At 72.1% G+C, this 56,704-nt stretch carries 50 protein-coding genes and 1 pseudogene (1 of these 51 running past the window's edge); 22 read left to right on the forward strand and 29 right to left on the reverse strand.

Annotation, left to right across the window (positions count from 1 at the left end; translation table 11 throughout):
- Positions 1-172 precede the first annotated feature (172 nt).
- The 4 genes from MFF56_RS08905 to MFF56_RS08920 all read right to left on the reverse strand — a co-directional run bounded on the left by MFF56_RS08905 (position 173) and on the right by MFF56_RS08920 (position 4,964).
- Positions 173-337 (reverse strand): hypothetical protein, encoded by a 165-nt coding sequence (locus MFF56_RS08905; RefSeq protein WP_156453431.1) that lies wholly within the window; start codon positions 335-337, stop codon positions 173-175.
- Positions 338-416: 79 nt separating this feature from the next.
- Positions 417-1,697, reverse strand: a complete 1,281-nt coding sequence (locus MFF56_RS08910; protein WP_066918073.1) for a hypothetical protein — start codon at positions 1,695-1,697, stop codon at positions 417-419.
- Positions 1,694-3,682, reverse strand: coding sequence for a GumC family protein (locus tag MFF56_RS08915; protein ID WP_238229946.1), 1,989 nt, complete (start codon positions 3,680-3,682; stop codon positions 1,694-1,696). Before MFF56_RS08915 ends, MFF56_RS08910 begins: the two co-directional genes overlap by 4 nt.
- 4 nt (positions 3,683-3,686) lie before the next feature.
- A complete protein-coding gene (locus MFF56_RS08920) occupies positions 3,687-4,964 on the reverse strand; it encodes an acyltransferase family protein (RefSeq protein WP_238229947.1) in 1,278 nt (425 codons plus the stop codon).
- Positions 4,965-5,170: 206 nt separating this feature from the next.
- On the opposite strand from MFF56_RS08920, the gene MFF56_RS08925 reads away from it, so the two are divergent.
- The 5 genes from MFF56_RS08925 to MFF56_RS08945 all read left to right on the forward strand — a co-directional run bounded on the left by MFF56_RS08925 (position 5,171) and on the right by MFF56_RS08945 (position 11,087).
- On the forward strand, positions 5,171-5,425 hold the full coding sequence (locus tag MFF56_RS08925) for an acyl carrier protein (RefSeq protein ID WP_066923728.1): 255 nt from the start codon (positions 5,171-5,173) through the stop codon (positions 5,423-5,425).
- 2 nt (positions 5,426-5,427) lie between these two features.
- Positions 5,428-6,585 carry an acyl-CoA dehydrogenase family protein gene (locus MFF56_RS08930; protein ID WP_066923723.1) on the forward strand — a complete coding sequence of 386 codons (1,158 nt, stop codon included), beginning with the start codon at positions 5,428-5,430 and terminating at the stop codon, positions 6,583-6,585.
- On the forward strand, positions 6,585-7,544 hold the full coding sequence (locus tag MFF56_RS08935) for an amino acid--[acyl-carrier-protein] ligase (protein WP_066923725.1): 960 nt from the start codon (positions 6,585-6,587) through the stop codon (positions 7,542-7,544). Before MFF56_RS08930 ends, MFF56_RS08935 begins: the two co-directional genes overlap by 1 nt.
- Positions 7,545-7,549: 5 nt before the next feature.
- Entirely contained in the window at positions 7,550-8,521 is a 972-nt protein-coding gene (locus MFF56_RS08940; protein WP_238229948.1) for a DUF1839 family protein, read from the forward strand.
- A gap of 118 nt (positions 8,522-8,639) precedes the next feature.
- Positions 8,640-11,087: a glycoside hydrolase family 2 protein gene (locus tag MFF56_RS08945; RefSeq protein ID WP_066927011.1), complete on the forward strand. Its 2,448-nt coding sequence runs from the start codon at positions 8,640-8,642 to the stop codon at positions 11,085-11,087.
- 42 nt (positions 11,088-11,129) lie between these two features.
- Here MFF56_RS08945 and MFF56_RS08950 read toward each other — a convergent pair whose 3' ends face one another.
- Complete coding sequence (locus MFF56_RS08950; protein ID WP_066927012.1) at positions 11,130-12,368, reverse strand: glycosyltransferase family 87 protein; 1,239 nt, start codon at positions 12,366-12,368, stop codon at positions 11,130-11,132.
- A 72-nt stretch (positions 12,369-12,440) separates the two neighbouring features.
- Positions 12,441-14,190, reverse strand: a pseudogene (gene aroB / locus MFF56_RS32270) (3-dehydroquinate synthase).
- Positions 14,191-14,413: 223 nt separating this feature from the next.
- Here aroB and MFF56_RS08965 point away from each other — a divergent pair.
- A complete protein-coding gene (locus MFF56_RS08965; RefSeq protein WP_066927583.1) occupies positions 14,414-14,569 on the forward strand; it encodes a histidine kinase in 156 nt (51 codons plus the stop codon).
- Complete coding sequence (locus tag MFF56_RS08970) at positions 14,566-15,480, forward strand: site-specific tyrosine recombinase XerD (RefSeq protein ID WP_066927569.1); 915 nt, start codon at positions 14,566-14,568, stop codon at positions 15,478-15,480. Before MFF56_RS08965 ends, MFF56_RS08970 begins: the two co-directional genes overlap by 4 nt.
- An 85-nt stretch (positions 15,481-15,565) precedes the next feature.
- On the opposite strand, the gene MFF56_RS08975 is transcribed toward MFF56_RS08970, so the two are convergent.
- Together MFF56_RS08975 and MFF56_RS08980 are read right to left on the reverse strand one after the other, a co-directional pair.
- The gene (locus tag MFF56_RS08975; protein WP_156454043.1) at positions 15,566-17,080 is read right to left on the reverse strand and encodes a DHA2 family efflux MFS transporter permease subunit; all 1,515 of its coding nucleotides are present in this window, start codon (positions 17,078-17,080) and stop codon (positions 15,566-15,568) included.
- Positions 17,081-17,198: 118 nt separating this feature from the next.
- Complete coding sequence (locus tag MFF56_RS08980; protein WP_066927573.1) at positions 17,199-18,404, reverse strand: HlyD family secretion protein; 1,206 nt, start codon at positions 18,402-18,404, stop codon at positions 17,199-17,201.
- Positions 18,405-18,538: 134 nt separating this feature from the next.
- Here MFF56_RS08980 and MFF56_RS08985 point away from each other — a divergent pair, with 134 nt between their 5' ends.
- Positions 18,539-19,186 (forward strand): TetR/AcrR family transcriptional regulator, encoded by a 648-nt coding sequence (locus MFF56_RS08985; RefSeq protein ID WP_066927575.1) that lies wholly within the window; start codon positions 18,539-18,541, stop codon positions 19,184-19,186.
- A gap of 31 nt (positions 19,187-19,217) precedes the next feature.
- Here the strand turns inward: MFF56_RS08985 and MFF56_RS08990 are convergent, their stop codons facing one another.
- From MFF56_RS08990 to pyrH, 5 genes are all read right to left on the reverse strand, one after another.
- Complete coding sequence (locus tag MFF56_RS08990) at positions 19,218-19,862, reverse strand: DUF6766 family protein (RefSeq protein WP_066927577.1); 645 nt, start codon at positions 19,860-19,862, stop codon at positions 19,218-19,220.
- 101 nt (positions 19,863-19,963) lie between these two features.
- On the reverse strand, positions 19,964-21,142 hold the full coding sequence (gene dxr / locus MFF56_RS08995; RefSeq protein ID WP_066927579.1) for a 1-deoxy-D-xylulose-5-phosphate reductoisomerase: 1,179 nt from the start codon (positions 21,140-21,142) through the stop codon (positions 19,964-19,966).
- Positions 21,143-21,155: 13 nt separating this feature from the next.
- Positions 21,156-22,007: a phosphatidate cytidylyltransferase gene (locus tag MFF56_RS09000; protein ID WP_238229950.1), complete on the reverse strand. Its 852-nt coding sequence runs from the start codon at positions 22,005-22,007 to the stop codon at positions 21,156-21,158.
- A gap of 27 nt (positions 22,008-22,034) precedes the next feature.
- Positions 22,035-22,598, reverse strand: coding sequence for a ribosome recycling factor (gene frr, locus MFF56_RS09005; protein ID WP_066921353.1), 564 nt, complete (start codon positions 22,596-22,598; stop codon positions 22,035-22,037).
- Between the two features lie 123 nt (positions 22,599-22,721).
- On the reverse strand, positions 22,722-23,441 hold the full coding sequence (gene pyrH / locus MFF56_RS09010) for a UMP kinase (protein WP_066921351.1): 720 nt from the start codon (positions 23,439-23,441) through the stop codon (positions 22,722-22,724).
- A gap of 272 nt (positions 23,442-23,713) precedes the next feature.
- Between pyrH and MFF56_RS09015 the strand changes: the two genes are divergently transcribed.
- Positions 23,714-24,907, forward strand: a complete 1,194-nt coding sequence (locus MFF56_RS09015; RefSeq protein ID WP_238229951.1) for a glycosyltransferase family 2 protein — start codon at positions 23,714-23,716, stop codon at positions 24,905-24,907.
- 397 nt (positions 24,908-25,304) lie between these two features.
- Here MFF56_RS09015 and tsf read toward each other — a convergent pair whose 3' ends face one another.
- Positions 25,305-26,231 (reverse strand): translation elongation factor Ts, encoded by a 927-nt coding sequence (tsf, locus tag MFF56_RS09020; RefSeq protein WP_066918616.1) that lies wholly within the window; start codon positions 26,229-26,231, stop codon positions 25,305-25,307.
- A gap of 136 nt (positions 26,232-26,367) precedes the next feature.
- Positions 26,368-27,435 (reverse strand): 30S ribosomal protein S2, encoded by a 1,068-nt coding sequence (locus tag MFF56_RS09025; protein ID WP_066918618.1) that lies wholly within the window; start codon positions 27,433-27,435, stop codon positions 26,368-26,370.
- 386 nt (positions 27,436-27,821) lie between these two features.
- Between MFF56_RS09025 and MFF56_RS09030 the strand changes: the two genes are divergently transcribed.
- Both MFF56_RS09030 and MFF56_RS09035 read left to right on the forward strand, forming a co-directional pair.
- Complete coding sequence (locus MFF56_RS09030) at positions 27,822-28,487, forward strand: hypothetical protein (protein WP_066918620.1); 666 nt, start codon at positions 27,822-27,824, stop codon at positions 28,485-28,487.
- A gap of 12 nt (positions 28,488-28,499) precedes the next feature.
- Positions 28,500-31,466, forward strand: coding sequence for a patatin-like phospholipase family protein (locus MFF56_RS09035; RefSeq protein ID WP_238229952.1), 2,967 nt, complete (start codon positions 28,500-28,502; stop codon positions 31,464-31,466).
- Here MFF56_RS09035 and MFF56_RS09040 read toward each other — a convergent pair.
- The 7 genes from MFF56_RS09040 to MFF56_RS09070 all read right to left on the reverse strand — a co-directional run bounded on the left by MFF56_RS09040 (position 31,408) and on the right by MFF56_RS09070 (position 37,349).
- A complete protein-coding gene (locus MFF56_RS09040; RefSeq protein ID WP_066927431.1) occupies positions 31,408-32,157 on the reverse strand; it encodes a pseudouridine synthase in 750 nt (249 codons plus the stop codon). The two genes, MFF56_RS09035 and MFF56_RS09040, sit on opposite strands and share 59 nt — an antisense overlap.
- Positions 32,154-33,068: a class I SAM-dependent methyltransferase gene (locus tag MFF56_RS09045; protein WP_066927433.1), complete on the reverse strand. Its 915-nt coding sequence runs from the start codon at positions 33,066-33,068 to the stop codon at positions 32,154-32,156. Before MFF56_RS09045 ends, MFF56_RS09040 begins: the two co-directional genes overlap by 4 nt.
- A gap of 367 nt (positions 33,069-33,435) precedes the next feature.
- Positions 33,436-34,419 carry a GTPase Era gene (gene era, locus MFF56_RS09050; protein ID WP_238229953.1) on the reverse strand — a complete coding sequence of 328 codons (984 nt, stop codon included), beginning with the start codon at positions 34,417-34,419 and terminating at the stop codon, positions 33,436-33,438.
- Positions 34,412-35,170, reverse strand: coding sequence for a ribonuclease III (rnc, locus tag MFF56_RS09055; RefSeq protein WP_066927211.1), 759 nt, complete (start codon positions 35,168-35,170; stop codon positions 34,412-34,414). The genes era and rnc overlap by 8 nt, the downstream gene beginning before the upstream one ends.
- Before the next feature lie 10 nt (positions 35,171-35,180).
- Positions 35,181-35,981 carry a signal peptidase I gene (gene lepB, locus MFF56_RS09060; RefSeq protein WP_066927212.1) on the reverse strand — a complete coding sequence of 267 codons (801 nt, stop codon included), beginning with the start codon at positions 35,979-35,981 and terminating at the stop codon, positions 35,181-35,183.
- 187 nt (positions 35,982-36,168) lie between these two features.
- Positions 36,169-36,576: a holo-ACP synthase gene (acpS, locus tag MFF56_RS09065; RefSeq protein ID WP_066927210.1), complete on the reverse strand. Its 408-nt coding sequence runs from the start codon at positions 36,574-36,576 to the stop codon at positions 36,169-36,171.
- Entirely contained in the window at positions 36,573-37,349 is a 777-nt protein-coding gene (locus MFF56_RS09070; RefSeq protein WP_238229954.1) for a pyridoxine 5'-phosphate synthase, read from the reverse strand. The genes acpS and MFF56_RS09070 overlap by 4 nt, the downstream gene beginning before the upstream one ends.
- Before the next feature lie 120 nt (positions 37,350-37,469).
- Here MFF56_RS09070 and MFF56_RS09075 point away from each other — a divergent pair, with 120 nt between their 5' ends.
- The 5 genes from MFF56_RS09075 (at position 37,470) to MFF56_RS09095 (ending at position 40,688) form a co-directional block, all read left to right on the forward strand.
- Positions 37,470-37,844: a PH domain-containing protein gene (locus MFF56_RS09075; protein WP_066921070.1), complete on the forward strand. Its 375-nt coding sequence runs from the start codon at positions 37,470-37,472 to the stop codon at positions 37,842-37,844.
- Between the two features lie 103 nt (positions 37,845-37,947).
- Positions 37,948-38,766 carry a class II glutamine amidotransferase gene (locus tag MFF56_RS09080; protein WP_066921068.1) on the forward strand — a complete coding sequence of 273 codons (819 nt, stop codon included), beginning with the start codon at positions 37,948-37,950 and terminating at the stop codon, positions 38,764-38,766.
- 169 nt (positions 38,767-38,935) lie between these two features.
- Positions 38,936-39,679, forward strand: coding sequence for a sigma-70 family RNA polymerase sigma factor (locus MFF56_RS09085; protein WP_066921066.1), 744 nt, complete (start codon positions 38,936-38,938; stop codon positions 39,677-39,679).
- Positions 39,680-39,829: 150 nt separating this feature from the next.
- The gene (locus MFF56_RS09090) at positions 39,830-40,243 is read left to right on the forward strand and encodes a DUF1236 domain-containing protein (protein ID WP_066921064.1); all 414 of its coding nucleotides are present in this window, start codon (positions 39,830-39,832) and stop codon (positions 40,241-40,243) included.
- A gap of 169 nt (positions 40,244-40,412) precedes the next feature.
- A complete protein-coding gene (locus MFF56_RS09095) occupies positions 40,413-40,688 on the forward strand; it encodes a hypothetical protein (RefSeq protein WP_066921062.1) in 276 nt (91 codons plus the stop codon).
- Between the two features lie 14 nt (positions 40,689-40,702).
- Here the strand turns inward: MFF56_RS09095 and mscL are convergent, their stop codons facing one another.
- From mscL to MFF56_RS09125, 6 genes are all read right to left on the reverse strand, one after another.
- Positions 40,703-41,131, reverse strand: coding sequence for a large conductance mechanosensitive channel protein MscL (mscL, locus tag MFF56_RS09100; protein ID WP_066921060.1), 429 nt, complete (start codon positions 41,129-41,131; stop codon positions 40,703-40,705).
- Positions 41,132-41,911: 780 nt separating this feature from the next.
- On the reverse strand, positions 41,912-42,745 hold the full coding sequence (locus tag MFF56_RS09105; protein ID WP_066922226.1) for a CDP-alcohol phosphatidyltransferase family protein: 834 nt from the start codon (positions 42,743-42,745) through the stop codon (positions 41,912-41,914).
- Between the two features lie 18 nt (positions 42,746-42,763).
- Positions 42,764-43,474 carry a phosphatidylserine decarboxylase gene (locus tag MFF56_RS09110; RefSeq protein ID WP_066922224.1) on the reverse strand — a complete coding sequence of 237 codons (711 nt, stop codon included), beginning with the start codon at positions 43,472-43,474 and terminating at the stop codon, positions 42,764-42,766.
- A gap of 139 nt (positions 43,475-43,613) precedes the next feature.
- Positions 43,614-44,456 (reverse strand): transglutaminase-like domain-containing protein, encoded by an 843-nt coding sequence (locus MFF56_RS09115; RefSeq protein ID WP_066922222.1) that lies wholly within the window; start codon positions 44,454-44,456, stop codon positions 43,614-43,616.
- A 157-nt stretch (positions 44,457-44,613) separates the two neighbouring features.
- Positions 44,614-46,536, reverse strand: coding sequence for an ABCB family ABC transporter ATP-binding protein/permease (locus tag MFF56_RS09120; protein ID WP_238229955.1), 1,923 nt, complete (start codon positions 46,534-46,536; stop codon positions 44,614-44,616).
- A 139-nt stretch (positions 46,537-46,675) separates the two neighbouring features.
- Positions 46,676-47,905: a LysM peptidoglycan-binding domain-containing protein gene (locus tag MFF56_RS09125; protein WP_238229956.1), complete on the reverse strand. Its 1,230-nt coding sequence runs from the start codon at positions 47,903-47,905 to the stop codon at positions 46,676-46,678.
- 219 nt (positions 47,906-48,124) lie between these two features.
- Between MFF56_RS09125 and MFF56_RS09130 the strand changes: the two genes are divergently transcribed.
- The 6 genes from MFF56_RS09130 to MFF56_RS09155 all read left to right on the forward strand — a co-directional run bounded on the left by MFF56_RS09130 (position 48,125) and on the right by MFF56_RS09155 (position 56,220).
- Positions 48,125-48,721, forward strand: a complete 597-nt coding sequence (locus tag MFF56_RS09130) for an LOG family protein (RefSeq protein ID WP_066919713.1) — start codon at positions 48,125-48,127, stop codon at positions 48,719-48,721.
- A gap of 501 nt (positions 48,722-49,222) precedes the next feature.
- Positions 49,223-51,493 carry a glycogen debranching protein GlgX gene (gene glgX, locus MFF56_RS09135; RefSeq protein WP_066924786.1) on the forward strand — a complete coding sequence of 757 codons (2,271 nt, stop codon included), beginning with the start codon at positions 49,223-49,225 and terminating at the stop codon, positions 51,491-51,493.
- Between the two features lie 124 nt (positions 51,494-51,617).
- Positions 51,618-51,998 carry a response regulator gene (locus tag MFF56_RS09140; RefSeq protein WP_066924784.1) on the forward strand — a complete coding sequence of 127 codons (381 nt, stop codon included), beginning with the start codon at positions 51,618-51,620 and terminating at the stop codon, positions 51,996-51,998.
- 82 nt (positions 51,999-52,080) lie between these two features.
- Positions 52,081-54,078, forward strand: coding sequence for an AI-2E family transporter (locus tag MFF56_RS09145; RefSeq protein ID WP_238229957.1), 1,998 nt, complete (start codon positions 52,081-52,083; stop codon positions 54,076-54,078).
- Between the two features lie 186 nt (positions 54,079-54,264).
- Positions 54,265-55,887 carry a hybrid sensor histidine kinase/response regulator gene (locus MFF56_RS09150; protein WP_066923158.1) on the forward strand — a complete coding sequence of 541 codons (1,623 nt, stop codon included), beginning with the start codon at positions 54,265-54,267 and terminating at the stop codon, positions 55,885-55,887.
- Positions 55,888-55,914: 27 nt separating this feature from the next.
- Complete coding sequence (locus MFF56_RS09155) at positions 55,915-56,220, forward strand: plasmid stabilization protein (RefSeq protein ID WP_066923161.1); 306 nt, start codon at positions 55,915-55,917, stop codon at positions 56,218-56,220.
- Here the strand turns inward: MFF56_RS09155 and MFF56_RS09160 are convergent.
- Positions 56,217-56,704, reverse strand: the 3' end of a protein-coding gene (locus MFF56_RS09160) for a putative hexosyltransferase (protein WP_156453784.1). It continues 829 nt past the right edge of the window; the window shows 488 of its 1,317 coding nt (coding positions 830-1,317); the start codon falls outside the window, past its right edge; it ends in the stop codon at positions 56,217-56,219. The genes MFF56_RS09155 and MFF56_RS09160 overlap by 4 nt on opposite strands.

Raw genomic sequence — 56,704 nt, forward strand, 5'->3', positions numbered from 1 at the left:
CGATGCGGCGTTTTTCCGTTCGTTGGGCCGGCGTCGCCGGGAGCCCCACGCCCAGGGGCTGCCGCAGGCGGCGCGGGGTCAGGGTCGAGTCCGCAAGGCCCCGGTGCCGACCGGAACGACCTCCGGCCTCGGGTCCCGAGTCCGTCCGCCGAACTCGGCCCTTCGACTGGGCTTAGCCCGGCAGGCGTGCGGTGTCCGGCGCGAGCAGGCGCCGCGCCTTGAGGTTCAGGGCCGGCTTCTCGATCAGCTGCCAGGACAGGGCTGCCGGCCCGATCACCAGGAGGGCGCTCGCGAGGGCCTGGACCAGCGGATGCGCGCCGGGCGTCGGCCCGAGCACGACCTGCTGGATCGGGTAGGCGTAGATACGGCGAGCGCCGCGATCCGGCGCAGCGCACCGGAATTGTTCGCTCTGTCGCTCATCGGGCCATTCCCAGGATGCCGGCCGGCTCGGCCGATCGGAGGTCGGCGGCCCGGCCCGCGCCGGAACCCGTGTCCGCCGTCGCGTCCGCGCCGGCGGCCGGATCCGCGCGCGCGCCGTCGGCGGCGCCGAGCAGGAACCAGAGCAGGGCGGCGGTCTTGATCGAGAAGGGCGAGTCGCTGATGACGAGCAGCAGGCAGATGTAGGCCGCCACCGCGCAGCGCAGCCGCCACGCATCCGCGTTGCCGGCGGGCATCAGCACGAAGAGCAGCCAAGCCGCCAGCCCGCCCACGAGCCCGATCTGGAGCAGCACGTAGGCGTAGCCCGCGTCCGAGACGAAGACCTTCTCGGCGCTGATCCCCAGCACGCCTTCGAGCGGCAGCGCGGTGACGATCTCGGCCGCGACCAGCAGGCGCCCGACGAAGTTGTTGCTCCGGTCCGAGGCCGTGCTCTCGAAGCCGCAGACCGCGAGCGCCAGCAGGATGGCGCAGGGCAGGGCGAACCAGAGCAGGCGCGGCAGCCGGTGTGCGGCCAGGAGCGCGGCGGCGATCGCCACGCAGACGACGGCGCCGAAGCGCGCGTCCGCCAGGATGATGGTGAGGGCCGCGCAGGCGAAGAGCCAGCCCCGGCCCCGCATCCCCGGCCGGTAGAGGCCCCAGGCGAACAGGATCGCGCCGAAATTGCCCGCCGAGACCGGTTCGAGGAACACCGAGGAGACCCGGTGCGGCCCGAGGAAGGGCAGGATCGTGCGCGCATCCGGCCGCACGCCGCTCACGAAGAGCGAGCCGGTGAGGCCGTTGATCTCGGCGGCCGACATGCTGCCGCGGGCGATGTAGTAGCGCACGATGTTGAAGAACTGCTCGTAGAGCGGCAGCGCCGCGTACTCGAACAGGCCCATCGCCACCACGATGAGGCCGGCGGCGAGCGCCGCGCGGTCCGCGTCGCGGATGTCGGGCGCGCGCAGGCCGAGATTGTAGAAGGCGACCGGGATGAGCAGGTCGCGGATCATCTTCGGATCGGTCGAGCCCCGCAGCACCAGGAGCAGGATCGCGTAGGCGGCGAGCACCGCGATCACCAGCCAGGGGCCCGCGCGCGCGTCGAGCGCGAAGGCCAGCGCCAGCATCACGATGCAGGCCTCGGCGCCGGCGACGGTGCCGCCCGTGACCGGCAGGCCCATCGTGTTCAGGAAGCAGAGCCCGGCATTGAAGAGGAGCGCGCCCATCAGCGCGCACAGGGCTGCGCCGGACTGGTAGGGCGCGCGCCCGTCCACGGCGCTCACGCCGGCCTCACCGCCACGGCGGCGCCCCGGGGCACCGCGCGGCGCGCGAGCGGCGCGCGCCCCGGCTGGACCGCGACGATCCCGATGAGGCCCGCGCGGCGGAAGCCGCCGGTCCCGTCCAGGATCTCGATCAGTCGCGCCAGGCGGCCGCGCGTGGTCCGGCCCGGGGCGATCACGAGGACGATCGCGTCCGAGGTCTCGGGGATCGCGAGCCAGCTCTCGCCGTCGGTGACGTCGCGCTCCGTCACGATCAGCTCCGGCCGCGCGGCGGGCTGGTGCAGGGGGAGCTGGCGGGCCGGCGACAGGCGGGGGGCGGGCTCGGTCGCGCTCCGCTGCGGGCGCAGCGTCCCGGGGACGAGGCGCGTCGGCGCGCCCAGGCGGATCAGCAGTTCGGTCAGGACGTGGGCGGTGCGCAGGCGCTCCGCGCCCAGCCCTTCCGAGGCCACGGTGATCGTCGCCCCCGGCCGGGCGGCGAGGCGGTCGCGCAGCTCGCGGGCCACCGCCACGAGGGCCTGGTCGGCGTCGGGGCCGTCCTGCCCGGCGCGGCGCGGCACCGGCAGCCGCGCCCAGACCGGCAGCCCGGAGGCGGTGAGGGCGGCGGCCGAGGCGAAGGTCCCGCGCCAGAGGTCGAACAGGAAGCCGGCGGCGAGCCCGAGCACCGCGCCGAGCAGGGCGCCGGCGGCCGCGACGATCGGCATCGGCGTGTCCGAGGGCTTCAGCGGCGGCACGGCCCTGGAGACGATCTGCGAGTTGCTCGGGTTGATCATCTCCTGCTGCTCGAGGTCCTTGGTGCGGCCGAGCACGAGGTTGTAGGTCCGCCGGATCGCCTCGGCCTCGCTCTCGAGCTGGCGCAGGCGGATGCCCTCCTCGTTGCTGCTGGTCTGCGAGGTGACGAGTGCCTCGGCCCGCTTGCGCAGGTGCTTCAGGCCCTCCTCGGCGCGGCGCACGTCCTCGTCGATGGTGCGGCGGATGCGGTCGGCCTCCGCGGCGATCAGCCGGACGGTCGCGGCGCGCTGGGCGGCGAGGGCGATCATCTGCGGGTGGTTCTGGCCGAGGCTGCGCGAGAGCTGGGCGATCTCCTGCGTGCTCTGGGCGTGCTGCGCGCGCAGCGAGATCATCACCGCGGAGGCGCCCGCCTCCGGCGTCGCGGGCGGGCCGTCGGCCGCGGCCCAGGCCTTGGCCTTCTCGCGCCGGCCCGAGAGCCGGGCGAGTTCGGCCTCCGCGGTGGTGATCTGCCCGTAGAGGTCGCGCAGCTGCTGCGAGACGAGGAGGCCCGACTCGCCCGAGCCGATCAGCCCCTTGTCGGCCCGGTAGCGCTCGACCGCGAGGTCGGCCCGGTCGAGCTGGCCGCGCAGGTCGTTGAGCTGGGTCAGCAGGGTCTCGTTGGCGCGCCGGACCGCGGCGAGCCGGTCGCCGGCCGAGACCTCGAAATAGACGGCCGCGATCGTGTTGGCGATCTCGGCGGCCCGGCGCGGCTCCGGGTAGGTCGCGGTGAGCTGGAAGATCAGCGAGGTCTCGACCCGGCGCACGATGAGGCGCTTGCGCAGGGCCTCGAGCGCCAGGCCGGCCCGGTCGGCGCCGGGCTTGGCCCCGCGGGTCAGGACCGGATCCTCGCCGAGGTTCAACTGCGCGACCACGCGCTCCAGCACCTTGGCGGAGAGCAGGATCAGCGACTGGCTCTCGAGATTGGCGAAGTCGAGCTGCGGCGGCGTGTCCGGCCTGGAGAGGCCGCGCCCCACGATCTGCAGCGCCTGCGGGTCGATCAGGATCTCGACGCTCGCCCGGTAGCTCGGTGACTGGCGCAGGGCGAAGAGCGCGCCGAGGCAGGCTGCCAGCAGCGCGCCCGCCGCGATCCAAGACCAGCGCCGCCGTGCCGAGCCCCACAGGTCCGCGAGCGTGCCGCTGGACGGGCCGACCGCCGTGCCCCCGGCGAGGCGGGGACCCGAGACCGATCCGGCCGGCGGCAAAGCCCGCACCTGCTCCACGACGTCACTCCGGCCGACGCAACACTGCTCGGGGCCAGAAATACTGTCCGAGTGGTGACCAATCCCCACCGGCCGGCCGCCACGGCGTCTTCTCAATCTGACACACGGCGGCACTCGGGCCCGGCGTCGGCCGCGGCCCGAACAGCCACCGGTCGAGCGCCCCGAACCACGCGAGCGTCGGCCGCTCGACGAGCCGGTGGCTCAGCCCCGCCAGGACGACGGCGGCGGCGACGAGGGCGAGGGCCGTCGCGAGGTTCAGGGCCGGCCCGCCGAGATCCACGCTCCCGGTCTCGCTGCCGGGCGGCAGGCTCCCGACGCGCGGCACCGCGTAGTGCAAGCCGGCCAGGAACACCTGGATCACCGGGAGATGGAGCAGGTAGACCGAGAAGGACCAGCGGCCGAGCGCCTGCGGCAGCCCGCGCCGGGCCGCGGCCGAGACGGGGCCGCGCCCGTGTGACAGGACGGCGATCGCGGCGCCGAAGGCCACGGGCGCGCCGTAGGCCCAGTCCCCCGGCGGCACCAGGGCCGGGATCGCGACGAGGAGGCCGATCGCCCCGGCCTCGGCCCAGCCCGCGCCGCCGTCCGGCGCGCGCGCGGCGTCGCGCAGGCAGTAGGCGAGACAGCCGACGAAGAGGTCGAACAGGCAGCGCAGGATGCCCCAATCCTCTATCGCGAACAGGGTCCGGGGGCTGACCGCGTGGAGGGCGAGGGCGGCGAGCAGGGCGAGACCCGCGAAGACCCAGCGCGCCCGCGGCCCCGCCAGCATCACGGTGCCGGCGAGCACCAGCGAGGCGTAGAACTCGACCGCGATGCTCCAGGCCGGAACGTTCCAGCTGAACTCGCCGAAGGTGATGAAGTCCTGCAGGAACAGCAGGTGGGTGAGCACCTCGACCGGCCGGTGCGCTGGGCCGAAGGGCGGCGTGACCACGGGCGTGCCCGGATGGCCGGCGAGGTAGAGGAGGCGCGCCGCCTCGAGCGAGATCAGAAGCCCGAGCGTCGCGGCGTGCAGCGGCCACAGGCGGCCGAAGCGGGCCAGCGCGAAGCGCAGGCCCTGGGTCGGGCTTCCCAGCCGCGCTCCGTAGGCGTGCAGCAGCACGAAGCCCGACAGGACGAAGAAGACGTCGACACAGAACTGCACGTTGTCGAAGCGCGGCGCTTCCCGCAACGGGTGCGCGAACGGCATGTGGAAGAAGGCGACCGCCAGCGCGCAGACGCCCCGCAACGCGTCGAGCGTTTCGAAACGGGACGCCGGCTCGGCTGCCCTGTCCGCTCTCTGTTCCATCGTGGTGTGTTCCCGTTCGACCACGGGACCGGCGAGCGACCCCGCGATCCCGGCGTGCAGGGGCGATGCCGTAACAGGGTGTAAATCCCCGGCCCCGCCGCCGTCGCCGGCCGGTTGGTTTCTGATTTACCACGGATCCGGAACGGGTTTGACTTTCTTCGTGTCCGAGATCTACCGTACAAAAGGCAAATTCATAGGGGCTCTTGATGGTTTCGCTGGAAGACATCCGTAATATTCTCGCGCGGAACGAGGCTTTGGCTCCGATCGCCGCGGAGATCGCGGAGGACGACAACCTGTTCGACAAGGGTCTCGACTCCTTCGGCTCAGTGCAGCTCATGCTGGCGCTCGAGGAGCATTTCGACGTCGAGTTCCCCGACCACCTCCTCAGCCGCAAGTCGTTCTCGACGATCCGCAGCATCCGCGAGACCGTCTCCGGCCTGGTCCAGGCGGAAGCCGCCTGACCATGCTGGCCGAGCGCTTCGCACGCGCCGCCTCGGTGGCGGCGCTCCACGCCGACGCGGTGGACCGCGAAGGCCGCTTCCCCGCGGAAGCGGTCGCCGCCCTGAAGGCCGAGCGCCTTCTGGGCCTCCAGATCCCGCGGCAGTTCGGCGGCGAGGGCGCGGGCCTCACGGACATCGCGGAGGGCTGCTACGCGCTCGGCCAAGCCTGCAGCGCGGCCGCCATGGTCTTCGCCATGCACCACATCAAGGTGTCGAGCCTCGTCAGCCACGGGCTCGACAGCGCGTGGCACTGCCGCCTGATGGAGCGTATCGCCTCGGAGCAGCTCCTCGTCGCCTCCTCCACCACGGAGGCCGGCATCGGCGGCGACCTGCGCAACAGCCTCTGCGCCGTCGAGGCGGAGGACGGGGTGTTCGCTCTGGCCAAGGACGCCTCCGTGATCTCCTACGGGGCGCAGGCCGACCTGATCCTCGCCACCGCCCGGCGCAACGCCGAGGCTGCCACCTCCGACCAGGTGCTGGTGGCGCTGCTCAGCGACCAGATCACCCTGGAGCGGACGAGCACCTGGGACACGCTGGGCATGCGGGGCACCTGCAGCGACGGCTTCCGGCTGGAGGCGCGCGGCGTGCCCGTCGAGCAGATCCTGCCGAAACCCTTCGCGGAGATCGCCGCGCAGTCGATGCTGGCCGCCTCGCACCTGCTCTGGAGCAGCGTGTGGTTCGGCATCGCGAGCTTCGCGGTCGATCGCGCCCGCGTCTTCGTGCAGGCCGAGGCGCGCAAGCGCCAGGGCCAGGTGCCGCCGACCGCGCTCAGGCTCGCCGAACTCTCCAACGCCCTCCAGGCGATGAAGGCGACGCTGGTCTCGGCGCTCCGCCGCTTCGAGGACGCGCAGGGCAACGCCGACCTCCTCGACTCGCTCGCCTTCTCGGTGATGCTCAACAACCTGAAGACCACCGCCTCCGACATGGCGGTCGACATCGTCCAGCGCGCGCTCGGGATCGTCGGGCTCGCCGGGTACAAGAACGGCACACCCTTCAGCCTCGGCCGCCCCTTGCGCGACGTCCTCTCGGCGCCGCTCATGATCGGCAACGACCGCATCCTCGCCAACACCGCCAAGCTCCTGCTCGTGCAGAAGAGCTCCGGCCAGCTCATGAGCGCGTGATGGAATCGCTATCCCCCGCCCCGACCTTCTGCGAGCCCCTCGACGACGACGGCCTCGCCGAGCCGACCTTCCTCGACCGGCTCTTCGATCAGGGTCTCCTGGTCCGCACCGGCGTCGACGGCCTCTACGGCCGCAGCGGCGCCTTCGAGAGCGTGGTCGAGGCCCTCGACCGGCTGATCGGCCGGCTGGGTGCGGCCGACAACGCCGAGGTGCTGCGCTTTCCCCCCGGCATGAGCCGGCCGGCCTTCGAGCGCTCCGGCTACCTCAAGGGCTTCCCGAACCTCGCCGGCACCGTGCACAGCTTCTGCGGGCACGAGGGCGAGCACGCCAAGCTCCTGGCCTGCGTCGAGGCGGGTGAGGACTGGACGGCGGGCCAGCGGGCCACCGATATCGTGCTCACCCCGGCCGCCTGCTACCCGCTCTATCCGGTCGCCGCCGCGCGCGGCCCGCTCCCCGCGGAGGGCCGGCTGTTCGACCTGCAATCCTACTGCTTCCGGCGCGAGCCCTCGCTGGAGCCGACCCGGATGCAGCTCTTCCGGATGCGCGAGTACGTGCGCATGGGAAGCCCCGACCAGGTGCTGGCCTTCCGCGAGAGCTGGCTGGAGCGCGGCACCCAGATGATCCGCGACCTCGCGCTGCCGCTCGCGATCGACGCCGCCAACGACCCGTTCTTCGGCCGCGCCGGCCGCATGCTCGCCAACAACCAGCGGGCGCAGGGCCTGAAGTTCGAGCTGAACGTGCCGGTCAACAGCGTCGAGAAGCCGACCGCCTGCCTCAGCTTCAACTACCACCAGGACCATTTCGGCACGACCTGGGACCTCGTGCAGGCGGATGGCGAGGTCGCCCACACGGCCTGCGTCGGGTTCGGGCTGGAGCGCATCACCCTGGCGCTGCTGCGCCACCACGGCCTCGACCTCGCCGCCTGGCCGGAGGGCGTGCGCCGGGTGCTCTGGGGCTGAAGCCGGTGAGCGCCGCCCTCGACCTCTCGCGGACGGAGCCCGCCCCGGCTCCGGCCTACATCGCGCACCCGCTGCACGCCGCCGACCGGCACTGGCCGGAGACGAACTGCTACGTCGATCTCTGGATCGAGCTGCTGCACGGGCGCGGCCTCGTGCCGGAGGCGCTGCTGGGCTTCACCCTGCGGCAGGATTTCGAGGGCGACCAGTTCACCTTCTTCAAGCCGCCTTCCGCCGACATCGATCGGCTCTACGGGCTGGAGATCCTCGAACTCGCCGTCTACGACGGGCTGGAGCGGCACGCGCTGGTCCAGGCCGCGCGGGGCTGCCCCGTGCTGGTCGAGGTCGATGCGCTCTACCTGCCGGACACCGCCGGCACGACCTACGGTCGCTCTCACGCCAAGACCACGATCGGCATCCTGGCGCTCGATCCGGCGGCCAGGACGCTCGACTACCTGCACAATGCCGGCCGCTTCACGCTCTCGGGCGCCGATTACGACGGCATCTTCGGGCCCAGTGAGCTGCCGCCCTACGCCGAGTTCGTGAAGGCGGGCGCGGCTCCCTTGCCGGAGGCGGAACTTCCGACCGCTGCCCTCGACCTGCTGCGGCGCCACCGCGCGCGGGCGCCCGCGAAGAGCCCGGTGCTGGCCTTCCAGGCGGCGCTCGCGACGGCGGCGGACGCGCTGGTCGGGCGCTCGCTGGGCGTGTTCCACGCCTACGCCTTCAATACGACGCGTCAGCTCGGGGCGAATTTCGAGCTGCTCGGCAGCCATCTGCGCTGGCTCGACGGGCATGGCGCGGCCGATCTCTCCGCGGCGGCCGCGGCGGCGGAGGGGCTGGCGCAGGAGGCCAAGACCTTCCAGTTCCAGCTCGCCCGCGCCTTCCACCGCCGCAGCGCGCAGGGGCTCGCCGCGCGCCTCGACAAGGCGGCGGCGCAGTACGAGGCGGTGTTCGCGGAACTCGACCGGGCGCTGGGCTGAGGGCAACGACGTCCGCTCGACGCGCATCCCCTCTCCCCGTGCGCGGGGAGAGGGGGCGCTCGCCCGACCCGAACAGATCACCCGGATACGGTGTGATCGATCCCCTCCGAGACCCAGCATGGCCCGCATCCGCGCCGTCGACGGCGTCCCGCCGCTGCCCGTCGGCGGCCCCTGGCAGCTCGTGACGACCCCGCCCGGCGCCTGCGCGGGGCCGGGCGATCTCGCCGGGCTCGACGGCTGGATCTCGGCCTGCGTCCCCGGCACCGCCGCGGCGGCGCTGCGCGACGCGGGCCTCTGGTCCGAGCCGGAGCCGGAGCCGATCCACGACCGCGACGTCTGGTACCGCACGAGCTTTCCGGGCACCGGCCGGGCGCGCCTCGCCTTCGAGGGGCTGGCGACCCTCTGCGAGGTCTGGCTCAACGGGGCGCCGATCCTCGACAGCCGCTCGATGTTCCGCGCCCACGCGGTCGCGGTGGATCTCGTGGGCACGAACGATCTCGTCCTCTGCTTCCGCTCGCTGAAGACCGCCCTCGACCGGCCGGCCAAGCGCGGGCGCTGGCGGCCCCGCCTCGCGACGCCGGGCTCGCTGCGCCACGCGCGCACGAGCCTCCTCGGCTTCATGCCGGGCTGGTGCCCGGAGATCGACCTCGTCGGCCCCTACCGCCCGATCACCCTGACGCCGCTGCCGGAGGGCATGCCGGATCTGATCGCGGCCGATCTCACCGCCCGCCTCGACGGGGGGACCGGGCGGCTCGTCGCCCGGCTCCGGGTCGCGGGCCCGGTGGAGCGGGCGGTTCTCCGCTGCGACGGCCGCTCCGTGGTGTTGGCGCGGACGGGGCCGGACCTGTTCGAGGGCGCGCTGGACCTCCCCGGCATCGCGCCCTGGTGGCCCCACACCCATGGCGAACCGCGCCTGCACGCGGTCGCGGTCGGTCTCGACGGGCGCACCCACGATCTCGGCCGCACGGGCTTCCGCACGCTCACGCCGACCCGCCCCTTCGAGGAGGGCTTGAGCCTCGCGGTGAACGGCGTCCCGGTCTTCTGCCGCGGCGCCAACTGGACGCCACCCGACCTCGTCGGCTTGGGGGGTGCTCGGGAGGACACGCGCCCGCTCCTCGACCTCGCCCGCGAGGCCGGGATGAACATGCTGCGGGTCCCCGGCATCACGCTCTACGGATCGCAAGCCTTCCACGACCTCTGCGACGAGCTGGGCATCCTGGTCTTCCAGGACCTGATGCTCGCCAATTTCGACTACCCGCACGACGACCCCGCCTTCCGGGCCGAGCTGGAAGCGGAGATCGCCGACCTCCTCGACCGCACCCAGCTCTCGCCCGCGCTCTGCGCGCTCTCCGGCGGCAGCGAGGTCTGGCAGCAGGCGGCGATGCTGGGCGCGCCTCGGTCCGTCTGGGCGGACGCCTTCGCGGGCGAGCGACTGCCCGCGCTCGCGGCCTCCCGCCGCCCGGATCTCGCCGTGGTGCCGAACTCGCCCTCGGGCGGCGACCTGCCTTTCTCCACGGCGGCCGGCGTGACGCACTATTACGGGGTCGGCGCCTATCGCCGCCCCCTTGAGGACGCCCGCCGGGCCGAGGTCGGCTTCGCCACCGAGTGCCTCGCCTTCGCCAACCTGCCCGAGGAGGCGAGCCTGGCCGCGATGGGGCTCGGCGACCCGGAATCGCCGCGCTGGAGCGCCGGCATCCCGCGCGACCGGGGGGCGGACTGGGATTTCGAGCAGGTGCGCGACCACTATGCCGGCCTGCTCTACGGCGTCGATCCGGCAGCCCTTCGCCGCGCCGACCCGGAGCGCTACCGCGCGCTCGGCCGCGCCGCCGTCGCCGAGGTGATGGAGGCGACCTTCGCCGAGTGGCGCCGGGCGCGCTCACCGACCGCGGGCGGCCTCGTCTGGTTCCTGCGCGACCTCGCCCCCGGCACGGGCTGGGGCATCGTGGACGCGCGGGGTGAGCCGAAATCGGGCTGGTACGCCCTGAAGCGGGCCTTCCGGCCGGTTCAGGTCACGCTCTCGGACGAGGGGCTGAACGGGCTCCACGTGCACCTGCACAACGAGACCGCGGTGGCGCGGGCGCTCACCCTGCGCCTCGCCTTCACGGACGCGACGGGCCGAGCGGTGGCGGGGGCCGAGCGCGCCGTCAGCCTCGCACCCCGCTCGACCCAGACCCTCTCGTCGGCCGAGCTGCTGGGCCGCTTCTTCGACGCCACCGACAGCTACCGGTTCGGGCCGCCGGCCCATACGCTGGGACACGCGAGCCTCGGCGACCCGGCGGGCGCGGTGATCGCCGAGGCCTTCCATTTCCCGGGCGGGCGCAGCCCCGAGCCCGTGGAGACCGGCCTCGCGGTGGTCGTGGACGGTGCCGCCATCCGGATCCGCGCCGAGCGACACGCGCTGGGCGTGCAGGTGGAGGCCGAGGGCGCGCGGCCCGACGACACGTGGTTCCACCTCGCGCCCGGGACCGAGCGACGGATCACCTTCCCGGGTGCGACGCGGTTGCCGCGCGGCCGGGTGCGGGCGCTCAACGCCGTCGAGACGGCGACGTTCGGCCCGGAGGGCTGAGGTCGCGGGATCCTCGAGGGCCCGAGGGCCCTGTGCGGGTTCCTAGGGCAGCGCCCCGAGGCCCCGCGTCGCCGGCTGCGGCAGGGCCCGGGCCGCGATGCAGGCGAGCGTCGCCAGCGCGAAGATCAGCCCGAAGCAGATGCCGGTCGCCTCCGCGCCGACCCGAAGCCCGGCGGTGAGGGGGGCTGCGATCAGCAACCAACGCTCGTAGGCGTGCAGGCCGCCGGCCCGACGCGCCGCGACGACAAGCAGCACCGTGGCGGGTACCACCGGCGCGAGGTCGTAGACCGGCACGTAGGGCGAGAGCATCGGCGCGGCAGCGAGCAGGGTCGCGGCCCGCATGCGCGGATCGGGGCAGGTCGCCCAGACCCGCCACGCCAGCGCCAGCGCGCCGAGGCTCGCTGCGATCTGGGCCGTCCAGGCCAGGGCGAACGGCCCGCCGGCGAGCCGTACCGCCCCGTAGGCGCTGGCGTTGAGGTCGAGCCCCGCCGCGGCTTGGCGCAGGATGATGCGGTCGGTCTCACCGATCGTGCCGAGGAAGCCGAGCCAAGGGGCGCTGCCGAAGGCCAGGAGCGCGGCCAGACAGAGGGCCAGGACGGTGCCGAGGCATGCGCCGAGGCAGCGCCAGCGCCCGGTGACGAGGAGCAGCAGGGGCGCGAGCGCGGCGAGTTGCGGCTTGTAGGCGACGAGGCCGAAGCAGAGCCCCGCCACCAGCGGGCGCCGGTCGACGAGGAGCGCGCCGAGCGTCAGGAGGCCCGCGGTGAAGAGGCCGTTCTGCCCGTAGACGAGGTTGCAGAAGACCAGCGGATGGGCGAGCCCGACGAGGAGCGCCGCCCGGCCCCCGGCGAGCCGGAGCGCGAGGGCCAGAAGGCCGACGCCCGCGAACGTCCAGGCCAGGAAGGCTCCCGCAGGCGGCAGCGCCGCCACCGCGGCGGCCGGCAGCATGAAGACCGGCGGGTAGTGCCAGGCGAAGCGGCAATCGGGGCCGAAGGCCTCGCGCAGGTTCTGGAGGTGGCGCGGCAGGTCGTAGGGCTCGGCGGCCCCGCCCCGCAGCGCGGCCTGACCGGCCGCCCAGACCTGGGTGAAGTCGACGCCGACCGCGTTGGCGGCGCAGCCGGACCCCGGTACCGGACCCATCTCGAAGCCGACGAGGACGATGCCGAACATGAGCGGCAGGAGCCAGAGGCTCGCCAGCCGCGCGAGCCTGTAGAGCCGCGCGTCGCTGCCCGCGAGGTCGCGCAGATCCGCGAGCGCGGCGTGAGGTCTCGAGGGCGCGCGCAATCCCCACTCCCGCGGACGGTCCCGATCGCTCGTAGCATGCGCCCGGCCGGTTCCGGTGCGGTTAACGGCGGCTCAGCCCGCCCGCAGCTCGTCCTCAAGGAAGGCCCGCACCGCTGCCCCGTCGATGCCGGGCGCGATGAAGCTCTGCCCGATGCCGCGGGCGAGGATGAAGGTGAGGGCGCCGTCGCGCACCTTCTTGTCCTGCGCCATGGCGTCGAGGAGCGCGTCGGCGTCGCCGCAGCCGCCCGGCACCTGGGCGAGGCGGGTCGGCAGGCCGGCGAGCGCGAGGTGGTTGGCGACCCGCCCCGCCTCCTGGCCGGAGCAGAGCCCGAGCCGGGCCGAGAAGCGGAAGGCCAGCGCCAGACCGATCGCCACGCCCTCGCCGTGCACGAGCCGGGCGGACTCGTAGCCGGTCAGGCGCTCGAGGGCATGGCCGAAGGTGTGGCCGAGGTTGAGCAGGGCGCGCTCGCCGTCCTCGCGCTCGTCGCGCACCACCACGCCGGCCTTGGCGCGGCAGCAGATCGCCACCGCCTCGTCGCGCTCGGGCCCGCCCGAGAAGATGCCCCGCCAGTTCGCCTCGCACCAGCCGAAGAAGTCGGCGTCGCCGATGAGGCCGTACTTGGCCACCTCCGCGTAGCCCGCCCGCATCTCGCGCTCCGACAGCGTGTCGAGGGTCGCGGTGTCGGCGAGCACGAGGCGCGGCTGGTGGAAGGCGCCGACGAGGTTCTTGCCGAGCGGGGAATTGATCCCGGTCTTGCCGCCGACCGAGGAATCGACCTGGGCCAGCAGGGTGGTCGGCACCTGCAGGAAGCGCACGCCGCGCCGGAGCGTGGCGGCACTGAACCCCGCCAGGTCCCCCACCACGCCGCCGCCGAGCGCCACCACGAGGTCGCCGCGCTCGATCTTGAGGGCGAGCAGCCCGTCGCAGACGGCCGCGTAGCCTGCGTAGGACTTCGAGGCCTCCCCCGGCGCCACCGCGATCAGCCCGGCCCGCAGGCCCGCCGCCTCCAGGCTCCCGCGGATCCGGTCGCCGTAGAGGGCCGCCACGGTCTCGTCGGTGACGATGCCGGCGGCGCGCGCCCCGAGCGCGGCGGCGCGCGCGCCGGCCTCCGCGACGAGGCCGCGCCCGATCAGGATGTCGTAGGCGCGGCCCGCGTCGAGGGGCACATGAACGGTGAGGGGGCTGTCGGACATGGCCTTGGGTCGGTGTCTGGACTTACTGCGCGGCGACCGCGGGCGGCGCGGACGGGTCGAGATGGGCGACGAGGGCTTCGAGCACGTCGTCCACCACCCGGTCGTGGGAGACGTCCCGGGAGACCACCTCCACGTCGGCCTCGGCGTAGACCGGGTGGCGTGCCTCCATCAGGGCGCGCATCGTCGCCTCGGGATCCTCGGTCTCGAGGAGCGGGCGATTGCCGCGCTTGCGCACGCGGCGCATCAGCACGTCGAGCTCGGCCTTCAGCCAGACCGAGACGCCGGATTCGGCGACCCGCGCCCGGGTCGTGTCGCGCATGAAGGCGCCGCCGCCGGTGGCGAGCACGAGCGGGCCCGCGCGCAGGAGGCGCGCGATCACCCGCTCCTCGCCGTCGCGAAAGCTCGGCTCGCCGTAGATCGCGAAGATGTCCGGGATGGTGAGGCCTGCCGCAGCCTCGATCTCGTGGTCCGCGTCCTTGAAGATCAGGCCGAGGCGCTGGGCCAGCCGCCGTCCGACGGTGCTCTTGCCCGCCCCCATCAGGCCGACGAGCACGATCGACCGGGCCCCCAGGGCCCGGCGCAGACGCGCCTCGATCGGTTCTCCGCCCGGCTCCGCAGGCTCGTTCATCGCAGCAGACTTCGCATGGAATGCCGGGTCTTAGCGCGTTTGCCGGGGACAGGGAACGGCCGGGGCGCCGGTACGGCCGAGCTTCGCCCCGAAGCTGTGACCGCGGGTGTGCTCCGCGGGGCCTTGCCATCGGGGCGGGCGCGTGGTGCAACGCGAGAGCCCCGGGTTGCTCGAACCTCCCGGCCTGCCGGCGCCGCTCCCGCTCGACCGAGATTGTCCCGACGTGCCGACTCTGTTCCGCTTCTTCGCGACGCTGGCGATCCTCGCCGGCCTCGTCTTCGCCGGGATGTTCGCCCTGGCGACCTTCGTGAAGCCGACCCCGCGCGAGATGAGCGTGACGATTCCTCCGGCCAAGCTGCAGCCGCCGGCCAACCGGTGAGCCCGCCCGATCCGGAGATCGGCGCCTATCTGGACATGCTGGCGGCCGAGCGGGGGGCGGCCGCCAACACGCTCTCCGCCTACCGGCGCGACCTCGACGCGTACCGGGCCTGGCTCGCGCAAGGCGGGATCGACCTCGATACGGTCGAGGCCGCGACGCTCCGGGCCTACCTCGCCACCCTGGAGACGCTCGGCCTCAAGGCCTCCTCGGCGGCGCGCAAGCTCTCCTGCATCCGCGGCTTCCACAAGTTCCTGTACGCGGAAGGGCTCGCGGAGACCGATCCGTCCGCGCCCGTCTCCGGCCCGCGCCGGCCGCAGAGCCTGCCGAAGGTGCTCGGCGTGGCCGAGGTCGATCGCCTTCTGACCGTGGCGCGCGCGCGGGTCGGGGCGTCCGAGAACGCCGGCGAGGCGGCGCGCGCGCGCCGGATGCTGTGCCTGCTGGAACTGCTCTACGCCACGGGCCTGCGCGTCTCGGAGCTGATCAGCCTGCCGCGCTCGGCCGGCACGACCCGCGAGCGCTACCTCGTGGTGCGGGGCAAGGGCGGGCGCGAGCGTCTCGTGCCGCTGACCGACCTCGCCCGCGCGGCGATGCGCGAGCATCTCGCCGGCCTGACGGCCGAGGGGGCGTGGCTGTTTCCCGCCGACAGCGAGAGCGGGCATCTCACCCGGCAGGCCTTCGGCCGCGACCTGAAGGTGGCGGCCGCCGCTGCCGGGATCCGTGCCGACCGGATCAGCCCGCACGTCCTGCGCCACGCCTTCGCCAGCCACCTGCTGCAGAACGGCGCGGACCTGCGCATCGTGCAGGAGCTGCTCGGCCACGCCGACATCTCGACCACGCAGATCTACACCCACGTGCTCGACGAGCGCCTCAAGGGGATGGTGCGCGACCTGCACCCGCTGATGGACGAGTGAGGCGCGCGCCGGGCGCCGCGGCTCTCCCTCTCGCCCCCCGCAAGGGGCGCACGGGCCCGACGTGGAGGCGGTTCGGGGCTCGGGCTCAGTGCCCGGCCCCGGCCGGGGCGGCGCCCTTCGGGCGGCGGATCAGCGGCGTGCCGCAGGCCATCGCGAGGAACAGCACGGTCAGCACGAGGAACACGTCCTCGAAGCTCATCACCAGTCCCTGGACCCGCACCGTGTTGGTCATGGCCTTCAGCGCCATGCCGTTGGCATCGCCCCCGAACGCCTCGAACTGGCGCCGCATCGCGTCGAGGCGCTCCAGCGCGGCGGTGTTGGCCCAGGTGAAGCGCTCGTGCAGGCGCGCGAGGTGGAGGTCCCAGCGGGCGTTCAGCACCGTGTTGATCAGCGCGAGCCCCACCGCGCCGCCGAGGTTGCGCGTGAGGTTGAACAGGCCAGAGGCGTTCTTCATCCGCTCCGGCGGCAGGGTGCCGAGCGCGATGTTGTTGATCGGGATCATGCACAGCATCAAGGAGCAGCCGCGCAGCACCTGGGGCAGCAGCAACTCCCAGAAGTCCCAGTCCTTGGTCAGCCCGGTGACGATCCAGGTGCCGAGCGCGAAGCCCCCGAACCCCAGCGCCATCATCACCCGCGGGTCGAGCTTCGCCGACAGCTTGCCGGCGACCGGGGCGGTGGCGAACATGCAGAGCCCTGAGACGAACATCGTCTCGCCGATCTGCAGCGCCGAGTAGCCGCGCACCCGCGCCAGATAGACCGGGTACAGGTAGGTCAGCCCGTAGAGGCCGATGCCCATCACGAAGCTGAAGACGCAGCCGCCCGCGAAGTTGCGGTCCGAGAAGGCGCGCAGGTCCACGATCGGCTGGCGCGCCGTGAAGACCCGCCAGAAGAACAGGACGCCCGAGACGGCGCAGACCAGCGCGCAGACGAAGACCGCCTCGTCCTGCAGCCAGTCGTGGTTCGGGCCTTCCTCCAGCACGTATTCGAGGCAGCCGAGGAAGCCCGCCATGAAGGCGAGGCCGGCCCAGTCGAACGATTTCAGGAGGTCGAGGTTCGGCCGGTCGAAATCGACCAGGAACCAGGTCGAGACCGTGACGAAGATGCCCGGCACGATGTTGATCAGGAACAGCCAGTGCCAGGAGAACAGGTCGGTGAGGTAGCCGCCCACCGTCGGGCCGATGGTCGGCGCCAGCGTCGCCACGAGGCCGATCATCGGCGACACGATCGTGCGCTTCGAGGGCGGGAAGATCGTGAAGGCGGAGGCGAACACGGTCGGGATCATGCCGCCGCCGATGAAGCCCTGCGCGGCGCGCCAGACGATCATCTCGCCGATCGACGAGGAGGTGGCGCACATCAGGCTCATCAGCGTGAAGCCGCCGGCCGAGATCGAGAACATCCAGCGCGTCGAGAGCACCCGCGAGAGCGTGCCCGAGAGCGGGATCGAGATCACCTCGGCGATGAGGTAGCTCGTCTGCACCCAGGGGATCTCGTCGCCGGACGCCGAGAGGCCGGCCTGGATCTCGTTGAGCGAGGCCGAGACGATCTGGATGTCCAGGATCGCCATGAACATCCCGAACACCATGCAGACGAACGCCACCATGCGGCGGCGGTCGAGCGGCGGGTCGGCCGGGACGGGGCCGGCGGCGGCTTGGGCAGTGGCTTGGGCAGCGGCTTGGGCAGTGGCTTGGGCAGTGGCTTGGGCGGCCATGGCGCGGGACTCAGTGCCGGGCGGCAAGCTTCTGGACCGGCGCGTCGGCGCCGTCGCGGGTATCGACCCGCACCACCACCGAGAGGCCCGGGCGCAGCACGCCCTCGCGGGCGACGTCCGCCGGCACCTGCACGCGCACGGGGAGGCGCTGCACGATCTTGGTGAAGTTGCCCGTCGCGTTGTCGGGCGGCAGCAGGCTGAAGACCGAGCCGGAGGCCGGCGAGAGCGATTCCACCGTGCCGACGATATCGCGGTCCGGGTAGGCGTCCACGTGGATGTGGACCTCCTGGCCCGGGCGGACGCGGGCGAGCTGCGTCTCCTTGAAGTTCGCGTCGATCCGCACGCTCTGCAGGGGCACGAGCGCGGCGACACGCGAGCCCGGCGCCACGTAGGCGCCGGCCTCGACCGCCTTGTTGCCGACGACGCCGTCGAAGGGCGCGCGGATCACAGCGAAGTCGAGGTCGCGCCGCGCCCGGTCGACGGCCGTGCGGAGTTCCGCCGCGAGGCTCTCGGCCTCCCGGGTCTGGGCCTGGAGCACCGCGACGTTGGCGCGCGCGGCCACCAGAGCCGCCTCGGCGGACTTTACGGCGGCCTCGGTGCGGTCGCGGTCGGCCTTGGCCTGGTCGAGGCGGGATTTGGCGACGTAGTCCGCCTGCATCTGCGTGGCGCGGGCGTAGTCGGCGCCCGCCCGCACGGCGTCGGCCTTCGCCGCGTCGATCTGGGCGGCGCTCTGCAGCACCTGCGCCTGCGCGGCTTCCGCCTGCCGGCCGATGCGCGCGATGGTGCTCTCCTGCGTGGCGAGCTTGTCCTCCGCCGCCTTCAGGGCGAGGCGATAGTCGCCGTCGTCGAGCCGGGCGATCACGGCGCCCGCCTTCACGGCCTGCCCGTTCACCACCGGCACCGCGGCGAGGTAGCCCGGGACCTTGGCGGCCAGGACCGAGATGTCGGCCTGCACGTAGGCGTCGTCCGTGCTCACGAAGAAACGCCCGACCGTCCACCACTGCCAACCGGCATAGGCTCCTCCACCGAGGGCGGCGCAGAGCAGCAGGAGCAGGACGACGCGGCGCAGGGGGCGCCGCGGCTTCGCGGCCGGGGCGCTTGCCGCAGGCTCCGGGGCCGGGGCCGGGGCCGGCCGGTGCGGCGCGGCCGCATCACGCACCTCCTCCGCAGCCTCGACGAAGCTGCCCGAGCGATCGGCATCCTCACGAAGCGACATGGGGTCTGGTCCTCGAGATCGTTGACCGAACCGTTCGGTCATTCGGCGGCCCGAGTTGACGGCCGTCGGCAGGAAGCGGTACGTAGCACTGACCGAACGGTTCGGTCAATCTGAGCGGTGGATCCGGCGACGAGATGACGGGCGCAGCGACACTGGAGCGGGGGGCGGGGCCCATCCCGGCCGAGGGCGAGAAGCGCCGCCAGATCCTGGAGGGCGCGCGCCAGGTCTTCATGGCGTCCGGCTTCGACGGGGCCAGCATGGGCGAGATCGCCCGGGCGGCCGGGGTCTCGAAGGGCACCCTCTACGTCTACTTCGACAGCAAGGAGGCCCTGTTCGAGGCCCTGACGGTCGAGGAGAAGGAGGGGCTCGCCGAGAACCTGTTCCGTCTGGACGAGGCCGACCCGGACGTGCCCGCCGTTCTGACGCGCCTGGGCGCCAGCTACCTTGCCATGATGGCGCGGCCCGAGCACGTCTCGATCATCCGCATGGTGATCGGCGCCTGCGAGAAGTTTCCCCGTTTCGGGCAGGCCTTCTACGAGGCGGGGCCCGCCTGCGGGGTCGAGCGGCTGAAGGCCTATCTCGACGCGCAGGTCGCGGCCGGGCGGCTGCGGCCCGCCGACACGGAACTCGCCGCCAAGCACTTCCTGCAGCTCTGTCAGGCCGGGATGCTGACGCGGCTCCTGTTCAACGCCGGCGCGGCGCCGAGCGAGGAGGAGATCCGTCACCGGGTCACGGAGGCGGTGCGGGTGTTCTACGCGGGCTACGGGCCGCAGGCCGCATAGCGGGCACCGCCGCGCCGCGTCCGGCCGCGGCTTACTCGTTGACCGCCCCCGTCTCGTCGTCCCGGGCCGTGAGCCGCTTCGACTCCGCGGAGCCGTCCTGCCTGAGATAGATGCTCAGGAGCAGGAACATGCCCATCGCGAAGAACTCCGCCTGCCAGGTCTGGAAGGTCTGGAACCACAGATCGGCGGAAACGAGGGATTGCGCGAGGTTGAGAGCGGCCTCTCCGCGCCGGCTCCTGTCGGCATTGTAGCTCGCCGCGTTCGCTAAGAAGAAGGCCGCGAAGGCGAGCAGGAACAGGGCTAGGAAGGCGAGCGACAACCCGTTGGCGTATGTCCAGGAGTGCGGGCGGCCCACCTGGTCGGGCGCGCCCGGTCCCGGGTGCTGCGCGCCCGCTTCGTCATCGGGCTTCCGCGAGTGCGAGGCGCCCCGCTGGCGCAGGAACACGCTGAAGACGATCAGCACCAGAAGCTGAAGCAGGGCCGCCTGCCAGTTGCTGAACACACCTTTCAGGAAGCTCGGATCGGCCAGATAGGCGATCAGGCCGGAACTCCGGGACTGGCCGGCCGGATCCTCGGCCTGGAGGGCGTATCCGCTGATCGCCTGCCCGCCGATGCAGATGAGGAACAGGCCGAAGAAGGCCAGCGTGAGGCCGTTGTCCTTCAGGAACCGCGCCATCGTCTCGTAGATCGCTGCGCCGCCCTCCCGTGGGGCGGCCCAGGACCAACCGCGCGGACACGGATGCGTTCTCGGCCAGCCTCTCCGGGTCCCGATCGGGCTCAGCCCGCCGCGCGCAGCCGCGGCAGGGCCTGCGCCGACCAGGCGCGCGCCTCGGCATCGATGGCGAGCGCCGCGTCGACATCCTCGGGTGCCGTGCGGTGGATGCCGGCGAAGTGCTCGCAAGTGCGCTCGACCAGATCGGCGATGCCGTAGAACGGGATCTCGCCGCGGATGAAGGCCGCCACCGCGATCTCGTTGGCGGCGTTCATCACGGTCGGGGCCGCGCCGCCGTCGCGGAGCGCCGCCCGGGCGATCCGCAGACAGGGGAAACGCGCCTCGTCCACCGGCTCGAAGGTGAGGCTGCCCGCGGCCGCCAGGTCGAGCGGGCGGCCGCGCGCGATGGTCAGGCGCTCGCCCAAGCCCAGGCAATGGGCGATCGGCACGCGCATGTCCGGCATGGCGAGGCCCGCCGTCACCGCGCCGTCGAGCCAGTAGACGAGCCCGTGCACGATCGATTGCGGGTGGACGATCGCGTCGAGCCGGTCGTGGCCGAGGCCGAAGAGGTGGTGCGCCTCGATCAGTTCCAGCCCCTTGTTCATCAGGGAGGCCGAATCGATGTTGATCTTCATGCCCATCGACCAGGTCGGATGGGCGGCGGCCTCCGCGGCGGTGGCGGCCGCGATGCGCTCGCGGGTCCAGGTGCGGAACGGGCCGCCCGACGCCGTGATGGTCATCTTGGCCACATCCGAGACCGGGCCGTGGCCGAGCGCCTGGGCCAGCGCGTTGTGCTCGGAATCGACCGGCAGCAGGGTGGCGCCGTAGCGCTTGGCGTCGCGCATGAAGGCCTCGCCCGCGCAGACGAGGCTCTCCTTGTTGGCAAGCGCCACCGTGCGGCCGAGCCGGAGCGCCGCGTGGGTCGGCTTGAGGCCGGCCGCCCCGCTGACCGCCGCCACTACGATGTCGGCCTCCCGCGCCACCGCCTCAAGCACCGCGCTCTCGCCCGCCCCATTCGGGATGCCGGAGCCACTGAGCGCCTCGGCCAGCGCCGGGCCGGCGGACTCCTCGGCCAGCGCGGCGAACTCCGCCTTCATCTCGCGGGCGAGCTTGGCGAGCGCCTGTGCGTCGCGCCCACCCACCACTGAGCCGACCCGGAAGCGGTCGGCGTGCTGGGCAAGGAGGTCGGTGGTCGAGCGGCCGATCGAGCCGGTCGCGCCGAGCACGGAGACGGTGAGAGCCACGAAAAGAACTCCTTCAGGCGGCGAGGCGCCGCGCGACCAGGAACAGGCCGGCGAGCAGCGCCACCGCGAAAAATCCGTCGAGGCGGTCCATCACGCCGCCGTGGCCGGGAATCGACCGGCCGGAATCCTTGACCCCGTAATGCCGCTTCAGGGCGGATTCGAGGAGATCGCCCGCCTGGCTCAGCACCGACGAGACGGCGCTGACGAGCGCCACCAGGGCGAGATTGGTGTCGGCGAGCGGGCTCCAGCCCTGCTGGCGGGCGAGCGCGACGAGGGCCGTCCCGGCCACCACCGCGCCCGCGAGTCCGCCGAGGGCGCCCGACCACGTCTTCTTCGGCGAGACCGCCGGCATCAGCTTCGGGCCCCCGAAGGTACGGCCGGTGAAGTAGGCGACGATGTCGGTGGACCAGACCACCGCGAACATCCAGGCGGGGCCGAGGATGCCGATCTCAGGCGCGTCGCGCAGGGCCGGCGGCACCAGGGCGATGACGGCGCCACCCAGCAGAGCGCCGAGCGCTCTGAGGCGCCCGGGATTGTCGCGAGGCAGGGCGAGGCAGAGGGCCGAACCGCCCGCCAGAATGGCGAGGCCGACGGGGAGCGCGACCTCCCGCTCCAGGCAGATCGTGAGCGCGGCGAGCGTGACGGCGACGGTGCCGAGAAGGGCGCGCCGCGGCAGGGTGCGGCTCATGCCGATCCACTCGCCCGCGCCGACGATCGCGGCCGCGAGCCAGATTCCGGCAAACGCCCAGCCGCCCAGCACAAGGCCCGAGACGACGAGCGCGGCCAGCACGATCCCCGAGAGGACGCGCAGGCCGAGCTCACGGCTGCCGAAGGCCTTTCGCGGCGGTGCCGCCTCTCCCGCCATCGCGCGCGGTCCCGACGCGAGCCTGCGTCAGACCTGCATGATCTCCTTCTCCTTGGAGGCCAGCACGCCGTCGATCTCGGCGATGTACTGGTCGGTCGCCTTCTGCACGTCGGTGGCCTGGCGCTTCTCGTCGTCCTCCGAGATGGCGCTGTCCTTCAGGAGCTTCTTGAGGTGGTCGAGCCCGTCGCGGCGCACGTGCCGCACGGCGACGCGCGCCTCCTCGGTGTACTTGTGGGCGACCTTGACCATCTCCTTGCGGCGCTGCTCGTTCATCTCGGGGATGCGCAGTCGGATGGTCTGACCCTCGGTCTGCGGGTTGAGGCCGAGATCGGACTCGCGGATCGCCTTCTCGACGGCGGTGACCATGGAGCGGTCCCAGACCGAGATCGACAGGAGGCGGGGTTCCGGCACGCTCACGGTGGCGACCTGCGCCATCGGCATCGCCGAGCCGTAGGCATCGACCTGGATCGGGTCGAGCAGGCTCGGGGTGGCGCGGCCGGTGCGGAGCGACCCCAGATCCTTCGAGAGCGAGGCCACCGCGCCCTGCATGCGGCGCTTGATGTCGTTGAGGTCGAAGTCCGGTGTGGCCATCTCGTCAAATCCCGACGCGTTCGCGGAAAGGTAAGGGTCCGGGCGGCGCGGCCCGGGCGTTCGGCGCCTCAATGAACGAAAACCGGAGCGCCCGCAAACGGATCGGGCGGATTTCGCCCCGCCTTACGGCACCACGCGCGTACAGGGCGCACCCCCGGTGAGGATCGCGGTGATCGAGCTCGGCGCGTGGACGGAGCCGACCACGATCGAGAGCCGGCTCTCGCGGGCGAGCGCGAAGGCGGCGGTGTCCATCACCTTGAGGTCGCGGGCGATCGCCTCGTCGTGGGTGATGCGGTCGTAGCGGGTGGCGTCCGGGTTCGTCTTCGGGTCGGCCGAGTAGACGCCGTCCACCTGGGTCGCCTTGAGGACGGCCTCGCAGCGGAGTTCCGCGGCGCGCAGCACGGCCGCCGTGTCGGTGGTGAAGTACGGGTTGCCGGTACCACCCGCCAGCACCACCACCTGCCCCTTGTCGAGATGGTGGAGCGCGGGCTGCCTTGCGAAGGTCTCGCAGATCGTCGGCATCGAGACCGCCGACATGGTCCGCGCCTGGACGCCGGCCGCGTTCAGCGCCGTCTCCAGCGCCAGCGAGTTCATCACGGTCGCCATCATGCCGAGCGAGTCGCCGGTCGCCCGGTCGATGAAGCCCGCCTGGGAGATGCGCGCCCCGCGGATCATGTTGCCGCCGCCGACCACGAGCGCGACCTGGATGCCCGTCGCGATCGTCCGGGCGATGTCTTCGGCGAGGCCGGCGAGCGTCGGCGGGTGCAGCCAGTAGCCGTCCGGGGCGGCGAGCGCCTCGCCGGAGAGCTTCACCAGGACGCGGCGATAGGGCGTTTCCGGCATAGGGACTCCTCCGCCGGAGCGCGGCCGGCCTGCTCTCGAACCGAGGGGCTTCTACGCGAAGCGGCCCGGCGGCGTCGAGGGCGCGAACCGTGAACGGCACCGCGCCCGTGCTCCGCCCGATCCGTTCGGCAAACGTACAGCCGAGCCCGGCTAAGACTGCCGCGTTGCCGGGATCCGGGGGCGAACCGGGCCTCGATTCCGGTGGCGTGACGGGCCGAGCGGACCGCGCCAGCGATGGGCGGTCTGCGGCCCCGCTGGATTGGAGCCGCCCCGTGTCGCCCACCACCCTTCCGATCGCCGACCCGCAGGGACGCGTCCCGGCCTCCGGCCCGGACGTCGTCGTCGCGATCCCCGTGCGCAACGAGGCCGAGCGGATCGCGGCCTGCCTGCGGGCCCTCGGGGCCCAGGCCGGGCTCGCGCCGGGCCGGCTCGGGCTGGTGCTGTTCCTCAACAACTGCACGGACGGCACGGAGGCGATCGTCGCCGGACTGCGCGCCAGCCTGCCGATGCCCGTGCGGCTGATCACCGCGACCTACGAGCGGGCCCATGCGGGCTGGGCGCGCCGCGCCGCGATGGACGCGGCGGCCGCCTGGATCGAGGCGGGGCCCGGCACCGGCACGATCCTGACCTCGGACGCCGACAGCCGCGTGCCGCCGGACTGGGTCGCCCGCAACCTCGCGGCGCTGGAAGCCGGTGCCGACGCGGTGGCGGGCCGGGTCGAACTCGCCCCCGAGGAGGCCGCCCTGCTGCCGCCCTCGCTGCCGGCCCGCGGCAAGCTGGAAGATGAATACGACGCGCTGATCACCGAGATCGAGACCTGCCTCGACCCGGATCCGCACGATCCCTGGCCCTGCCACCGCACCACGATCGGCGCCTCGCTCGCCGTGCGCTCGGGCGCCTACGTCCAAGTCGGCGGCATGCCGGAGATCCCGCTCGGCGAGGACGGCGCCTTCGTGGCCGCCCTGCTGCAGCAGGGTTTTCGCGTGCGCCACCCGCGCGACGTGGTGGTGACGATCTCGGCCCGGCTCTCCGGCCGGGCGCCCGGCGGCGTCGCCGACACGATCCGCGCCCGCTGCGAGGAGCCCGACGCGCTCTGCGACGCCCGGATGGAGCGCGTGCCCCGGCTGATACTGCGCTGCTGGCTGCGCCACCGCCTGCGCCGGCTGCACCGCTCCGGCCGGCTGGGGCGCGACCTCGCCTGGGCGCGCCTCCTCGGCGTGTCGGCCGAGGAGGCGCGCCGGATCGCCGCGATGCCGCGCGTCGGCGAGGCGGTCGCGGCGGCCGAGCGCGCGAGCCCGCGACTCGCGTTCCGGCCGGTCGGGCCGCGGCATCTGCCGGGGCAGATCCGTGCGGCGCGGGTGGCCCTGGTGATGCTGCGGCCGGCCTCTCGGATCGCCGCAAGGCTTCGGCGGGGCGGGTCTGCCGCTTCCGTGCCGCCGCTCTCCGCCACCGCGCCGGAGCAGTAGAGGGCGCGGTTCTCCCTCCCCCCTCTGCGGGTAGGGAAAAGGATGTGGGACGCCCAACCTCCCTCGGGTGGGGCTGGACCCACGCCGCACCCCCTCTCCCATAGGGAGAGGGTTGGGGTGAGGGGTATGACGCTTCAGACCTGAGCACGCGGTCGACGCGCGTTCAGGTTTGTTCCCCGTTCTGAGGCCTCATACCCCTCACCCTGTCCCTCTCCCTATGGGAGAGGGGACCCGCGCACGCCTAGTCCTGCACGGCATCTTCTGGAGCGGTCCCCAGGCCATCGTTCGTCTGAGAAGCCTCCCCCACAGAGGGAGAAAGCAGCGCGGGCGCCCCCGAACGAGAAAAGCCCCGGCCTCTCGGCCGGGGCTTTCCCCTGAACGTACGGCTCGCAGCCGATCAGGCGCGGCCGGCCTGCTGGGCCACCTCGGTGGCGAAGTCCGGGCCCTCTTCCTTCTCGATGCCCTCGCCGAGCGCGTAGCGCACGAAGGCGGTGAGGTTCACCGGAGCGCCGACCTTGCCGGCGGCCTCCTTCAGCACCTGCGAGATGGTCTTCGAGCCGTCGTGCACGAAGGGCTGCTCCAGGAGGGTGACCTCCTTGTAGTAGCTCTTCAGGCCGCTCTCGACGATCTTGGCCATGACGTGGTCCGGCTTGCCGGCGTTCTTCTCGCGCAGGATGTTCGACTCGCGCTCCACCGTCGCGGCATCGACGCCCGAGGCGTCGAGCGCCACCGGGTTGGTCGCGGCGACGTGCATGGCGATCTGGCGACCGAGCGCGGAGAGCGCGTCCACGTCGCCCTCGGACTCGAGCGCCACCAGCACGCCGATCTTGCCGAGGCCGTCCGAGATCTGGTTGTGCACGTAGCTCGCGATCACGCCCTTGGAGACTTCGAGCTTGGTCACGCGGCGCAGGGTCATGTTCTCGCCGATGGTGGCGATCAGGCTCTGCAGCTTGTCGGCCACGGTCTCGGAGGCGCCCGGGAAGTGGGCGGCCTGCAGCCCCTCCAGCGTGCCGTCGCTGTTGAGCGCGATCTTGGCGGCCTCGCGGGCGAAGGCCTGGAAGGCGTCGTTGCGGGCGACGAAGTCGGTCTCGGAATTCACCTCGACCACCGCGGCGTGGCGGCCGGCGGACTCGACGGCGACCAGACCCTCGGCGGCGACGCGGCCGGCCTTCTTGGCGGCCTTGGCGAGGCCCTTCTTGCGCAGCCAGTCGACGGCGGCCTCGAGATCGCCCCCCGTCTCGTTCAGCGCGCCCTTGCAGTCCATCATGCCCGCGCCGGTCTTCTCGCGGAGCTCCTTCACCATCGCGGCGGTGATGTTGGCCATGGCCGGTCCTTTCGTCTCGCTCCCGCGGGAGTCTCTGAGATGAGAGGGCCCGGCGCCCTGTGGAGCGCCGGGCCCGAAGATGGGGTTCTCAAGGAAGCTGCGCCGGCCGCGAGGCCGACGCCGGTCCCAAAAAGAATCAGGCGGCGGCGGCGGCCTCGACGAAGCCGCGGGCCTGATCGACCCAGCCGTCGCGGGCGATGCGGCCGTTGAGCTTGAGGTCGCCATCGATCTTGGCGACGTCGTCGGCGCTCATCGCGGCGATCTGCCAGTAATGGTAGATGCCGGCATCGTTGAGCTTCTGCACGATCTGCGGGCCGGCGCCGTTGAGCTTGGTCAGGTCGTCCGGAGCGCCGCGCGGGGCGGCGAGCAGCTCGAAGTGCTCGGTCGACTCGGCGAGCATCGCCACGTCGGCCGGATCGAGGGCGCCCGACTCCACGGAGAGGGCCGCGTCGTCGTTGGCCGGCAGCTCCTCGGCCATCGGCTCCTCGGAGGCGCCGAGATCGACGCCCGACGAGCCTTGAGCCCGCGAGATGCCGTCGATCGCCGCGCGGGCGATGAGGTCGCAGTAGAGCGCGATGGCGCGGCCCGCGTCGTCGTTGGCCGGGACGATGTAGCTGATGCCGTCCGGGTTGCAGTTGGTGTCGACGATGGCGGCCACCGGGATGCCGAGGCGGTTCGCCTCCTTGATCGCCAGCTGCTCCTTGTTGGTGTCGATCACGAACAGCAGGTCGGGCACGCCGCCCATGTCCTTGATACCGCCGAGCGCCTTCTCGAGCTTGTCCTTCTCACGGGACAGCATCAGGCGCTCCTTCTTGGTGAGGCCGGGGCCGCCGGTCTCGAGCGTCTCGGAGACCTTGCGCAGGCGCGAGATCGAGCCCGAGATGGTCTTCCAGTTGGTCAGCATGCCGCCGAGCCAGCGGGAGTTGACGTAGTACTGGGCCGAGCGCTTGGCGGCGTCGGCGATCGTGTCGGCGGCCTGGCGCTTCGTGCCGACGAACAGCACGCGGCCGCCGCGGGCGACGGTGTCGCTGACGGCCTGGAGGGCCTGGTGCATCGCCGGGACCGTCTGGGCCAGGTCGATGATGTGGATGTTGTTGCGGGTGCCGAAGATGTAGGGCTGCATCTTCGGGTTCCAGCGGTGCGACTGGTGACCGAAATGGGCGCCCGCCTCAAGGAGCTGGCGCATGGTGAAGTCGACGGCCATGATTCTCTCGTTCTCCGGTTGATACCGCCGCGGAGGAAGCGACCGGCCCATCCGACCAGCCACCGGAAACGCCTCATTCAGTCATGAGGCCAGCCCCGCGTGTGGAATGGGCGGGCCCATAGCAGAGGGTGGGCGGCGAGGCAAGGGAACGCCGCGGACCGCCGAGGCCCGACGCCGCCGCGGAAACCTGAGATTGCGGTCCGGCCGGGGCCGCCCGGGTCGTCACCGCCTGCGACACCGGGATTGCATCGCCGGAAGCGCGCAGGCTAACATAACCTCAACGATATTTCTGCGCGCTGATCCGCCGATATTCTAACCTGAGGTCTGGATATCGGCGGGGCGCGCGGGCCGGATATTCGGCCGTCGTATCGGCTTGGGGGGTCTCGATGCGCGCACGCTCCGCGGTACTGTCCGCCTGTCTCCTGACCGGCCTCCTCGGCAGCCTGCTGTCGGCCTGCGATTCGCCGAGCGCCAAGGTCACGCAGTTCCGGTTCGGCAGCGCGGACACGCTCGCCACCACCGGCAACCTGCGCCTCGTCAGCGAGCGCCTGCGGCCGGGTCCCGACGGCTCGCTCCTGCCGATCGTCTGCACCGAGCCGAGCCCGGACTACGCCATCGCCTTCGGGCAGAACGCCAACGCGAACGCGACCGTCACGATCCCCGAGAAGGCGAGCGTGAGCGGCGGCGGGGCCTACGCGCAGACCGAGACCGCGACGCCGCTCGCCGGCCGCGCCCCGGCGGTGCTGGCGCTGCGCGACGGGCTGTTCGCGGCCTGCCAAGCCTACGCCAACGGCGTGATCGGGCACGACGCCTACTCGATGATCCTGAGCCAGTACGGGACCCTGCTCGTCGCCCTGGTGGCGGAGAAGCCCGCCGACTCCGCGCGATCCGCCGATCCGGGCCGGAGGGCGACGCTGTCGGCGATGCTTGTCGCCTGCATCGGGCAGCACGACGGCACGCGGATGCCGCAATCCGAGAGCCGCCTGCTCACCGAGCCCTTCTGCCGCCGGGTGCTGGCCGCCGGCCTGCGCCACGCCCTGATCCGCAGCTGAGGAGCCGGGCGAATGACGAGGGACGCAGCATCCACCGCACTTGCCGCACCCGCCCCTCCGGGCCCGGGCGCGGAGGCCGCAATCGTCGATGCCGCGACGGCGATCGCGGAGGAGTTCGGTCACTTGCACCTCACGCCCGGGCAGCAGCCGACGGCCCTGTGCCTGTCCGGCGGCGGGATCCGAAGCGCCGCCTTCTGCCTCGGCGTCGTCCAGGCGTTCGCCCGATATCGTCTCCTGCCGCAGTTCCAGTACCTCTCCACCGTCTCGGGGGGCGGCTATACGGGGGCGTGGCTGACGCGCCTGATCGCGGAGCGCAGCGAGACGGCCGCCGCCCAGGGCAGGCCCCTCGACATGGACGCGCTCCAGGACGAGATCGCGGCCCCGGCCGACCGGGCCGAGACGGACACCGTGCGGGGCCTGCGCCGCTACACCAGCTACCTCACGCCGAGCCGCGGCTTCGCCTCCCTCGACACCTGGGCGGGCATCACGCTCTGGTTGCGCAACACCCTGATCAACTGGTTCGTGTTCCTGCCGGTGTTCGGAGCCCTGGCCGGACTTCCGATCCTCTACGCCGCCGCGACCTACGCGGTGGCCGGCGCGAGCGGCCGCAGGTTCGACGGCGTGGCCGCCCATGTCGGCTATGCGGGCGCCCTGGCCCTGTTCATCGCCGTCCTCGGCTCGATCGTAGCCCTGCCGAGCCACACCCATCCGGACGACAGGACGGACCGGCGCGAGGCCTACGGCCTCGTCGGCAGCGAGACGCTCGTCCGCATCGTGCTGCCGATGCTGCTCTGGTGCCTGCTCGCCGCCGCCGCGGTAGCGCCGCGTGCCGACGATCCGTGCTGGGCCCAAGCGGGGTGGGCGATCTTCCTGACGGATCCGCCGCAGGGACTGCCGTGTCCCGCGACGTCCGGGGCGCCGATGCCGGATCTGGACCTGCCGCTCCTGAGCTTCATCACCTGCCTCGCGGCCTATGCGGGGGCCTTCGTCTGGATCTGCTGGAAGTATCGCCGCGACGGGGAACTGCTCGACCTGCACGCGGCGCCGTTCGTGAAGGGCATCGTCGCCTGGGTGTTGAGCAGCGGGTTGTCGAGCGCGTTCCTCTATCTCGGCATCACCCTCGCTCAGGAGCGGCACCTCCTCTGGGTGATCCTGGCCGGACCGCTCTGGGTCGCCGTCGCGGAGACGCTGCGGACGACGCTCTCCGTCGGCATGCGCCACAGCGGCCTGCGCAACGACAGCGACCGCGAGTGGCTCGCGCGCATCAACGGGAGCAAGCTGCGGCTCGTGGTCGGCCTGTGCCTCGGCTGCACCGTGATCGTGCTGGGCGGTTCCTATCTGACCGCGCAGAGCGGCGCCCTCTGGTCCTCCCTCGTGGGCGGCGGCGTCGCATCGGGCTCGATCGTCGCGCTTCTGGGCAGCAGCGCCCGAACGGCGGTGCTGTCGCAGGTGGCCCGCGTCTCCGGAAGCCCGGCCGGGCCGGGCGGCGCCGGCAAGCTGGCCTGGCCCGCCGCCTCTCTCGTGAAGGGCGCGATGCTGGTCTTCCCCCTCACGGTGTTCGCGCTGATCGGGCGCGGCCTCGCGCTGGGCATCGGCGCGGCCGCGAGCCTGGTCTCCGGCCCGGTGCCGGGCTTTCCCACCCTCGCGGCGATCAGCCTCGCGGCGGTCCTGGGGCTGGCCGGGCTGGCCCTCCTCCTCGGCTGGGCGATCAACCTCAACCGCTTCTCGATGCACGCGGTCTACCGGAACCGGTTGATCCGCGCGTTCCTGGGCTCGGGGCGGCCCTGGGAGAACCGCCGGCCGGACCGCTTCACGCAGTTCGATCCCTGCGACAACATCCGGATGGCCGACACCGTGACGGGGCGGTCGCCGCTGTTCCTGTTCCCGGTCGTCAACGTCGCAATGAACCGGACGAGCGGGCGCGATACCGCGCGGGCGGAGCGCAAGGCGGAAGCCTTTACGATCACGCCCTTCCGCTGCGGCGCCGCCACGCTGCCGAGCCCGGTCGGCACGCCGGCCCGCGTCACCGAACAATCGCCGCGCGCGGGCGCCTACGCGCCGACGCGGGGCTACGCGGCCGGCGAGCGCGATACCGGCGCGCGCGATCAGGAGCAGGGCATCACGCTCGGCACGGCCATCACGATCTCGGGCGCGGCGGCGAGCCCGAACATGGGCTACCACTCGTCGCCGCTGACGGCCTTCGTGATGACGCTCTGCAACGTCCGTCTCGGGGCGTGGCTGCCGAACCCGGCGACGCGGCGCACCGTCGAGGCGGATCGGCGCGCCCTGCTGCGATCGAGCGGGCCGCGCAACGAGGTGCCGACGCTCCTGCGGGAACTCACCGGCCGCTCCGACATCGACGGCGACTACCTCTACCTCTCGGACGGCGGGCATTTCGAGAATCTCGGCGTCTACGAGATGCTGCGGCGGCGCTGCGGCCTGATCGTCGCGATCGATGCGGGGCAGGACAAGGACTACGCCTACGAGGATCTCGCCCGGCTGAAGCAGAGCGCGCGCATCGACCTGGGTGTCGAGATCACGTTCGTGAAGGAGATCGCGATCACGCAGCGCCTGCTCGCGCCGCAGGGCGCGCTGGCGACCGTGCGCTATCCGGCAACCGGCGCCTTGCCGGCCGCGGAGGGCAGGCTTCTCTACCTCAAGTCCTGGCTGCCCGAGCAGGCGCCGGTCGAACTCCTCGCCTACCGCATCCGCAACGCGGACTTCCCGCACGAGAGCACCGGAAACCAGTTCTTCACCGAGAGCGATTTCGAGAGCTACCGCCATCTCGGCAACTACCTGGCCCGTGCGGTGATCGAGCAGGGGCTGCCCGGGACGAAGCCCGGCGAGCCGCCGCCGCCGAACGCGCTCGTGGGGCTGTTCGCCAACCTGTCGCGCCTGTCCCGGCCCGCGGGCGCACCGCTCAGGCCGCCGCGGACGGAGCCGCCGCGAACACCATCCCGACCGCGGCCGCGTCCATGACGCGGTACGCCCCCGGCGCCAGATCCGCCGGCAGGTCGAGGCCGCCGACCCGGTCGCGGTGGAGCGCCGCGACGTGGTTGCCCAAGGCCGCGAACATGCGGCGGACCTGGTGGTAGCGCCCCTCGGTGAGCGTCACGGTGCAGTGCGTGCCGCCCTCGGCCGCGAAGGCGACCGGCAGGAGCGGCCGGTCCTCGCCCTCCAGCATCAGGGTGCCGGAGGCCAGCACCGCGCCCTCGTCCCCCCGGAGCGGCCGGTCGAGGGTGACGCGGTAGCGCTTGGCCACGCTCGCCTTCGGCGCGATGATCCGGTGCAGCAGCGCGCCGTCGTCGGTGAGGAGCAGCAGCCCCGAGGTCTCCTTGTCGAGGCGGCCGACCGTCGAGAGAGCCGGGTCGCGGCGGCGCCAGCGCTCCGGGAGCAGGCCGTAGACCAGCGGGCCCGCCTCCTTGTGCGAGCAGGTGACGCCGAGCGGCTTGTGCAGCATCAGGCAGAGGCCCGGCAGCGGGTCGAGGGGCTCGCCGTCGATCCGCATCCGCTCGGGCAGGTCCGGGTCGAGGGCGATGCGCGCGCCCGCGTCCGCGACCTCCTCCCCGTCGAGCACGATGCCGCCCGCGCGGGCGAGGCCCTGGATCTCGCGGCGGGAGCCGTAGCCGAGATTGGCGAGCAGCTTGTCGAGCCGGACGGCCTTGCTCATCGGCGCGCCTCGTAGACCTTGTAGCCGTTGGCCGAGGCCCTGAGCGTCACCTCCGCGAAGGCCTCGCCCAGCACCCGCTCATAGGGCAGGTGGGCGTTGGCCGTGAGCCAGAGGGCGCCCCCGTGCCGCAGCGCGCCGGCCGCGCGGGCGATGAAGCTCTGGCCCAGCGCCCGGTCCTCGGCGCCGCCGTCGTGGAAGGGCGGGTTCATCACCACGAAGTCGAGCTTGGCGAGGTCCGGATCCGGCTGGCGGATGTCGGCCCAGCGCACGCTCGCGCGGGAATCGCCGAGGTTGCGCCGGGCCATCTCGACGGCGCGGCGGTCGATGTCGATGCAGGCCAGCCCCGTCACGGCGTCCGAGGCCAGCACCGCGCGGGCGAGCAGCCCCAGGCCGCAGCCGAGATCGGCCCCGCGCCCGCGCAGGGGCGGCAGGGTGGCGAGCAGCAGCGCGCTGCCCGGGTCGAGCCGGTCCCAGGAGAAGATGCCGGGCTGCGTGCAGAGCGCGAGGTTGTCCACGTGGCGCGGGCCGCCCTCGTCGATGGCGGCGTCCAGGCCCTGCGGCGTCTCCGGGCGGGGCGCCGTGCAGATGCGGTGGTGGCGGCGCGCCTCCTCGGCGGGGGCGCAGCCGAAAGCGGCGAGTTCCTTGGCGAGCCGTGCACCGCCGCGGTCCTTCGGGGCGAGCGCGGTGAGGCGCCCGCCGGGCTTCAGGGCGCGCAGCGCCAGGGCGAGGGCGTAGCGGCGCTCGACCGTACCGGGCGGCGCGAGCAGCACGGCCGCCTCGAGGCTCGCCGGGCCTAAGTCCTCGAGCCGCGCGGATCCGGGGATCAGCGGCGAGACCTGGGCGGCGCCCTCCGGGATCTCGGCGAGTTCGGCGGGCGGCAGGCCGTACAGGATGGCGGTAGGGGCGGTCATGCGTTCCAGGTCGACAGGTTCATCTCGATAGCGACGGGCAGTCCGGTTCCGATGCACCCGCGCCGTTTTCCCGGACGCCCGGAGCGCCAGCGGAGGGTGATCCGGGATCCAGCACGGGAAGGCGCGAAGCGTCCTGATCCTGCGCCGGTGCTGGAGGTCGAGCCGCTGCGCGGCACTCTCCGTGCTGGATCCCGGATCACCTTCCACTTCGTTCCAGGCGTCCGGGAAAGCGGATGCGCTTCATCGGCAGGGTCGGAGCCGGCGGTGTTGGCAGATACGGCTTCTCGTCGATCAGCCTATGGACGCCCTCTCCCACGCATCGTGGCGGGGCGGGGCGTCCAGGTTCGCGGGGAGAAAAGGCGATCCCTCAGCCCCGCGGGAATTCCAGCCCCATCTCGCGGTAGCGGGCCGGATCGTCGGCCCAGTTCTCGCGCACCTTCACGTGCAGGAAGAGGTGGACCTTGGCGTCGGCGGCCTCCGCGATCTCGATGCGGGCGGCCTGGCCGATCGCCTTGATGGTCTGGCCGCCCTTGCCGAGCACGATCGAGCGCTGGCTCTCGCGCTCCACGAAGATCGTCTGCTCGATGCGCACCGAGCCGTCCGGCCGGATCTGCCACTGGTCCGTCTCGACGGTGGAGCGGTAGGGCAGCTCCTCGTGCAGCCGGTCGTAGATCTTCTCGCGGGTGATCTCGGCGGCGAGCATGCGCAGCGGCGCGTCCGAGACCTGATCCTCGGGATAGAGCCAGGGCCCCTCGGGCATCAGGGCGGCGAGCGCGCGCTTCAGGGTCTCGACCCCGTCGCCGTTCAGCGCCGAGACCATGAAGGTCTGCTCGAACGGGATCAGCCCGTTGAGCTTGGCGGCGAGTTCGAGCAGGCGCTCGCGCGGGATCAGGTCGATCTTGTTGAGGATCAGGATGCGCGGCCGGCGCACGTCCTTGAGGCGGGCCAGCACCGCCTCGACCTCCTCCTCGACCCCCTTGCGGGCATCGACCAGCAGGCAGACCGCGTCGGCGTCCGCCGCCCCGCTCCAGGCGGAGTGCACCATGGCGCGGTCGAGCCGGCGCTTCGGCGCGAAGATGCCGGGTGTGTCGACCAGCACGATCTGCGCCGTGCCCTCGATCACGATGCCGCGCACCAGCGCCCGCGTCGTCTGCACCTTGCGCGAGACGATCGAGACCTTGGTGCCGACGAGGCTGTTGAGCAGCGTCGACTTGCCGGCGTTCGGCACGCCGATCAGCGCGACGAAGCCCGCGCGCGCGCCCTCCGGCGTGCCCGGCAAGGGGGTCGGCAAGGGGCTCGCCGCCTGGATCCCGGTGTCCTGGATCTCGGTGTCGGGTGTCTCGTCAGCCATCGTTCGGTTCCGTCGGAGCGGCGTCCGCGATGCCCTCCCGTTCCATCAACGCGCGGGCGGCCTCCTGTTCGGCGACCCGCTTGGAGGGACCGAGGCCGATGCCCGGCTCCAGCCCCTCGACCTGCACGGCGATGTGGTAGCGGGGCGCGTGGTCCGGCCCCGAGCGCTCGACCACCGCGTAGGTCGGCAGCGGCAGGGAGCGGGCCATCGCCCATTCCTGCAGGGCGGACTTCGCGTCGCGCCCGCGCGGAGCACCGGTCAGCTCGGCCGGCCGGAAGGCCGCCTCCACGATCTCGCGCGCCTTCGGGTAGCCCGCGTCGAGATAGACGGCGCCCAGGATCGCCTCGCAGACGTCGGCGAGGATCGTCTGGTTGCGCCGCGCGCCGCCGCTGACCTCGCCCTGGCCGAGGGCGAGGTGCGGCCCGACCTCCCAGGCGTTCGACACCGCCGCGCAGGTCTCCCGGCGCACGAGGCCGGCGAGGCGGCGCGACAGCTCGCCCTCGTCGGCGTCGGGCAGCGCGGCGTAGAGGAGGTCGGCCACCGCCAGCCCGAGCACCCGGTCGCCGAGGAATTCGAGGCGCTGGTAGCTGCCTCCGCGCCCGCCCGCCTTGCTGACGTGGGTCAGCGCCCGCTCCAGCAGGGCGCGGTCGGCGAAGCTGTGGCCGATGCGGGCCTCCAGCAGGCCCAGCGGGGGCTTCGGGCGGCGCCCGCGCCGCGCGGCGGCGGAGGGACGCGCGGCGTCGTCGGTCACGGGCGGTCCGTCAGTTGATGGTGCTGAACAGACGGTTCCAGCGCGTCTTGGTCGGCCAGTTCCAGATCTGCCAGGCGGGCGTGCCCTCGTCGATCGAGAAGAAGATCATCTCGGCGCGGCCGACGAAGTTCTCGAACGGCACGTAGCCGACGTTGGCGAGGTCGCGCGAATCGGTCGAGTTGTCGCGGTTGTCGCCCATCATGAAGTAGTGGCCCGCCGGCACCGTGTAGACCTCGGTCTTGTCCCAGAAGCCGTTGTCGCCGTTGATCTCGATCACCCGGTGGGTGACGCCGCCGGGCAGGGTCTCGTTGTACTGGGGCACCTTGGTGACCTGCCCGTAGGCGTCCAGCGTCTCGTAGTCGGCGATGCGCTCGCGCTTGACAGGCTTGCCGTTGATGTTGAGCACGCCCTCGATCACCTGGATCTTGTCGCCGGGCAGGCCGATGACGCGCTTGATGTAGTCGGTCGCGTTGTCCTTCGGCAGCTTGAACACAGCGATGTCGCCGCGCTTGGGCTCGGCGCCCCAGATCCGGCCGTTCGCCTTGCCGGGAATGTACTCGCTGAGCGGCAGGGAGTACTTCGAGTAGCCGTAGGAGTACTTCGAGACGAAGAGATAGTCGCCCACCAGCAGCGTCGGAACCAGCGACGACGAGGGGATGTTGAACGGCTGGAACAGAAGCGTGCGCACGACGAGCGCGATCAGCAGCGCCTGGATGCCGACCTTCAGGGTCTCGCGGGTGCTGGCCCAGAGGCCGGTGTCGCCGCCGCCGGCCTGGTGCTCTCGGTCGTGATCCACGCGCGCGTGTTCCATAAGCTCGATCCCGTCGCGGGCCATTCCCGATGGGACGCCCGGCCGCGTGCGGCCGGTTCGGGCCAGCCCTGCCGGAGCCTGATGCCCTCGGGATTAAGCCGCGATCGTGTCCGCAGAATGCGGCGGTCTAGACCAAGCGCCGCCGCCCCGCAACGCGGGCCCCCGCGCCAAGGTGCCCGGAAGACGCTCAGGATGTGCCGGAGGGCACCGCCTCGACGATCACGAAGGCTTGCGCGAGCGGGGGGTCGTCCGTGAGCGTGACGTGGATCCGGGCCTCGTGGCCGGCCGGCATCATGGCGCGGAGCCGCGCCTCGGCGCCCCCAGTGAGGCGCAGCGTCGGCGCGCCGGTGGCCAGGTTCACCACCTCCATGTCGCGCCAGAACACGCCGTGGCTGAGGCCGGTGCCGAGCGCCTTGGCGCAGGCCTCCTTGGCGGCGAAGCGGCGCGCGTAGGAGGGCGCGCGGGCAGCGCGCCGGTCGCATTTGGCCCGCTCGCCCTCCGTGAAGATCCGGTGGGTGAAGCGCTCGCCGAAGCGCTCCAGCGAGCGCTCGATGCGGCGGATGTCGCAGAGGTCGGAGCCGATGCCGATGATCATGCGCGCGCGCCGTCCTCACGGGCCCTTTCCTCGCGGGCCCTGTCCATCGCGGCCCGCATGTCCCGCACGGCCCGGGGCAAGCCGACGAAGATCGCCTCGGCGATCAGCGCGTGGCCGATATTGAGCTCGCGGATCTGGGGAAGTGCCGCCACCGGGCCGACGCTCGCGAGCGTCAGGCCGTGGCCGGCATGGATCTCCAGGCCGAGCCCCGCCCCGTGCGCCGCCGCGCGCGTGATGCGTGCGAGTTCGTGCGCGACCCGCGCCGCGTCGCCCGCCACAGCCGCCTCGCAGTAGCTGCCGGTATGGAGTTCCACCACGGGCGCGCCGAGGGCGAAGGCCGCCTCCATCACCGCCGGCTCCGGCTCGACGAAGAGCGAGACCCGGATGCCGGCTTCCGCCAGTCGGCGGATGCGGGGCGCCAAGTGTTCGCGCCCGCCGACGATGTCGAGGCCCCCCTCGGTGGTGCGCTCCTCGCGCTTCTCGGGCACGAGGCAGGCGGCGTGGGGCCGAAGCTCCACGGCGAGCCCCACCATCTCGTCGGTTGCCGCCATCTCGAAGTTGAGCGGCACGGTGAGCTGGGCCCTCAGCGCCCGCATGTCGGCGTCGCGGATGTGACGGCGGTCCTCGCGGAGGTGCGCGGTGATGCCGTCCGCGCCCGCCTCGACCGCCAGGATCGCGGCCCGCACCGGGTCCGGATAAGCCTCGCCGCGGGCGTTCCGCACGGTGGCGACGTGGTCGATGTTGACGCCGAGGCGGAGTTTCGGGGCGCTCATGGTCGGTCGGTCTCGGAATCGTCGTCCTGATCTGTCGCGCCACACCTGTCGATTGCCGCGCCCGCCCGCAAGCCCCACATCGCGTCCGCGGCGACGCTCCCGTCGCCAGGGAGGCGGCACATGGGGTTCCTCGACGGCCTGCTCGGCCACGGCAGCGACCTGAAGCCCGGCGAGGTCGACGAGCAGATGGCCGGCATCCTGGTCGAGGGCGAGCCGGTGCGCGTCGCCTTCCGGGTGATCCGCGACCTCTTCGTCTTCACCGACCGGCGCCTCATCCTGGTGGACCGCCAGGGGCTCACCGGCCGCAAGGTCGAGTACCTCACCGTGCCCTACCGGGCGATCACGTCCTTCTCGGTGGAGACCGCCGGCAATTTCGACCTCGATTCGGAGCTGAGGATCTGGGTCTCGGGGCGGTCCGAGCCGATCCAGCGCACGCTCCGGCGGGGCGCGAACGTTCTCGGCATCCAGCAGGCCATCGCCGCCTCGCTGACGTGAGGGGACGGATCGCGGATGCTCTGTTGTTCCGCGTCCGCAACGCCCCTAAATCCCGCTCGCCCGCGGGTTCGACGCGGGGCGCGAGGGGTGGAAGTCCGGGGCCATGTGCGAATTGCTGGGCATGAGCGCGAACGTGCCCACCGACATCCGCTTCTCCTTCGCGGCGCTGGCGCGGCGCGGTGGAGAGACCGGCCCGCACGCGGACGGCTGGGGCATCAGCTTCTACGAGGGGCGCGGGCAGAGGAGCTTCCACGAGCCCGAGCCCTCGGCCCGTTCGGAACTCGCCAAGTTCCTGCGCAACACGGCGATCAAGAGCCGCATCGTCGTGGCCCACGTGCGCAAGGCCAACCGCGGGCGCGTCAGCCTCGAGAACACCCATCCGTTCACCCGCGAGCTCTGGGGCCGGGCCTGGACCTTCGCGCATAACGGGCAGCTGAAGGGCGTGAAGCGGCTGCCGCTCGGCGCCTTCACGCCGGTCGGCTCCACCGACAGCGAGCACGCCTTCTGCTGGATGATGGGCCGGCTCCAGGCCCGCTTCCGCGGGCTGCCGGCGCCCGCCGTGCTCGACCGGGCGGTGGCCGGCCTCTGCGCCGAATTGCACGCGCTCGGCGTGTTCAACATGCTGCTCACCGACAGCCGCACCCTCTACGCCCATTGCGGCAAGCGGCTGTGCTACCTCACCCGGCAGGCCCCCTTCGGCACCGCGACCCTGATCGACGAGGATTGGCGGGTCGACTTCGCCCAGGAGACGACCGAGCGCGACGTCGTGACCGTGGTCGCCACCCAGGCGCTGACCCGCGACGAGTGCTGGACGGACCTCGCGCGGGGCGACGTGCTGTCGCTGCGCGACGGGGTGATCCGCCTGATCCGGCCCGGCGCCCGGGGGGCGGCGGCGCGGGTGACGGAGGTCGCCGCCTGTTGAACGCGGGGCACGCCCGGCCGCAATCGGACCGGTGAAGGTGCATGCGCAAGGCCGATGCGCTACAACGCATGTCAAGAGAGGACCGGGTCGGCCTCGCCGCCGCCACACGGTCCACGCGCCGGGTCCGGACCGCCCGGCGCGCCCTGCCGCCGAACACAAGCGACGAGCCATGACCCGCGACGAGACCGATAACGTCCTCTACCGCGAGGCGGACGCCGAAACCTCCGGCCGCCCGAACCTGCCCCACGCGATCCGCGCCCATCTCGGCGACCATCTGCGCGACACCTACGAGCGGCTCGGCGCCGAGGAGATGCCGACGCGCTTCGCCGAGCTGATCGACCAGCTGGAGGCGGCGCTGCGCGCCCGCGGCGAGGCGATCGAGCCGGAATTCCGCAACGGGCTGCTGGCGGCGGTGCCGTCCTTGCGCGCCTTCGCCCTCTCGCTGACCTCGAACCCCGCCCGCTCCGACGACCTCGTGCAGGACACGCTGCTGAAGGGCTGGCAGCACCGCGCCCGCTTCCAGCCGGGCACGAACCTCAACGCGTGGTTGTTCACCATCCTGCGCAACATCTTCTACTCGGATCATCGCAAGCGCGTGCGCGAGGTGGAGGATCAGGACGGCTCCTACGCCGCCCGGCTCGCGACCGCGCCCCACCAGGGCGACCGGCTCGACGTCGAGGACCTGCAGAGCGCGCTGGCCAAGCTCCCGCCGGACCAGCGCGAGGCGCTGGTGCTCGTCGGTGCCGAGGGCGTCTCCTACGAGGAGGCCGCCGCGATCATGGGCTGCAAGGTCGGCACCGTGAAGAGTCGCGTCAGCCGTGCCCGCGGGCGGCTGGCCGAACTGCTCGGATACGACGAGGAGGATCTCGGCTCCGACCGCTTCATCAAGTCGGCGATGCCGGGCGAGGGCTGAGCGGTACCCAGGCTTCCGCCGATCTCCGCGCACGAAGCATCGCCCGCGCGGAGATGATTTTTTGACGCATCCGTTTCGGGACTTGGCGCGTTACCGCCCCGAACTTCGCAGCACGGCAGTGCGGCGAACGTCCCAAAGACGGAGACTTTCATGCGCATCAAGACCCTCATCGCCGCCTCGGCCCTCGCCCTCTCGCTGCCGCTGGCCGCGCAGGCCCAGGGCACCATCCCGGGCGCCGCGCGCGGCGCGGAGGCCGGTGCCGATGCGGCCGGCCCGATCGGCGGTATCGTGGGCGGCGCGGTGGGCGCGGCGACCGGCACGGTCGGCGGCATCCTGGGCGTCGACATGGCCCCGCGCTTCCGCTCCTACGTGCGCGAGCGCAACGTTCGGTCGTACGACTACGACGGCCGTGTCGCCGTCGGCACCACCCTGCCGAACTCGGGCGTGACCTACTACGACGTGCCGGACGAGTACCGCGTGCGCCCGGGCTACCGCTACACGGTCGTCAACGACCGCCCGGTGCTGGTCGATCGCAGCCACCGCATCGTCGAGGTCATCGACTAAGACGCGGGGCCGGTCCCGCGCCGGCCCGCAGGCCCCGGAGCCCCGCGCTCCGGGGCCTTTTTCATTGAGTAGGAGCGGCATGCGCGTTGCGTGCGCCCGTCGCGGGCGGGATCGGTGCAACGCGGACCCTTCAGGATCGTTGACGGGCGCGACGACAGGAGATCATCCGATGGACGGCGGCGACAAGGCGAAGCTCCCCGAGCCGGTGCGCGACCACCTCGGCCAGCAGCTGCGCGGCGCGCTGCCCGTGGATGGCGGCAAGCCCGAATTCCTCGGCGACGAGCCGGTGCCCCAGGAATTCGCGCCCCAGATCGCCAAGCTCGAGACCCGGCTGAAGACCCACGAGGAGGGCACGGTCGCGGTCGAGCACGCGCTCGACCGCATCCTCGACGCTTTCGGCATCGACCCGAGCGCGCAGGAGAAGGGCGGTGCGCTCAAGTCCTGACGCTGCGGGCGGAATCAGACCTTCGGTTTGGCCGCCAGGATATCGCGGATCTCGCCGAGGAGCTTGACGTCGGCCGGCAGCTCGGCGGCTTTCTCCGGCTTCTTCTCTTCCGCGTGCTGGAGTTTGTTCATCGCGCGGATGACGAGGAACAGCACGAAGGCGACGATCAGGAAGTTCAGTGCCACGGTGACGAACTGCCCGTAGCCGAGCACCGCGCCCTGCTTCTTCGCCTCCGCGTAGGCGAGCCCGGTCTGCACCTTCGAGGAGAGCGGGAGATAATAGTTCGAGAAATCGAGCCCGCCGGTGATCGCTCCGATCATCGGCATGAACACGTCCTGCACGGCCGAGGTGACGATCGCCCCGAAGGCGGCGCCGATGATCACGCCGACCGCCAGATCGACGACGTTGCCGCGCAACGCGAATTTCTTGAACTCCTCGAGCATTCCGGCCTCCCCAGCGGATGAATCTCCCGCGGGACGGTGGCGTGTGGGCTGCCGGCACGCCAGGGGCGGGGGCGGCCATCCACCGCGAAGTGCGCTCGGTCCGGTGGCCCGATCCGCGGGTCGGGCGCGTCCCGGTGTCGGTGGCCTGACTGGCCATGGCGCGGGTGCCCACGCTCTCGGCGGGGGAGGGCTGCCTTCGCGGAAGGCCGGGTGGGGGATCCGGAGCCTTCGGACAGGGCTCCGCGGTTCCGCGGCAGCTCGCCTTATCCGAAACGGTTCAGGCCCAACGCATCGTCTCGGAACTGAGCGCGGGTCCCTCTCCCATAGGGAGAGGTCTGCTTTCGCAGAAAGCTGGGTGAGGGGTATGAGGCTTCTGGATGAGGCTCACCCTGAACGCGCGTCGATGCCGAGCGCTGTCCTGATCCGTCATACCCCTCACCCCAACCCTCTCCCTATGGGAGAGGGGGCATGGCGCGGTTCACCTCAAAGGGTCGAACAGATCAACCAGAGGTCGGATCATACCGTTTCCGGTTGATGGGTTCGGTCTAACGCATCGTCTCAGGACGAAGCGCGGGTCCCCTCCCCCAAAGGGAGAGGGACAGGGTGAGGGGTATGACGCTGCCATACGAGGCGGCGCCCTGAACGCGCGTCGATGGTGTGCGCAGTTCTGGGGCGTCATACCCCTCACCCGGCTTTCTGCGAAAGCAGACCTCTCCGGATGGGAGAGGGGGCACGGCGCTGTTCACCGCGCGCGGTCGAACCAGTCACCCGGAGGTCGGATCAGACCGTCGCGGCGGGCCGCTCCGAATCGGTCCGCGCTGCGTCCTCGAGCTTCTGGCGGCGGCGGTACTGCGCGGCACCCACCGGCACGGTTGCCAGATACGCGATGCTGATCGCCACCAGCGACTCGAACGGGAAGCTGATCACCACGCCGAAGATGGCCACGCCCGCCAGGAAGATCGGCAGCACCCAGGCCCGCGGCACGCGCTTGCCCATGGTCTTGCCCGAGAAGGTCGGGACCGTGGAGACCACGAGGAGCGCGATGCAGAGCACGTAGACGAGGATCGCGGGCGCCGCCCACGACTCGAAGCCGAGGCCGAGGAAGCTGAGATAGAGCGGCAGCATCGCGGTGAGCGCCCCGGCCGGGGCCGGCATGCCGACGAAGAAGTCCTTCTTCCACTCGGGCCGGTTGGGGTCGTCCAGCATCGCGTTGAAGCGGGCGAGCCGGAGCCCCATGGCGATCGCGAAGATCAGCGCCACGATCCAGCCGATCGATTTCAGGTTGTGCAGGGCGAAGCCGTAGAGGATCAGCGCCGGGGCGCAGCCGAAATTGACGAAGTCGGCCAGCGAATCGAGTTCGGCCCCGAAGCGCGAGGTGCCCTTGAGGAGGCGCGCCACCCGCCCGTCGATGCCGTCGAGCAGCCCCGCGACCACGATGGCGATCACCGCCGGCTCGAACTTGCCCTCGAAGGCCAGCCGGATCGCGGTCAGCCCGAGGCAGAGCGCCATCAGGGTGATCATGTTGGGCGCGATCATCCGGAACGGCACCGGCTTGAACCGGCGCGGGCGCGGCTCGTTGGCGTCCGGCTCGAAGGGCGGGAAGAGGTCGTCCATCGGGCTCCCCCCTCGTCCTCAGATGCGCCGGAACTGGCGCTCGGGTCCGCCCGCGAGGTCGGCCAGCACCGTCTCGCCGGCCACCGCCTTCTGGCCGAGCCCGACGAGCACCCGTGTGCCCTCCGGCAGGTAGACGTCCACGCGCGAGCCGAAGCGGATCAGGCCGAAGCGCTCGCCGACCTGGAGCTGGTCGCCCGCGCCCACGAAGCCGACGATGCGGCGCGCCACCAGCCCCGCGATCTGCACCACGCCGACCCGCACCGGCATGTCGCGGAACTTGGTCTCGATCACGAGGCCGTTGCGCTCGTTGTCCTCGCTCGCCTTGTCGAGCTCGGCGTTCAGGAACAGGCCCGGCGTGTAGTGGATCTGCCCGATCGTGCCCGTCACCGGCGTGCGGTTCACGTGGCAGTCGAACACGTTCATGAAGACCGAGACCCGCGTCATCGGCACCTGGGGCAGGTCGAGCTCCGGCGGCGGCAGGACCTTGGCGATGAGGTTCACCCGCCCGTCCGCGGGCGAGACCACGAGGCCGTCGCCGACCGGCGTGACGCGCTCCGGGTCGCGGAAGAAGTAGCACACCCACAGCGTCAGGATCAGGAAGATCCAGCCGAAGAACTGGGAGAAGTAGCCGGCCAGCACCGTCAGCACGATGCCGATCAGGATGAAGGGGTAGCCCTCCTTGTGGATGGGCACCAGCACCCGACGCATCGTCTCGAAGAGATCGGTCATGGGCTCCGGGTCATCCTTCTCGCGGCGGCCGACCCGTCCGGGGTCAGGCCGCCGCGGATGGCAGTCCCATCGGCTTCCGTCAACCGTCCGGCGGGTCGCGGCCGCCGATCCGTCTCGCGGCGTTACGGGTGCGCCGCCCTCACGCCGCCTGCGCGAGCGGCATCTCCGGCACCTCGTCGGTGTGGACCTCGAACCGGGCGAGCCAGGCCGGGCCGAAGCTCGTGGTCAGCGCGCAGTCGGTGGCGTCGCGCCCGCGCGCCATCACGATGCGTCCGATGCGGGGCGTGTTGTGGCGGGCGTCGAACGTGTACCAGCGCGGCCCCTCGGGGCCTTCGAGGAACACCTCGAACCAGGCCGAGAAGTCCATCGGCGCGGGGTCCTTCGGCACGCCGATATCGCCGAGATAGCCGGTGGCGTAGCGGGCCGGGATGTTCATGCAACGGCAGAGCGTGATGGCCAGATGCGCGAAGTCGCGGCAGACGCCGACCTGCTGACCGTGCCCGTCATGGGCCGAGCGCGTCGCGTCCGCCATCTGGTAATCGAAGCGCAGCCGGTTGTGGGCGTAGTCCACGATGGCCTGGACGCGGGCCCAGCCCTCCGGCGTGGAGCCGAACAGGTTCCAGGCGGTCTGCGAGAGCTTGTCGGTGTCGCAGTAGCGCGAGCCCAGCAGGAAGATCATCACGTCGTCCGGCAGGTCGTGGACCGGGATCTGGCGCGCGGCCGGTGCGACGTCGTCGGGCGTGCCCGGATCGGCCACCACGAAGTCGGCGCTCATGGTGATGCGCCCGCCCGGCGCGACGATACGGGTGCAGACGTTGCCGAAGGCGTCGATGCTCTGCCTCGCCGGCACCGGCGGATCGAAGCGGATCACCTCCGGTGTGACCAGATCCGCCTGCCGCTCGGGCCGGATGTTGAGCAGCAGGTTCATCGGCGTCGGGCCGGACGTGTCGAAGGCGAGGGTGAAGCCGGTGCGGATCTGCATGGGAAAGATCTGAAGAGGGGCGGGTCGAGACGAAGGACTGCGCGGGGCCCGCGCGATCGGATCGCTAAACCCGGCCCGAACGCGTCGGTTCCGCAGATCTCACCCGCGTCGAATTCAGATCATGCCCAAATATTCGCCATCCTGCGCCCGGCGCCGTCTACTCCGCCGCCACGGCATCCCGCTGCGCCGATGGGGCACCCGCCTCCTCCCGGTCCTCCTCCCGGTCCTCCGCCCGCTTCAGCGCCTCGCGGGCGGCGTCGGCCTCGCGCTGGCGGTTCCACAGGGCGGCGTAGGTGCCGCCGCGGGCCAGCAGCGCCCCGTGGGTGCCCCGCTCCACGATCACGCCGCGGTCGAGCACGAGGATCTCGTCGGCGTTGACCACGGTCGAGAGCCGGTGGGCGATGACCAGCGTGGTACGGCCCCGGGAGACCTGGTCGAGCGCGTGCTGGATCTCGCGCTCGGTGAAGGAATCGAGCGCCGATGTCGCCTCGTCGAGGACGAGGATCGGCGGGCCCTTGAGGATCGTGCGGGCGATGGCGACCCGCTGCTTCTCGCCGCCCGAGAGCTTGAGGCCGCGCTCGCCGACCGGCGTGTCGTAGCCCTCCGGCAGCCCCTCGATGAAGCGGTCGATCTGGGCGAGGCGCGCGGCCTCGCGCACCTCGGCGTCGGAGGCCTCCCAGCGGCCGTAGCGGATGTTGTAGCCGATCGTGTCGTTGAACAGCACCGTGTCCTGCGGGACCATGCCGACGGCGGCGCGGAGCGAATCCTGCCGGACCGACGCGATGTCCTGCCCGTCGATCGCGATGCGGCCGTTCTGCGGCTCGTAGAAGCGGAACAGCAGGCGCGAGAGCGTCGACTTCCCGGCCCCCGAGGGGCCGACGATCGCCACCGTCTTGCCCGGCCCCACCGTGAAGGAGACGCCGCGCAGGATCGGCCGGTCCGGATTGTAGGCGAAGTGCACGTCCTCGAAGCGCACCTCCGCGTTCCCGACCGCGAGCGGGCTCGCGTCCGGCCGGTCCGCGATCTCCGGGTTGCGGTGGAGGATGCGGAACATGTCGTCGATGTCGATCAGCGCCTGTTTGATCTCGCGGTAGATCATCCCCATGAAGTTCAGGGGCATCGAGAGCTGCACCAGCATCGTGTTGGCCAGCACGAAGCCGCCGATCGTGGTGCGCCCGGCCATGATGTCGCGCGCGGCGAGCCACATCACCGCGGTCATACCGAGTGTGAAGATCACGGCTTGGCCCGCGTTGAGCACCGCGAGCGAGACGTAGGTCTGCGTCGAGGCCTTCTCGTAGCGCGCCATCGACTCGTCGTAGCGCGCGGTCTCGCGGCTCTCGGCGCCGAAATACTTCACCGTCTCGAAGTTCAAAAGCGAATCGACCGCCTTGGTGTTGGCGTCGGTGTCGGAGGCGTTCATGCGGCGGCGGATGCCGATGCGCCACTCGGTGGCCTTGTAGGTGAAGCTCAGATACGCCACGACCATCACGAGGACGACGGCCGAGTAGTGCCAGTCGAACTCGTAGGCGAGCACGCCCAGCACCAGCGCGAACTCGACGATGGTCGGCACCAGCGTCAGCACCATCAGGCGCGACAGCTCCTCGATGCCGCCCCGCCCGCGCTCCAGCACCCGGGTCAGGCCGCCGGTCTTGCGCTCCAGGTGGAAGCGCAAGGAGAGGCGGTGCATGTGCTCGAAGGTCTGCAGCGCGAGCCGGCGCACCGCGTGCATCGCCACCTTGGCGAAGAGCCCGTCGCGCACCTGCGTCAGCCCCACCATCACGATGCGGGCGAGGCCGTAGGCGCCGATCAGGAGCATCGGCGCGGCGATGAGGCCGGCGGGCACCCCGTCCGCGTGGCCGCCGACCGCCGCGACCAGCGCGTCGGTCGCCCACTTGAAGGTGAAGGGCATCACCATCGTGGCGAGCTTGGCCACCAGCAGCAGCCCGAAGGCGAGGTAGACGCGCCGCTGCAGGTCGGCCCGGCCGTGGGGCCAGAGATAGGGCCAGAGCCGGCGATAGGTGGCGACGAGTCCGGGGCGCTCCGGGGCCGGGGCCGCCGGGCTCGCGGGTTCGGTGGTCATGCGCGTGCTGTTCTGTCGGGATGGGGCGGGTGCCGGAGGGCCCGCGGGGTTCGGCCCGAGGGGGCGCCAGGGCGCATATAGGTCGCCCGCTCCGGTTGCGCACCGTCGCGGGCGGCGGGGGGTGGTTGCGCGGGGCGTCTCAGCCCCGCCCGCGCCCGCCCGCCCCGCCCTTGTCCTCCGGCAGCACGAAGATCTGGCCCGGATAGATCCGGTTGGGGTCGCGGATCTGCTCCTGGTTGGCGTCGTAGATCACGGTGTAGCGGTTGCCCCGGCCGTAGACGCGCCGGCTGATCTGCCAGAGGCTGTTGCCGCGAGAGATCTTGGCGGTGTTGATCTCCGGCACGAACACCCCGGCCGGTGCCGTGCGCGCCGCCTCGGACGGGGCGGGCAGCGCCGGGCCGGTGGCGGGCGGAGCCGCGGGGGCGATCGCCGGGGGCGCGGGCGCCGGGACCGCGGCCTCGGGCGTGCCGGCCGCGAGCCGGGTCCCCGGGCGGGCGGCCACTTCCGGCACGCCGAAGGGCGCCTCGGCGCGCTGCCGCACGGCGCCGGACTTCGGATCGACCGCGTCGAGCCGCACCCGGTAGGCGCCGGGCCGCACGCCCCGGCCGATGGTGACCACGACCCGGCCGTCCGGTCCGGCCTCGGCCGGCGCCACCAGGGTGTCGTTGAGATAGAGACGGACCGCGGCGCCCGCCGGCGCCTCGGCCGTCACGTCGAGCCGCCCGCCCGGCTGCGCATCGACGCTGACGATGCGCAGCCGGGCGGGCGTGGCCGCGGGCGGGGCCTCGGGCTGGGACAGCACCACGGTCGGCGCGTCGGGCGCCGTCAGGGCGACCAGGGGCTTGGCCGTCCCGGTGACGGCCACCGCCACGCTCTGGCCGGAGGCGACCGCGCGCCCGTCCGGCCCGGTGGCGCGCAGCGAGACCTCGCTGCTGCCCCGCGGCAGGGCCGGCGGCACCAGGGCGAACTGCCCCTCCGCGTCGGCACTGGTGCGGGCGACGGGCCGGCCGTCGACCAGGAGCTCGACGGTGGTGTTCGGCGCGGCGCGGCCCGCCACCACGGATTCGCCGTTGGGTTCCACGCGCACCACGTCGAAGCGCGGGGCCGCGGCGGCGCGCTCGCCCGCCGCCGGCTGCCCGGGCCCGGCCTCCTCCGGGGCGCTTCCCGGGACGCTTCCCGGGGTGCCCTGCGGCCTGGCGGTGTCCGGCGCGCCGCCCGGCGCCCCGGGCCCGGCGAGCGGCAGGGCCGCCTGCGGCGACGGGGACCATTGCTGCCGCAGGTCGGCACCGAAGAGCGCCAGCACCAGGACCAGCCCGGTGACGAGCCCGCCTGCGGCGAGCGCGAGGCTGCGTGCGACCGCGCTGGACATCTCGGCCTCGAGCCTCCCTGGGACGGCCTCCTGGAACGGCCCCGCTGCACCGCGAAAACCGTCGACTGTCCGACCCATAATACTCTACATGGGCGGGACACCAAGCCGCCCCGCCGCGCCCGCGGCGGATTCCCGGGTGCCATCAGCGATTTGGCCCGCTCTTCGGGATGATCGGCCCCGATCCGGCGGCTTGCACGGACGAGTGACGGAGGAGGCCGGATGGCGCCGGTGAAGACGGTCTGTGTCTATTGCGGCTCCGGCTTCGGCGGGAACCCGGCTTTTCGCGATGCGGCGGAGCGCCTCGGGACCGCGCTCGCCCGGGCCGGCATCGGCCTCGTCTACGGCGGCGGCGATGTCGGGCTGATGGGCACGGTGGCCCGCGCGGTGATGCAGGGCGGCGGCCACGTCACCGGCATCATCCCGGATTTCCTCCAGGCCCGCGAGCACATGCTCGAGGACATCCAGGAGACGATCGTGGTGGGCGACATGCACACCCGCAAGCGCCTGATGTTCGAGCGCTCGGACGCCTTCGTGGCGCTGCCCGGCGGCATCGGCACCCTGGAGGAACTGGTCGAGCAGCTGACCTGGTCGCAGCTCGGCCAGCACCGCAAGCCGATCGTGCTGGTCTCGATCGCCGATTTCTGGAGCCCGCTCCTGACCCTGTTCGCGCACATGCGCGAGCAGGGCTTCATCCGCGACGGGCTGGAGCTGAGCTACCTCGTCGCCCAGGACGCGGACGCGGTGGTGCCGATGCTGCAGCGCACCGGACGCGGCAGCGATCCGGAGGCCGAGCGCTTCGTCGAGGAGCGGCTCTGAGGCGGGCGGACGTACCCGCGTCCTCCCTCCTGCGCAGAGGGGGCGATCGCCTATGGCCTGCGCCGTCCGGTTCGCACGGGAGCCGCGACGCGCTCCCTCTCCCATAGGGAGAGGGTTGGGGTGAGGGGTATGACGCCCCAGAACTGAGCACGCCATCGACGCGCGTTCAGCTCAGCGCCCTCCCTAGGAACCTCATACCCCTCACCCGGCTTTCTGCGAAAGCAGACCTCTCCCTATGGGAGAGGGGACCCGCGCCTCGGCCTGCAGCGCGGCGCAAGCCGGCATCTGCAATCGCCCTGCCCGCAGAGGGGGGAGGGAGATTGCGCGCGCCGCCGCCACGCCCCCGATACCCGCTCTTCACACCCCCATCCGCCCACCCAGGAATTTTCTGCACCGCACGGGAGCTTCGCCGGAACCAGTACGTTCAGACCAAGATCGCGAGCCCCGCGGCGGCCACCGGCTGCCGCGCGTCGAGGGACGGCCGCGGTTACCGGAGTGATCATGCCTGACAATTCCCGACCCGCGTCCCAGCCCCGCGCGGTGCGTGCCCGCATTCAGGAAGGGCTGCCCTATCCGCTGGGCGCCACCTGGGATGGGCTGGGCGTCAACTTCGCGATCTTCTCGGCCTACGCCACGAAGGTCGAGCTCTGCCTGTTCGACGACGCGGGCGAGAACGAGATCGAGCGGATCGAGCTGCCCGAGTACACCGACGAGATCTGGCACGGCTACCTGCCGGACGCGCGCCCCGGCACGATCTACGGCTACCGCGTGCACGGCCCCTACGAGCCGGAGAACGGCCACCGCTTCAACCCGAACAAGCTGCTCATCGACCCCTACGCCAAGGGGCTCGTCGGCTCCATCACCTGGAACCCGGCTCTGTTCGGCTACAAGATGGAGACGGGGGACGACACCACCTTCGACGAGCGCGACAGCGCGCCCTACACCCGCCGCTCGCGCGTGATCGACCCGGCCTTCACCTGGGGTCGCCACCAGAAGCCCCACGTGCCGTGGGAGAAGACGATCGTCTACGAGGCCCACGTGAAGGGCCTGACCAAGCTCCATCCGCGCGTGCCCGAGAAGCTGCGCGGCACCTATGCGGGCCTCGGCACCCCGGACGTGCTCGACTACATCAAGAGCCTCGGCGTCACCTCGGTCGAGCTCCTGCCGGTCCACTCCTTCGTGCAGGACGACTACCTGCAGGAGAAGGGGCTGACGAACTACTGGGGCTACAACACCATCTCGTTCTTCACCCCCGCCCGGCGCTACGCCGCGGTGCCGGACTTCGCCTTCTCGGAGTTCAAGGAGATGGTCTCGCGCCTGCACGGCGCCGGCCTCGAGGTGATCCTCGACGTGGTCTACAACCACACCGCCGAGGGCAACGAGAAGGGCCCGACCCTGTCGTTCAAGGGGGTCGACAACGCCTCCTACTACCGCCTGCTGCCGGACCAGCGGCGCTACTACATCAACGATACCGGCACGGGGAACACCTTCAACCTCTCGCACCCGCGCGTGCTCCAGCTCGTCACGGACAGCTTGCGCTACTGGGCGCAGGAGATGCAGGTCGACGGCTTCCGCTTCGATCTCGCCACCATCCTCGGCCGCGAGCCCTACGGCTTCGACGAGGGCGGCGGCTTCCTCGACACATGCCGGCAGGATCCGGTGCTGAACTCCGTCAAGCTGATCGCCGAGCCCTGGGATTGCGGTCCGGGCGGCTATCAGGTCGGCGGCTTCCCGCCGGGCTGGGCCGAGTGGAACGACCGGTTCCGTGACGACGTGCGCGGCTACTGGAAGGGCGATGCCGGCCTGCTGCCGGATCTCGCCTCCCGCATCACCGGCTCGGCCGACAAGTTCGACAAGCGCGGGCGCAAGCCCTGGGCCTCGGTCAACTTCCTGACCGCGCATGACGGCTTCACCCTGCACGACACGGTGGCCTACAACGACAAGCACAACATGGCCAACGGCGAGGACAACCGCGACGGCCACTCGCACAACCTCTCGTACAATTACGGCGTCGAGGGCCCGACCGAGGATCCGGAGATCCGCGCCGTGCGCCTGCGCCAGATGCGCAACATGCTGGCGACGCTCTTCCTGTCGCGCGGCACGCCGATGCTGCTGGCCGGCGACGAGTTCGCCCGCACCCAGAACGGCAACAACAACGCCTATTGCCAGGACAACGAGATCTCCTGGCTCGACTGGGACGCGATCGGGGCCGAGGAGCGGGACCTCGCCGAGTTCACCCAGCGCCTGATCATCCTGCGCAACGCCCTGCCGATCCTCAACCGCGGCCGCTTCCTCTCGGGCCGCTTCGACGAGGAACTCGGCGTCAAGGACGTCACCTGGCTGCGGCCGGACGGCGCCGAGATGGAGGGCGAGAACTGGGGCGACGGCGGCGCCCGGGCGCTCGCGGTGCTGCTCGACGGCCGCGCCCAGGCCACCGGCGTCCACCGCCGCGGCGGGGACGCGACGCTTCTCATCCTCTACAACGCCTACCACGACCTCGTGCAGTTCACCCTGCCGGAGACGGTCGGCGGCGAGGAGTGGACGCGGCTCCTCGACACCAACCTTCCCGACAGCCAGGCGGTGGAGCACTTCAAGTCCGGCGACAGCTACGCCGTCACCGGGCGCTCGATGCTGATGTTCGTCCTCAAGCCGGAGGACACGCCCGGCGACGCGCCGACCGAGATGGAGCGCTCCTACCAGCACGTGATGCAGGCCTTCGACAGGGCCAACATCGAGAACGTGCACTTCCACCTCAACGAGGACGAGGCCTGAGGCCGCCTCGCGCCGGGCCGGAGAAATCCGGCTCGGCACGGGTCCCTTGCGGGCGCTCGTGCGTTGTCAGGGGCGCGTGAACGCGGCGACGCTCCCGGGCGCGTCCGAAGGATGTTTATCGTCGATGCCGAAGATATTGCTGGTCGAGGACCACGAGGAGATCTGGGACTTTCTCTCCCGCCGGCTCAAGCGCCGCGGCTACGAGGTGATCCTGGCCCATGACGGGGAAGCGGGCGTGCAGCAGGCGCGGGCGGGCCAGCCCGACGTGATCCTGCTCGACATGAACCTGCCGGTGCTCGACGGCTGGTCCGCCGCGCGCGCCCTGAAGGCCGGGGGCGACACCCGCGCGATCCCGATCATCGCGCTCACCGCCCACGCCATGTCGGGCGACCGCGACAAGGCGATCCAGGCAGGCTGCGACGACTACCATCCGAAGCCGATCGATTTCTCGAAGCTGCTCAGCCAGATCAGCGCCGCGCTCGGCGAGACGGCGACGGCGGGTTGAGCCGCGGACACCCCCGACCCGTCGCGGGGAGGGGGCCTTGCGTATCCTTGCGTAACCCGGGCCGGGAGGCCCTGATCGACCGATGAGCGACGATCCCGTCACCGCGCGGCAGATCCGGCAGGGAATGCCGATCTTCGTCGCCCTCGCATCGGTGCTGCTGGTGCTCGCCGTCATGGCCGCGCTCTATCTCGGGCGCGAGATCCTGATGCCGGTCACGCTCGCGATCCTGCTGAGCTTCGTCCTCGTGCCGGCGGTCCGGGCGCTGCGTCGCCTCCTCGTACCCCGGGCGCTCGCGGTGCTCGCCGTCGTCGCGGTGACCTTCGGGCTGCTGTTCGGGGTCGGCAGCCTCATCGCCAGCGAGGGCGCGCAACTCGCCGCCGACCTGCCGCGCTACTCCCTGACCATGCGCGACAAGATCGCGGCCCTGCGCGGCGCCACGGCCGACGTCGGCACGCTCTCGCGCATCGTCGATCTCGTCCAGGATCTCGGCAACGCCCTCCAGCCCCCGCCCCAGGCCGAGCTGAAGGGCGAGCCGGGCTCGGCGACCCACCCGCTCACCGTCGAGATCAAGGCGGCCAAGGCCGGCGTGCTGGAGACCTTCCAGACCTTCGCGGGCCCGGTCCTGCATCCGCTCGCCACGACCGGCCTGATCCTGCTCTTCACGATCTTCATCCTGCTCCAGCGAGAGGACCTGCGGAACCGGGCGATCCGCATCGCCGGCTCCGGGGATCTGCGCCGCACCACGGCCGCGATCGACGACGCGGCGAGCCGGCTGTCGCGCTTCTTCCTGGCGCAGCTCGCCCTCAACATCGCGTTCGGGGTGGTGATCGGCGCGGGGCTCTGGTTCATCGGCGTGCCGAGCCCGACGCTGTTCGGCGTGCTGGCCGCCATCCTGCGCTTCGTGCCCTATATCGGCGCCGTGATCTCGGCGGTGCTGCCGCTGATCCTCGCGGCGGCCGTCGATCCGGGCTGGAGCATGGTGATCGCCACCGCGATCCTGTTCGTGGTGGTCGAGCCGATCGCCGGTCACGTGGTCGAGCCGCTGCTCTACGGCCACTCGACCGGCCTCTCGCCGATCGCCGTGATCCTGGCCGCGACGATCTGGACCTTCCTGTGGGGGCCCGTCGGCCTCATCCTGGCCACCCCGCTCACCGTCTGCCTCGTGGTGCTGGGACGCCACGTCGAGCGGCTGTGGTATCTCGACGTGCTGCTGGGCGACCAGCCCGCGCTCGCGCCCCCCGAGATCTTCTACCAGCGCATGCTCGCGGGCGACCCCGCGGAGGCGATCGACCAGGGTCGGCAGTTCCTGAAGGAGCGGGCGCTCGTCACCTACTACGACGAGGTCGTGCTGGCGGGCCTCCTGCTCGCCCAGGAGGACTTGTCCCGCGGCACCCTCGACCGGGAGCGGCAGGCCGAGGTCGGGGCCGCGATCCGGCAGGTGGTGGACCGCCTCGGTCTCGCCCGCGTGCGCCGGGGCGTGGCCCGCGGCGCCGCGCGCGGGGCGAGCCGCGAGACGGCCGCGGCGGTCGCCGCGGCGGGGCCCGACCGGCAGGTGGCGGGCGTGGTGCTGGGGCCCGAGGATCTCGCCCCGCGCTGGCGCGGGCGCACGCCCGTGCTCTGCGTGTCGAGCCGCGGGCCCTTCGACGAGGCCGCCACCCTGATGCTGAGCCAGACCCTCGGCCGCCACGGCCTCGACGCGCAGGTGATGGCGATGAGCGAGATCCGCGAGGGCAGGCGCCCGGAGCGGGTCGAGGAGATCGCGATGATCTGCTTCTCCTACCTCGAACCGGTCAGCCTCTCGCAGATCCGCTTCACCGTGCGGCAGGCACGGGCCGCGGTGCCGGGCGTGCGCGTCCTCGTCGGCTTCTGGCGCGAGCGCGACCCGGCGGGCCTGGAGCGCCTGCGCCGGGCGACCTCGGCGGACGACCTCGTCACCTCGCTCAACGAGGCGCTGGCGGCCGTGGTGGCGGCCTCGCGGGCCCCGGACGGTGCCGCCGAGCGCCCGACCCGGGGTCCGGACGGGATCGGGCGCCCGGGCGTCCCGGCGGACGGGACGTTCCGCCCCCCGGTCCCCGCCTGACCGAGCCGGCCCGTCCGGCCCCCGGATCCGCGACCGGCCTCGCGACCGGCCTCGCGACCGGGTCCGCGACGCCCGGCGCGGATCGTCTGCAGGATCGGCTCGACAGACCGATCGGAGTTTCCCTACGGTGCCGCCGGGTGCGGCGCCCGAGCGCGGCCTTTCCTCCACGACCAAGGCGCCGCCGAGATGCCCGACACGCCAGAGACGCCGCCGGTCGGCCCAGGGGCCCGCGTCGACGAGGGACGCCCGAGCGACGTTGAGGATCCGCACGGCGACATCTTCTTCGCCGCCGTCGAGACCACGCGGATGCCGATGATCGTCACGGACCCGCGCCAGCCCGACAACCCGATCATCTTCGCCAACCGCGCCTTTCTGGCGATGACGGGCTACGCGCCGGAGGAGCTCGTCGGCCGCAACTGCCGCTTCCTGCAGGGCCCCGAGACCGACCGCGAGACGATCGCCGAGGTGCGCCAGGCGATCGCCGAGCGGCGCGAATTCGCCACCGAGATCCTGAACTACCGCAAGAACGGCTCGACCTTCTGGAACGCCCTCTTCGTGAGCCCGGTCTACAACGCGGCCGGCGAGCTGGTCTATTTTTTCGGCTCGCAGCTCGACGTCTCGCGCCGCCGCGACGCCGAGGATGCCCTGGGCCAGGCCCAGAAGATGGAGGCGCTGGGCCAGCTCACCGGCGGCATCGCCCACGATTTCAACAACCTGCTGCAGGTCATCGTCGGCTACGTGGACATCCTGGCCTCGGGGCTCGCCGATCCGGGTGCCGACACGGGGCGGCTCACCCGCGCGACCGAGAACATCCGGCAGGCGGCCGAGCGCGCCACCACCCTGACGCAGCAGCTCCTCGCCTTCGCCCGCAGGCAGCGCCTCGACGGGCGCGCGGTCAACCTCAACACCCTCATCGCGGGCATGGACGAGATGGCCGCCCGCTCGCTCGGCGAGGCGGTGCGGATCGAGCTGGCGCTGGCGCCCGACCTCTGGAACTGCCGGGTCGATCCGACCCAGGCCGAGGTCGCGCTGCTCAACGTCCTGATCAACGCCCGCGACGCGATGGAAGCGGGCGGCACGGTGCGCATCGCCACCGAGAACCGCACGGTCGAGGCGGGCGACGAGGGCGCGTTCGGCGCCCTCCGGGCGGGGCGCTACGTCGGCGTGTCGGTCACCGACACGGGCTCGGGCATCGCGCCGAACCTGCTCGGCCGGGTGATGGACCCGTTCTTCACCACGAAGGAGGAGGGCAAGGGCACGGGCCTCGGCCTCTCGATGGTCTACGGCTTCGCCAAGCAGTCCGGCGGCGCGGCCCAGATCGAGTCGGCGCTGGGGCAGGGCACCACCGTGCGGCTGTTCTTCCCCGCCACCGACAGCGCGGTGCGCGACGCGCGCGCGGCCACCGCCCGGGCGGTCGAGCGGCAGGGCACCGAGACCATCCTGATCGTGGACGACCGCGAGGACGTGGCGGAACTCGCCCGCACCATCCTGCGCGACTTCGGCTACACCACCCTGATGGCGGCCAACGGCCGGCAGGCCCTGGAGATCCTCGAGGGCGGCGAGCGGATCGACCTGCTGTTCTCGGACCTGATCATGCCGGGCGGCATGAACGGCGTCGCGCTGGCCCGCGAGGCGCGACGTCGTCAGCCGCGGCTCAAGGTCTTGCTGACAACGGGCTACGCCGAGGCGAGCCTGGAGCGAACCGACATCGGCGGATCCGAGTTCGACCTCTTGAACAAGCCCTACCGGCGCACCGACCTGATCCGACGGGTGCGCGCGATCCTCGACGGGCCGACCGGCGTCGGCTGAGGGGCGGGCGGAGACGGGAGTTCGAACATGTCCCAGGGCGACAAGTCGAAATACACCGACAAGCAGATCCGCAAGGCCGAGCACATAGCCGAATCCTACGAACGGCGCGGCGTGCCGGAGGCCGAGGCCGAGTCCCGCGCCTGGGCGACCGTCAACAAGGACGACGGCGGCGGCAAGAAGCCCGGCGGCTCCGGGCGTGGCAAGAACACCGGCCACCCGGCGGCACACAAGGGCGGGCAGGCGGGCGGCGAGGCTTCGGCCCGGCGCAGCGCTGAGGCGCGCTCCGCCTCGGCCAGGAAGGCCGCCGAGACCCGCAAGGCGCGGGGCCATTAGGGCGGGCCTGTCCTGGAGGCCTCGCGCCTCGGCGCGGGCCGGGATGGCCGACCGGAGGCCTCACGGGCGCTCGACCGCGTGCCGTTCCCCGACCGCGCGGACGGGGCGGCCGAAATATCGCGCGCCCTGCCCCGGTTCTGCCGCAACCGGAAGACCTGCGTGCAGATGACGGCCACGGCGATCGTCATGGAGAGTACGCCCAGCCCCGTCCCGATGCGAACGCCGGAGAAATGGGTGAGGTAGGCTCCGAACGAACCGATCTGTATCGCGACGGCCGCGCCGACCGACCAGCGGCGCGTATGGGCGATCGCCAGCGCGTAGGAGAGGGTATCGGCCATGAAGAAGTATCGGTCTCCCATCTTGGGGAGTACGAACGGAATCAGCGTCACGCTGGCCAGCGCCACCAGCAGGAGATCGCTTCCCCTGTCCCTGCGCACGAAGCCCAGGCCGGCGATCAGCAGGCCGACGACCAAGCCTGCAAGGA

This window comes from Methylobacterium hispanicum (genome assembly GCF_022179285.1).
GTDB classification, from domain to species: domain Bacteria; phylum Pseudomonadota; class Alphaproteobacteria; order Rhizobiales; family Beijerinckiaceae; genus Methylobacterium; species Methylobacterium hispanicum.

Coding starts and splice junctions, on each gene's coding strand:
- MFF56_RS09000 (WP_238229950.1), bottom strand. CDS start 22,007: ATGGCGGGAGAGGCGGCACCGCCGCGAAAGGCCTTCGGCAGCCGTGAG.
- MFF56_RS09030 (WP_066918620.1), top strand. CDS start 27,822: ATGCGCGCACGCTCCGCGGTACTGTCCGCCTGTCTCCTGACCGGCCTC.
- glgX (WP_066924786.1), top strand. CDS start 49,223: ATGCCTGACAATTCCCGACCCGCGTCCCAGCCCCGCGCGGTGCGTGCC.
- MFF56_RS08985 (WP_066927575.1), top strand. CDS start 18,539: ATGACGGGCGCAGCGACACTGGAGCGGGGGGCGGGGCCCATCCCGGCC.
- MFF56_RS08930 (WP_066923723.1), top strand. CDS start 5,428: ATGCTGGCCGAGCGCTTCGCACGCGCCGCCTCGGTGGCGGCGCTCCAC.
- era (WP_238229953.1), bottom strand. CDS start 34,419: ATGGCTGACGAGACACCCGACACCGAGATCCAGGACACCGGGATCCAG.
- MFF56_RS08925 (WP_066923728.1), top strand. CDS start 5,171: ATGGTTTCGCTGGAAGACATCCGTAATATTCTCGCGCGGAACGAGGCT.
- MFF56_RS08990 (WP_066927577.1), bottom strand. CDS start 19,862: ATGGCGCGGTTCCTGAAGGACAACGGCCTCACGCTGGCCTTCTTCGGC.
- MFF56_RS09115 (WP_066922222.1), bottom strand. CDS start 44,456: ATGCAGATCCGCACCGGCTTCACCCTCGCCTTCGACACGTCCGGCCCG.
- MFF56_RS08935 (WP_066923725.1), top strand. CDS start 6,585: ATGGAATCGCTATCCCCCGCCCCGACCTTCTGCGAGCCCCTCGACGAC.
- acpS (WP_066927210.1), bottom strand. CDS start 36,576: ATGATCATCGGCATCGGCTCCGACCTCTGCGACATCCGCCGCATCGAG.
- MFF56_RS09035 (WP_238229952.1), top strand. CDS start 28,500: ATGACGAGGGACGCAGCATCCACCGCACTTGCCGCACCCGCCCCTCCG.
- MFF56_RS09125 (WP_238229956.1), bottom strand. CDS start 47,905: ATGTCCAGCGCGGTCGCACGCAGCCTCGCGCTCGCCGCAGGCGGGCTC.
- MFF56_RS09150 (WP_066923158.1), top strand. CDS start 54,265: ATGCCCGACACGCCAGAGACGCCGCCGGTCGGCCCAGGGGCCCGCGTC.
- MFF56_RS08975 (WP_156454043.1), bottom strand. CDS start 17,080: ATGGTGGCGTTCGTCTGCATGGTGTTCGGGATGTTCATGGCGATCCTG.
- MFF56_RS09140 (WP_066924784.1), top strand. CDS start 51,618: ATGCCGAAGATATTGCTGGTCGAGGACCACGAGGAGATCTGGGACTTT.
- MFF56_RS08980 (WP_066927573.1), bottom strand. CDS start 18,404: ATGTCGCTTCGTGAGGATGCCGATCGCTCGGGCAGCTTCGTCGAGGCT.
- MFF56_RS09075 (WP_066921070.1), top strand. CDS start 37,470: ATGGGGTTCCTCGACGGCCTGCTCGGCCACGGCAGCGACCTGAAGCCC.
- MFF56_RS08945 (WP_066927011.1), top strand. CDS start 8,640: ATGGCCCGCATCCGCGCCGTCGACGGCGTCCCGCCGCTGCCCGTCGGC.
- MFF56_RS09090 (WP_066921064.1), top strand. CDS start 39,830: ATGCGCATCAAGACCCTCATCGCCGCCTCGGCCCTCGCCCTCTCGCTG.
- frr (WP_066921353.1), bottom strand. CDS start 22,598: ATGGCCACACCGGACTTCGACCTCAACGACATCAAGCGCCGCATGCAG.
- MFF56_RS09110 (WP_066922224.1), bottom strand. CDS start 43,474: ATGACCGATCTCTTCGAGACGATGCGTCGGGTGCTGGTGCCCATCCAC.
- MFF56_RS09025 (WP_066918618.1), bottom strand. CDS start 27,435: ATGGCCGTCGACTTCACCATGCGCCAGCTCCTTGAGGCGGGCGCCCAT.
- MFF56_RS09105 (WP_066922226.1), bottom strand. CDS start 42,745: ATGGACGACCTCTTCCCGCCCTTCGAGCCGGACGCCAACGAGCCGCGC.
- MFF56_RS09145 (WP_238229957.1), top strand. CDS start 52,081: ATGAGCGACGATCCCGTCACCGCGCGGCAGATCCGGCAGGGAATGCCG.
- pyrH (WP_066921351.1), bottom strand. CDS start 23,441: ATGCCGGAAACGCCCTATCGCCGCGTCCTGGTGAAGCTCTCCGGCGAG.
- MFF56_RS08920 (WP_238229947.1), bottom strand. CDS start 4,964: ATGGAACAGAGAGCGGACAGGGCAGCCGAGCCGGCGTCCCGTTTCGAA.
- MFF56_RS09045 (WP_066927433.1), bottom strand. CDS start 33,068: ATGACCGCCCCTACCGCCATCCTGTACGGCCTGCCGCCCGCCGAACTC.
- MFF56_RS09080 (WP_066921068.1), top strand. CDS start 37,948: ATGTGCGAATTGCTGGGCATGAGCGCGAACGTGCCCACCGACATCCGC.
- lepB (WP_066927212.1), bottom strand. CDS start 35,981: ATGGAACACGCGCGCGTGGATCACGACCGAGAGCACCAGGCCGGCGGC.
- tsf (WP_066918616.1), bottom strand. CDS start 26,231: ATGGCCAACATCACCGCCGCGATGGTGAAGGAGCTCCGCGAGAAGACC.
- MFF56_RS09155 (WP_066923161.1), top strand. CDS start 55,915: ATGTCCCAGGGCGACAAGTCGAAATACACCGACAAGCAGATCCGCAAG.
- MFF56_RS09085 (WP_066921066.1), top strand. CDS start 38,936: ATGACCCGCGACGAGACCGATAACGTCCTCTACCGCGAGGCGGACGCC.
- MFF56_RS09040 (WP_066927431.1), bottom strand. CDS start 32,157: ATGAGCAAGGCCGTCCGGCTCGACAAGCTGCTCGCCAATCTCGGCTAC.
- MFF56_RS09095 (WP_066921062.1), top strand. CDS start 40,413: ATGGACGGCGGCGACAAGGCGAAGCTCCCCGAGCCGGTGCGCGACCAC.
- MFF56_RS09130 (WP_066919713.1), top strand. CDS start 48,125: ATGGCGCCGGTGAAGACGGTCTGTGTCTATTGCGGCTCCGGCTTCGGC.
- mscL (WP_066921060.1), bottom strand. CDS start 41,131: ATGCTCGAGGAGTTCAAGAAATTCGCGTTGCGCGGCAACGTCGTCGAT.
- MFF56_RS09070 (WP_238229954.1), bottom strand. CDS start 37,349: ATGAGCGCCCCGAAACTCCGCCTCGGCGTCAACATCGACCACGTCGCC.
- MFF56_RS09120 (WP_238229955.1), bottom strand. CDS start 46,536: ATGACCACCGAACCCGCGAGCCCGGCGGCCCCGGCCCCGGAGCGCCCC.